This is a genomic window from Nocardioides sp., from assembly GCA_037045645.1.
Lineage (GTDB): Bacteria > Actinomycetota > Actinomycetes > Propionibacteriales > Nocardioidaceae > Nocardioides.
On sequence record JBAOIH010000001.1, the window covers coordinates 1 to 56,788 of the forward strand.

Genomic DNA, 56,788 nt, shown 5'->3' on the forward strand with positions numbered 1-56,788 from the left:
CGACCGTGTGCGGCGCTGCCGGCGAAAGCCCCGCCCCCGCGGGCACGTGCATGAGCACGGACCACAGTCCCGCGGTGCTCACGGGCAACGAGAACGTCACCCGGTCCGTTGCGAGCGACGACGGCAACGACACGCGAGCTGCGCCACCACTCGCAGCCGCCATCGTGCTCGGCAGGAAACCCGCCGTCACCGTCGGTACTCGGATCGTTCTCCTCACGCACGACCGGCAGCGGCCGGAAACCAGCGGGCTGGAACGGCACCGCTACCGCAGTCTGGAAGTAACTCGCGTGCAGCGCAGGCAGATCGTCGTAGAGCCCTTCTGCATACCAGAACACGTCCGCGAACCGCCACAGATCGCCATCACGACGTCGTTCAGGGTGCCGCCGGAGCGCTCGCCGAGTGCCTTGATCCGCGCCATGTCGTACTGCTGGGTCGCCAACCGGCGGTTGCGACCCGTGCGCCCGTTGAGGATCGTGTTGGGCGCGCTGACGCTGTTGATGATCTCGCTGTCGCGCAGCTTCTCGGTCTCGAGTTTGAGCACCGCCTTGGTGACATCGGTGCCCATGCTCGCCACGGCTCCGACTCCTTGCGCGACGCCGGTCACCGGCGCCGTGATCTTGCTGAGCAGCGACTTCGTGGGGGCGCGGAGTCTTGGCGCGCTTGGTCGGCTTGAGGCTGAAGAAGTACGGCTGATCGCGCGCCTCGGGGTCGCGGCTGAGGCTGCGACCGAGGATCTTGACGGCCGTGAAACCGTCGACCAATGCGTGGTGCACCTTCGTATAGATCGCGAAGCGGCCGCCGGTCAGACCCTCGATGAAGTGCACCTCCCAGGGGGGCCTGGTGAAGTCGATCTGGGTGCTGTGCAATCGGCTGACCAGGACGCCGAGTTCGCGTTCGTCGCCCGGGCTGGCCAGCGCGGAGCGGCGTACGTGGTATTCGATGTCGAAGTCGTCGTCCTCGACCCAGGCCTGGAGTGGGTGCATCAGCAGGTGCGGGTGCGTAAGCTGAGATTCCACGGTGACTCGACGGGCGCGTCGCGCAGTTTGTAGACCATGTCGCGCAGATCAGCTCGGACCGGCGTCTCGTGGTGGCGTGAACGGCATCACCGAGGCCACGTGCATCTTGGTCTCGGGTGTCTCACCCCAGAGGAACATCGCGTCCTGGGCTGGGACTCGCCGCTTCTTCGCCATGCGACCGAACGCTACCCGTGCGTACGGCCCGCGTCAGCCTTGTGGACCGAGGCTCATGCGGACCGGATTCTGTGTCGGCCGCCCGGCTCCGGTAATCTTCCCCGCGGTGGCGTGTCCGAGCGGCCTAAGGAGAACGCCTCGAAAGCGTTTGTGGGTGCAAGCCCACCGAGGGTTCAAATCCCTCCGCCACCGCCGAGGGCTGTCCACGAAACTATTTGTGAGTAGCCACGAAACTCCCCGCAACCGTCTGGTTGTGGGGAGTTTTGGCGTTCCGGGGCGGGTGGGACCGTGCGCGTGGCGGGTTTTCGGCGTCGTGGTTGCCGTCGAGGTGGCGAAATGAACCGCCCCGGCATGTCCGGGAGAGCTGATTCGTTGGAAGGATCACTCTCATGGCACGTCCCTCGAGGTACCCGACCGAGCTGCGTGAGCGCGCAGTGCGGATGGTGATGGAGTCCAGGCGGGACTATCCGCACGAGTCCGCCGTGATCAGGTCGGTCGCGGCGAAGCTGGGCATCACCTCTACTGAATCGCTGCGTAAGTGGCTGCGGCAGGCCGAGATCGACGGCGGTGTCCGCGTCGGCAAGTCCAGCGAGGAGATCGCTGAGATCAAGGCGTTGAAGAAAGAGGTCGCCGAACTGCGGCGGGCGAACGAGATCTTGAAGAGCGCTTCGGCTTTCTTCGCGGCGGAGCTCGACCGCCCCAACAGGTTCTGATCGACTACATCGAGGACCACAAGGTGGAGTTCGGGGTCGAGCCGATCTGCCGCGTGCTCAGTGAGCACGGGATCAAGATCGCTCCGTCCACCTACTACGAGGCTCGCTCACGCCGGCCTTCCAAGCAGCAGATCCGCGACGCGGAGCTGGTCGAGATCATGGTCGCCGAGCGCAACCGGCAGAAGCTGGTCGCGCGGTTTGGTGCACGCAAGATGTGGCTGCACCTGCGCGGACGGGGCCATGACGTCGCTCGATGCACCGTCGAGCGGCTCTACCGTGAACAACGCTGGGTCGGGGCGCTACGTCTGAAGAAGTTCCGGACCACCATCGGCGACCCGGCCGCCGAGCGACCACTGGACCTGGTCGATCGGCAGTTCTGGGCGAGCAGGCCCAACCAGCTATGGGTCGCCGACTTCACATATGTCGCGACCTGGTCAGGCACTGTCTACGTCGCCTTCATCTTCGACGTCTTCAGCCGTCGGATCGTGGGCTGGCGGGCCGCCACGCGGATGACGACCGACCTGGTGCTCGACACCCTTGAGCATGCGATCTGGACCCGCCAGCAGGCCGGTGTCACCGACCTTTCCGGCCTCATCCATCACACCGATGCAGGGTCTCAATACGTCAGCTTTGCCTTCACCCAGCGCCTCGTCGACGAGGGGGTCGACCCCTCAGTCGGGTCTGTTGGCGATGCCTATGACAACGCCCTCGCCGAGTCCCAGATCGGGCTCTACAAAGCCGAACTCATACGTCCTGAAGGTCCCTGGCGCGGCGTCGAACACGTCGAACTAGAGACCCTGAACTGGGTCGACTTCTTCAACAACGAGCGCCCTCACGAGGCGCTCTCCGACCTCACGCCCATGGCGGCCGAGGAACTGCACTACGCTGCAAGAAACGAGCTCACGCCAACCGGCTGAGCCACCAAACCCAGCCTCCGGACTCGCCGGGGCGGTTCACCCCGTCCGTGTCGGACATGAGGTGCCTTGTGCGGGTCGGTGCTTTGGTGCCTTGGTCGTCGGTTTCGGTGTCTTCGGTGCGCACTTTGGGGCGTTCGATATCGACGTCGACGGGGTCGGTGGACATCCCGAAAATCTGGTTGTAGGCGTCACGTCGTTCATCAGTCAGGGCTTTGATTGCGACCCGATGCTGGGTGGACCAGTCGTCGGCAATCTGGCCTGCCTTGGTGTCGAGTTCGTCGGCTACACCGGGCACGAGCGCGAGGGCTGCGACCGTGATTTCGGCGTCGAACAGGCCGTCGTCGTCACCAGTGGCGACCGCAATATGGTCTGCGTATTTGCGGGCGAGGTCGGGGGTGAACACCCGTTGTGCTTGCCGGAAGTCGGCGGCCACGGAACGGTCATCCGCGAGTGTCGTGAACGTGTCCCCGGTGGCAACGTCACCACCTACGGTGGCGACCACCGTTTCCCCCTCCACCTCCATGAGTGAATCGATTTGTGCCGCGAGTTCGGTTTTCTTTTCGACGGCGAGACCGTCCAGTTTGGCGAACAGCGCTGCGTAGGCGGTCTTCCGGGCATCCGGCAGCAACCCGTCATCGGAGAGTGCTTGTGCGAGCGCTGCGAGTCGTCTGGTGGGTTTCGCGGCCTTCTTCGGCAGTGTTTGGCAGGGGAGCGCGTCGAACGCCGCCCACACGAAATCGGGGACGTGCGGGTTGGGGGTCATGTCGACGGGGTTGAACAGGACACGCCGCCCGTTGCCGCCACCCGTGCCACCCGTGTCGTCGTCGCCGTCCTTCTTCTTCCCCAGCAGCACTTCCCCGACCTGCACGGCAGTGGCACGGTCAAAATGGGGAAGCACACACTCCACACTGTTGAGCGTGTCTTGTCCTGCGATACGACGAGCCAACGGGGTCCGCACCATCCGACCCAACAACTGGGTGATATGTGTGCGGTCCTTCGCAGGCCGGAACGACATCAACACTTCCGCACGCGGACAATCCCACCCCGTCGAAATCGCGTCCTTCGCCAACAGCACCCGGATACGTGTCGTGTCCTGCACCCGCTCCGGGGACACATACTCGACAATGTGAGCACCGATATCGAGGTCGGCATGTTCACCGAACACGTGCGCGATACCCCGCGCATCAAGGTCAGGCCACACATCCCGCACCGTCGACACCACATCCAGCAGCAACGCGTCGGTGGGTTTGTTCGGCACCTGCACCACCAACAGCGGCACCACAAGGTCCGCGTCCGCCCCCTCCGGCGACGCCTTGTAGTCAGCCCACTTCGTCGTGGACTCCCGCACCTTCTCCACGGCACGCTTCAGCAGGACGGTAGAAAAGTCCCCGGTTTCGGCAGGGAAGTCGAGACGAATGTCGTCCTTGATGAGACCAGACTCCTGAATCAGAGCCGCGTCCACTTCATATGCGGGGTAGTTGAACCGGCTTTGGGTGCCCGCCATCGCTTCGGTGAAACGCTCGATAGTGGCGGAGATACCCCACACCACCGGCACCGGGGGGACACCGTTCCCGCCGTCCACGAGCCGTTTCACAATCGTCTGACGCTCCTGCTTGTGCCCGCTCGTTTGTTTCATCCCCTTGTGGGCTTCATCGAGCACCACATACAAGGTCAACGCCGGGTCTTCGACCGTGTTCTTGATGGTGTCCCACAGGGTGTGCTGCCGCAGGTCCGGTGACGCCGCACGCGACACCAACACCCCATCCTCGCCATCGTCGTCGGCGGATGCGCCCCGGACGAGGAGACTGTTCTTGGACAGTTTTTGGGCGTTCAGGAAGTAGACGTTGCCGGGGTCGAACTTTTCTTGGTTGAACGTGTTTTCGATGACCTGCAACTGCCCGAACCTGATGCGGTCACCCGACGCCTGCATAATCCGGGTCCGGGTCTGCTCATTCAACGCAGGGTCGTCGGTGAACCACAGCACGACAGCGCCGGGGTCCGCCGTGAAGTCATGGTCGGGGTCACCAAAAAACAGACCCTCAATCACCGCAGACGCCATCACCGTTTTCCCGGCACCCGTCGTCGCGGACAGGGAGAACGCGACGTTGCGGCCCTTCCGGTGAAAGTCGTCACGAGCGTCCGCGAAGTTGTCGAGCATGCGCCCGACCGCGTCCTGCTGATAGTCGGTCAACTGAAACTTCATGGCCGGTCACTCCTGTCCCGTAGCGAACGAGAAGTTCGTCAAATACGACTCATACAGCCGCACGGGTTCCACACCGTCCGGGAGACGAGAACATGTGGTCTGGAACGCCCGGTCATCGTCAGTCACAAGAAACACCATCCCCACAGCGGGGTGCTGCTTCAGCTCCGTGAGGAACCCGGCAGCCGTATCCATGTCGAACAACACGGCATAGGTATCGGCAAACCCATAGTCGCCTGTAGCCGACTCGACACGAGACCCGCTGGCCCCCGCTTTCAGCCACAACAGGGGCGCTATCGCCGCGAATGAGCGGTTGTGTGCCACCGAACGGGGTGCCTCATAGGTGAGGGTGAAGAACTCGACGTTCTCCGCGAACCCTTCGCACATGGGGAACTCGTCGGTGAACTTGTAGTCCCCCGCCACGGGGTCACCATCGGGTGTTTTGCCTTCGATGGCGGCACGAATCCGGGGCTTCGTGATGTAGTCACAAATCCCCCACTCCTCCCACCCGTCGTCGCCCGGACGCAAACCCTTCGCCCGCAGCGCACCCTGTTCGTCAGCAGACACCTCATTGTTCGTCACAGACACCGTTGTGCGCCTGCCGCCGTCCTGCCGGTTCAACCTCATCACTGCGTGCGCCGTCGTCCCCGACCCAGCGAAGAAATCCACCACCACCGCATCCGGCTTGTCCCCGACAGCGAACCGCAAAGCATCCTCGACCGCGTACAGGGACTTCGGGAACGGAAACTTATGAACCGCCCCGGCATGTCCGGAGAGCTGATTCGTTGGAAGGATCACTCTCATGGCACGTCCCTCGAGGTACCCGACCGAGCTGCGTGAGCGCGCAGTGCGGATGGTGATGGAGTCCAGGCGGGACTATCCGCACGAGTCCGCCGTGATCAGGTCGGTCGCGGCGAAGCTGGGCATCACCTCTACTGAATCGCTGCGTAAGTGGCTGCGGCAGGCCGAGATCGACGGCGGTGTCCGCGTCGGCAAGTCCAGCGAGGAGATCGCTGAGATCAAGGCGTTGAAGAAAGAGGTCGCCGAACTGCGGCGGGCGAACGAGATCTTGAAGAGCGCTTCGGCTTTCTTCGCGGCGGAGCTCGACCGCCCCAACAGGTTCTGATCGACTACATCGAGGACCACAAGGTGGAGTTCGGGGTCGAGCCGATCTGCCGCGTGCTCAGTGAGCACGGGATCAAGATCGCTCCGTCCACCTACTACGAGGCTCGCTCACGCCGGCCTTCCAAGCAGCAGATCCGCGACGCGGAGCTGGTCGAGATCATGGTCGCCGAGCGCAACCGGCAGAAGCTGGTCGCGCGGTTTGGTGCACGCAAGATGTGGCTGCACCTGCGCGGACGGGGCCATGACGTCGCTCGATGCACCGTCGAGCGGCTCTACCGTGAACAACGCTGGGTCGGGGCGCTACGTCTGAAGAAGTTCCGGACCACCATCGGCGACCCGGCCGCCGAGCGACCACTGGACCTGGTCGATCGGCAGTTCTGGGCGAGCAGGCCCAACCAGCTATGGGTCGCCGACTTCACATATGTCGCGACCTGGTCAGGCACTGTCTACGTCGCCTTCATCTTCGACGTCTTCAGCCGTCGGATCGTGGGCTGGCGGGCCGCCACGCGGATGACGACCGACCTGGTGCTCGACACCCTTGAGCATGCGATCTGGACCCGCCAGCAGGCCGGTGTCACCGACCTTTCCGGCCTCATCCATCACACCGATGCAGGGTCTCAATACGTCAGCTTTGCCTTCACCCAGCGCCTCGTCGACGAGGGGGTCGACCCCTCAGTCGGGTCTGTTGGCGATGCCTATGACAACGCCCTCGCCGAGTCCCAGATCGGGCTCTACAAAGCCGAACTCATACGTCCTGAAGGTCCCTGGCGCGGCGTCGAACACGTCGAACTAGAGACCCTGAACTGGGTCGACTTCTTCAACAACGAGCGCCCTCACGAGGCGCTCTCCGACCTCACGCCCATGGCGGCCGAGGAACTGCACTACGCTGCAAGAAACGAGCTCACGCCAACCGGCTGAGCCACCAAACCCAGCCTCCGGACTCGCCGGGGCGGTTCATTACGACCGGGTAGCAACGCGTTGACGACGCCGGAGCCGTAGTACCCGGCGTTGTGCGATGGACGGTTCCACACCGTCATCGCTGCTCGCAGGGGGCGGGTCACTGACACCAACTCCAGAACCCCATTTGTGTCTCTACCCGTGACTTTGATTTCGCCGCGTTCGATGCGCTCCAACTGTCCACGGTTCAGGTAGAGGATGCTCCATCGGTCGTTCTTCGCGTCGTACGCGCCGACCTTCGCGGTACCGTTTGCCACATGTGTTCGCAGGGTCGCAGGCGACACTTGCCACCGCTTCTCGTCACCTTCACGAGACAGCGGCCACACCGCCACACAGCCTTCGGGAACCCGAACGGTATCTCGGCCCTCCGACAGTTCGATTGCGTCCCCGACGCCTTCGATTGACCGCTTCTTCGGGTCCACGAACACCGGGTAGAACAGGCGTGGCCGGTCAACCCTTCGGGCGTTGTTGCTGCCCTTAATGAGTCGTTCCCACCGCACTGGCTCCGAGGCGTCAGACTTCGATTCAGCAGACAGGAGGTCGTCCACACTGAGGGTCGGCCCCGCCTCGCCAAGGAACACAAAGAACGCGTACTCCTCGACGCGAGTGAACTCGCGGTTACGCGCCACGCCACGATGATTGATGGCGATAGTCACCATCTGCCGCTTCGCCCCAACGAACAGTTGGTCCAACAACAAACCCAGCCGGTGAACCTCCCGCTCGTCAATGGTGACGATGAGCACCGAGTTGGTCGGGTTGAGTAGCCGTCGAGCGAGTTTGAGGCGTCGTTCCATGAACGCCAACCACTTGGAGTGACGGTAAATGTCTTCCCCGTCCACGTAGTCGTTGTTGTATTTCCAGTCCTTCGCGCCCGTGTTGTAGGGCGGGTCAATGTAGATGGCGTCCACCCGGCCTGCGTGCGTGTAAAGCAGGGCTTGGAGGGCGTGATAGTTCTCGGCGTTCAACACGGTGTGGAACGGCTTATCGCCGCCGTGTTCCACGGTCCCGGTGGACTTGAGGCCGGGGTAGATGGTGTCGCGGAATTCGGCAACCACCACCACATCCGCCACGAGGTGTGTGGTCGTGTCACGGTCACCGGCCTTGTCCGCCACGGCAGCGGTCAGGTGGGCGACACGTTCCCCACCGTCGCTGGTGGTGAGCCGGGTAACCACCCAGAGCCGGGTGTCGGTCTTGTCGTTGCCGTCACGTGCAGGCAGCACCCGCACCTTGTCGCCCTTACGGACGGGACGACCTGGCAACTCGACTGCTTCGGGGGTGTGGCGTTCAAAGTTCAGACCAAACTCGCGGCGTTGCGCCAACGCTCGCACTTCACGCGACAGGGCACCCGCGAGCATTGGGTCGGTCTTCTCCAGTTGGGCCAGCAGTTCCCGCAGCGTCGACACGTCGGCCCGACTCCCTCAATCAGCGAGGGACCACCCGTAGCAGGCCCCTACCTTCAGGAAGCCACCCTAGAGACGACCACCGACCCTGCGTAGCAGGACAGCGTTATCCGCCGTGCTGGACCCGGAAGTTCGACAGATACGACTCATAGAGGCGCACAGGTTCCACGTGCTGGGGGAGGCGGGCGCACACGGTCTGGAAGCCCGCGTCGTCGTCAGTCACCACAAACACCATCCTCACCGTGCCAGCCGCTTCGACGGTTTGGACGAACCCGGTGGTGTGGTCGAGGTCAAACAACACCCCATACGTGTCAGCCACCGCGAACGTGTCCGTCACGTGCTCCACACAGGAGCCGGTGGCCCCCGCCTTCAGCCACAGCAGCCACGCGACACGAGTGAACGCACGGTTGTACGCCACCAACTGCCCGTTCTCGTAGGTGAGCCGCGTGAACACCACATTCCCCGGCACCGTATCCGCGTATTCGCTGCCGTCCGGGCGCACCCCAGTGAGCAGGGTTTCGACACGAGGCCGGGTCACATAGTCGTGAACCCCCAGCGCCTCCCACGCTGGGTCACCCGCACGGTGCCCCTCCTTGGTGAGCCGCTTCTGGTCCGTTGCCGCGAGTTCGTTGTTCGTCACCAACACACACTGCCGCGTCCCGCCATCCTCGGCGTTCAGACGCAACACCGCCTCCAACGTGCTGCCCGACCCACCAAAGAAGTCGAGAATTACCGCGTCCTTCGGGGCCACCATCCGAAACCACCGCGCCAACACCGTGTGGTCCTTCGGAAACGGAAACCGCTTCTCACCAAGCAGCCGTGCGAGGTTTACGGATGCACGCCCGCGAGCCTGATTGAACGCAGAGGGGATTGGGGAAGCAGTAGTTTCGTCAAGAAAGGTCTTCTTGCTTATACCCTTCATGTGGTCCTCTCTGAACAGGACACGCCCATCTTGGATTGCCTGCCTCATGCTCTTGGGCGTGCCGAACCTCCAACCTCCCTTGGGAACTGGGACAGGCTTCTTGGTTATGGGATGTACGACCTCATAGCGTGGCCCTCCACCTCCGGGCCACCCGATGTCAGAAACAGAAAAGACTCTCCCTGTTTCGGCACAAATGTTCCCGTACCTGCGGAGGTGGCTGGCTGGGTGGTGCTTTGGCACTCGTTTCCACCAAAGTTTGAAAGCCGCCGTGGCCTTGTCGGCTTCCCCTTTGGATTCTTTCCACGCCTGCCGTCCGGCTGTCAGAACTTCGTCAACACCCGGCTTCTGCTCTCTCCACCTCACTTTCCGTTCCGACAGGCTCACCTCGCTTTTGGCGTAGATGAGCATGTAGTCCGCGCCGTTGGAGACGTACCGTGAGTCGTTCTTGAATTCTCCCGTCCACACCACATCGGAGATGAAGTTGTGTGCGCCGAAATGTTTGGTCGAGCAGCATTCGTAGCCGGTGGTGTTCGTCGTCTCCGATGGCGACGATGATGATTCCGGTGTCTTTCAACAGACGACGGGCCAGCAACAGGCGTCGTTCCATGAACGCGAGCCATTTGGAGTGCCGGTAGTCGTCGTCGGCGTTCACATACTTGTCGTTGTAAATCCAGTCACCCGACCCGGTGTTGTAGGGCGGGTCAATGTAGATGAGGTCCACTGCGGCTTCATGCGTGTACGTCAACGCTTGGAGGGCGTGGTGGTTCTCCCCGTTGATAACCATGTGGGCGGGACTACCGGGGTCGGTGGCGACGGTGCCGGTGTGGTGGAGGCCCGGAAACAGGGTGTCGGCGGGTTCCGCCACCACCACCACATCCGCCACGGGTACTTCCAGCCGTGCCCCGTCCACGGCCACGAGATGCGCGACCCCGTGGGCCACGCGTGTCACCCGAAACGTCGCCATGTCCCTCCGGCCCGTGGTGCCACGTGCCGGGAGTACCCGCACCTTGTCGCCACGCCGCACCGGCCTACCCGGCAACTCCACCGTCTCCGGCAGCGACCGTTCAAAGTTCAGGCCAAACCCACGCCGCGCCTCCAACGCCCGGATTTCGGCACGTAACCGGGCCAGAACCTGCGGGTCCGTGTCAGCAGGAAGTTGGGCGAGCAAAGAGTCGAGGGTGGGCAAGAACGGGGTCTCCTTCGTGTGAAGGAGGTATCGGCGCGTTCACGACCCGCCAGAGATGAAGCGTCCAAACGGCCCGTGGCTTGAATGCCTTCATCCCCAGCGCCTGTGGATTAGGCGCTGTCGCAACGTCGGCGTTGGTGATACCGATACACAGAGCCAATGGGGATGTCGGTGGCGGCGCGTAGCCTCCGACAGACCGATGACCGTGAGGAGCAACCCGTGCGCATCAAGACCATCTATCTGCGGTTCTACAAGTCGTTCAACTACGACCATCTCCGCAAGAGCGACTCAAACAGCGTCCCAGACCCGTGGGACAGCGTCGATGAGCGCTTCTTTCCTTACGTCCGTATCCCACTTGAGAAGGACATCACCACTGTCGTGGGGGCGAACGAATCAGGCAAGACGCAGGTTCTTGACGCCATCGAGTGCCTTCTGTCGGGCGAAAACATTCTTCACAAGGACTTTTGCCGCTATTCCGAGTTCTTCGTCGTTGGCAAGGAGATGCGTAAACCCGAGTTCGGGGGCGAGTTCCATGCGCTGGACGAGGACGAGAAGGCCAATCTGAGACGCGTCCTGAAACTGGACGCGAACCATCCGGCAGATTCGTTTCACCTCTTCCGCGCACACGAGGCGACCACCGTCTATGTGAAGGTGGACGGCGAGTGGAAGACGCACACCCCGACGACCAAGCAGGTCGAATCGCTAGGTTTGCCGCCGTTCTTTCGCGTCGAGGCGAACGTTGCGCTCCCCGACAGTGTTCCGCTCGACTACCTCATCTCGGCGGGCAAGACCACCGGAGTGTCACGGAAACGGCGACTGGGGTGGATAGAGAGGGTCATGTCCAAGGCTGCGGTCTTTCAAGACAAGTCCACCGTCACGGCTTCTGCCGAAGAAATCTCTGCTGACTTCCGATTGATTGACGACACGGGCGACGACGCGACAAAGGCACTCAAAAGCCTTGAACTCGCGGACACGTTGCTAGTCAAAGTCGCTGGCATCAACCGAAAATCATTTGAGGGTGTTCGTAAAGCAGTTCGTTCCGGCGATGAGGGGTACGCGAACGGTCTCGTGGACGGAATGAACGAACGACTTGCCGCTTCGCTTGACTTCCCCAAGTGGTGGACCCAAGACCAAGAGTTTGCCCTGCGCCTTACTTTGCGCGACAGCAACCTCGTGTTCACGGTGAAAGACCGAACAGGACGTGACTACTCGTTCAGCGAACGCAGCGGTGGCCTCCAGCACTTCCTCAGTTACTTCGTGCGCTACTTGGCTCACGACTTCCAGAACCGCAACGAAGTGTTGCTCATGGACGAACCCGATGCCTTCCTCTCAATGCTCGGCCAGCAAGACCTCCTACGCATCTTCGCAGCGTTCGCGCACCCACAAGACCCCGAGAAGCCCGGAGTGCAAGTGGTCTACGTGACCCACTCACCTTTCCTCATCGACAAGAACCACGCTGAACGCATCCGCGTCCTCGAAAAGGCCGAAGGTGAAGACGGCACCCGGACAGTCGCTAACGCAGGACACAACCACTACGAGCCGTTGAGGACCGCGTTCGGGTCGTTCGTCGCGGAAACCACGTTCATCGGAAACTGCAACCTGCTCGTTGAGGGACAGGCGGACCAAGTGCTGCTCGCGGGGATGAGCGCACTCAGTCGCAAACACACACCCACAGCCGAAAACCTTGACCTCAACACGCTCACGCTCGTTCCGGCAGGGGGCGCAAAGCACATCCCGTACCTTGCCTACCTTGCTCGCGGACGTAGCGTCGACACCCCTGCCGTGGTTGTCCTCGTAGACGGAGACGACGCAGGCAAGGAGGCGGTCGAAGAACTCCAAGACGGATACCGGGGCAGGCAACTCGTCACGAACGACCTCATCATTACGGTCGACCAGTCTTTGGGTTTCCCGTCAGAGACCGGCACCAGCCCGGTCGAACCGGAAGACCTCATTACGCAGGCGGTGGTTCGACGCGCCGTGATTCTCGCGGCGGCAGAGAAACTGAACCCGGAGGCCGCGCACGAGTTTGAGGAAGCCCTCGGTGACACTTCCCCTACAGGCGGGCAGAAAGTGTTCAAGGCGGCTGCGATGGCGGCATCGGCAGTAAAACAGCAGAACGGACGCGGGTTTGAACTAACGAAAGTTGGCTTCGCACGTGGCGTTCTCGCGGCCCTCCAAGAGAATGGGCTTGCAAATGAACGGGCCGAAACGCTCGACAACTTCGCGGTCTTGTTTGGGCGCATCAACACCGCACAGCGTGCCGCCATGCGTGCCCACGCCCACACCAAAACGTCAACCCTGCTGAAACAGCAACTCAAGAACTTCAAGCGCGACTATCCCCATTCCGCGACCAGACGGGCAGCGGTGGCGTTGCTCGACAACATTCGTGCTCAACTGCCAGCGAACGCCATCGAGACGCAGCACGTTCGTGACCACATCACCAGCATCCAAGACAAGTTCAACCTCAGTACGGAGCCGGGTGCCACCATCGTCAACTACGAGCAATTCCTATCCGATGTGGAAGACCTCCCGAACCGTTTTGTTCGCAAATTGGAACAGCCCACCACGGACGCAATGACTATCGAGGCCGCGTTGCCGTGACCAATCACAGGCCCGCGAGTGGTCCACTCGTGCATGGTCTCGGTATCGGCGGGTACAGGTCTTTCACGTCGATGCGGTACCTCGACCCGCTGTCGAAGGTGACCCTGTTGGCTGGACGGAACAACGTGGGGAAGTCGAACGTCATCCGGTTCCTCGACACCTATATGGCAGCGAAGGCCCCGCGCAGGGGAGTTGATGACGAACCACGTCCAGTCGGGGAGCCGCTGCGGTACGCGACCGGGCACATCGTGGACATGGATGCTGTCGAAGCGTGGCTTCGTGAGGGCGTGCCGCACCATGAACAACGGAACTATTTGGCTGGGTTCCATGCGTTCTTCGACCTCCCCATCCTGCGCCCCGATTCTTCTGGACTCTTGTGGGTGACGCGAAGCCAGAGCACCGAGAACCCGTCCTACAACACGCCGGAACTATTCGAGTGGCAAGTCGACCCGACGTGGATTGACGAAGTGGTGGCATCCGCGCAAGGGAAAGTGGACCTCCCGTCTTTGCGAGGTCACTCAAGCCTTTTCGGGGAAGGCGGCGGAACCCCGGCAAAAGCCGTCCGTTCCGTCGCCGCGAAATGGATGCCGTTTACGCCACCGCCCGTCGCGGTGGTGCAGGCGTTCCGGCAAGTTGGCACGGGCGACGACGGTGAAGGCGGCGACTACTCGGGTCGCGGTCTGATTGAACGGTTGGCTGACCACCAGAACCCCGGCCACATGGAACGCGAGAAACGGGACAAGTTCGACGCCATCAACAAGTTTGTGGCCGACGTGTTGGAAGACCCCACCGTCCACATCGAAGTGCCCAACCATCGAGAACATCTGCTAATCCACGAAGGGGCCACGGTCCTACCGCTCGACGCGTTGGGGACGGGTATCCATCAAGTGGTCATCATCGCCGCTGCAGCGACCCTGCTGGACGAAACACTGGTCTGTATCGAAGAACCGGAAGTGAACCTCCACCCGCTCCTGCAACGGAAACTGGTCCGCTACCTGTCGGAGAACACGACGAACCAGTACGTGATAGCCACCCATTCGGCTCACATGCTCGACTACGAGCAGGCCAGCATCATCCACCTCCGCAAAACCAGTGAAGGCACCGTCACAACCCCAGCAGTGTCGGCACAGGAAGTGTCTGATGTGTGCCACGACCTCGGGTACCGGCCCGCCGATATTCTGCAAGCCAACGCCGTCATTTGGGTGGAAGGCCCCTCTGACCGTATCTACGTCAACCATTGGCTGAACTTGTTGGAACCGGGCCACGGGCTGGTGGAGGGCATCCACTATTCGGTGATGTTTTACGGCGGCAGACTCCTCAACCACCTGACGGGCGACGACCCGGAAGTGGACGAGTTCATTTCGCTACGAAGGTTGAACCGACACTCCATGATTCTCATCGACTCCGACAAAACGCATGCACGCAAGAGAATCAACGCCACCAAGCAACGCGTCATGGACGAGTTCAACAGGACCGGGTTGCCGGGGTTTGCGTGGGTCACCGATTGTCGAACCATCGAAAACTATGCCCCACCCGACGTACTCACTGCAGCCGTCCACGAAACGCATCCAAAAGGGAAGCACGTGCCCGCCGCTAACAAGTGGGGTCACCCGCTCACCGTCACCGGCATCAAGCAGGTGGACAAGAACAGGGTCGCCACCGAAACCACCCTCCGGTGGACCGGCCCACTCACCGGCACCCTCAAACGAGACGTACAACTGATGCTCGACTTCATCCGCAACGCCAACACGTGACCCCGTGACACACGGCGTGGGCCACTGTCAGCATCCGGGGGTATGACAGAGCAAAACACGCAGTGCCCGTGTCAGTGTCCAGAACCGACGCCAAGCATGAGTCCGTGGTTCACCGTCCCGGTCGCCATCGCGGGGTTGGTGACAGGAATCGTCGTTGGAACGAAATCAGCCACCGACAAGGGAATATCCGTGGCGGCAGTCATCACCCTGTTCTTGGCGTATGAGTTCGTAATCAAACTCATTGACGCAGTGGACGGAGATTCCGGTTTCGCGCAAGACGCGAAAGCGGTCACGAAGCCTGTTGAACTGTTCGGTGTCTTAACCGGCCTCGGGTACTTAGGCGCAAGCAACGTGAACGCATACACGAACAACCACGCTTCTTTGTGGCCCACCATCAGCATCGGTGTCGTCATCTTCGCAATGTTCAGCCTCGTCGCGGTGTACCACTTCTTTCGCGGCCCAGAACAGTCCGCCACATCGGGTACGACAACGCAAGTGACACAGGCGGGGCAACCAACATCAGCGCCACCGCCCAGTTGAATGATGGCATGAACACGGCACCAACGAGCGCCGACAAAACAAACACAGAAAACCATGTGAACATCGACGCCAACAACGGAGACATATACATGCCCCACCTATCGGCATAACCAAGCAACCGAGCATGACCGGGACGTCCAGAACCCCGTCCCCACGGGCACGGTCTCATCACCGTCACCGTGGTGGGCCTGTTGGCCGGATATCTCGCAGCCATCAACACATCGAGTGCCTCCACCAAAGCACTCGCAATACTGGTTCTCCTGTACGGCCCCTACGAAGCGGTCAAAAGAATCATCAGCGCGGTCACCGACGACAGTGACTTCGCCAAAGGGGTCGAACGGTTCACAAGATTCATCGAATTCGTGACCGCAGTCTTGGCGGTCGGCTACGTCGTCGGGAAGGACACATCGGACCACTGGGACGGAAAAGGACTCCCCGCGTCGATAGTGTCACTATGCGTCGTGGTCATCGTGTTCCTTGCGGGTGGACACGCCACCGCCCGATGGTTCCCAGAACAGCCCGCCACATCGGGAACGACACCACGGTCAGCACAGGAGAACCAACAACAACAAGCACAGTTGTCCACCCAAGCGACGGCAACAACAAACAACCCAGCAGAGACATCAGAGGAACCGACAGAAACGCCGTAAGGCCAGTGAGAACCCACTCATCCATACCCCACCTATCGGCACAACCCAACAGTCGCGGGAGCGCACGCACCTGTCGATGTTCAGTCTCGTCGCGGTGTACCGCTGGTGGCGCGGCCCAAAGCCCGCCGCACCGGAAACGACAACGCAAGTGACACAGGCGGGGCAATCAGCATAAGCGCGTTCGCCCACGCCACAGACGGCATGAACATGGCACCACCAACCGCCGACGCGAGAAAAGTCACCAAGATGATGAACACCGAAAAAAGCGCATCAGACATACCCCGTGTATCGGCACAAACCCAGCAACCGAGCATCACCGGGACGTCCAGCACCCCGTCCTCGCAGCCCCGTAAACTGGTACCCGACAGGGCGTCCAACCCCAAAAACGGGGAAAACGGCGAACGTCGACGGGAAACGCGTTTTCGGCGTGTTTCAAGAATGCAGGTCACAGAGTTTCGTGGACGGCCCGCCGATCCGGAACTCCTCGCAGTCTGACTGCGGGGAGTTCCGGCGTTAGTAGGAAGATCACTGCCACCTGGTGACAGTGAATTACCAGTTAGAGGGAGCGTCGCTCGATCAACCGGGAACTCGCACTGGGAGAACACCGAGCGGCTGCGCAAGCTCTATCTCGCTCGTTGACGGATGTCGAGCAGGCTGGCCAGTGCGGTCAAAGCGTCTGGCTTGATCCAGTAGTAGACGTACGTCCCACGCCGCTCGCAGTCCACGAGCCCGGCCGAGCGCAGCACTTTGAGGTGATGCGAGATCGTCGCGCCCGATAGGTCGAAGGCCGGCGTGATGTCACAGACGCAGAGCTCGGGGCAGGCCGCGATCATCGAGGTCATCCGCAGCCGGACCGGGTCGCCGAGTGCCTTGAACATCGGTGCCAGTCGATCCGCCTCGGCTGCGCTGACTGCCGAGATGCCCATCGGGCAGCATTCCAGCTCACCGGGCTCGCACGAGGTCACCCGTCTATCTTGACAGACTTCGAATCAGGCTACGAGACTTGATTCGATATCCATCGAGACAACAGAGCAGGGCATGACCACCGACACCGACGTCCACCACGTCACTGCGCGCCTGTCCACTCTCGACCGTTTCCTCCCGCTCTGGATCGGGCTGGCGATGGCAGCGGGCCTGCTGCTGGGCCGCCTCGTCCCCGACCTGGACACCGCGCTGAGCAGGATCGAGATCGACGGCATCTCACTGCCGATCGCGATCGGCCTGCTGGTGATGATGTACCCCGTCCTCGCCAAAGTCCGCTACGACCGCATCGACGACGTCGCCCGGGACACCCGCCTGATGGCGGCGTCACTCGTGCTCAACTGGGTCGTCGGGCCGGCGTTGATGTTTGCCCTGGCGTGGCTGCTGTTGCCGGACCTGCCCGAATACCGCACCGGTTTGATCATCGTCGGGCTCGCCCGCTGCATCGCCATGGTGATCATCTGGAACGACCTCGCCTGCGGCGATCGCGAAGCCGCGGCCGTCCTGGTCGCGCTCAACTCCGTCTTCCAGGTGATCGCGTTCGCCGGTCTCGGCTGGTTCTATCTCGAGGTGTTGCCGGGTTGGCTCGGTCTGGCCCAAGCCGGGCTCGAGGTCGACACCTGGCAGATCGCCAAGTCCGTACTGATATTCCTCGGGATCCCCCTGCTCGTGGGCTATCTGTCGCGGCGGATCGGCGAACGACGCTGGACCCGCGAGGCGTACGAATCCCGGTTCTTGCCACGTATCGGTCCGTGGGCGCTCTATGGCCTGCTCTTCACCATCGTGATCCTCTTCGCCCTGCAGGGCGAGACGATCACCCGCGAGCCGGGCCACGTCGCGCGGATCGCGCTGCCCTTGCTGGCGTACTTCGCGCTGATGTGGGGCGGTGGCTATCTGCTGGGTCGGGCGCTGGGGTTGTCGTACGCACGCACGACCACGCTGGCGTTCACCGCCGCCGGCAACAACTTCGAACTCGCCATCGCCGTCGCGATCGCCACCTTCGGTGTCACCAGCGGCCAGGCGCTGGCCGGTGTCGTCGGCCCGCTCATCGAGGTGCCGGTGCTGGTCGCTTTGGTGTACGTCAGCCTCGCCTTGCGCGATCGATTCCAGGAGTCCCGATGACCAACCCCACCGTCCTGTTCGTCTGCGTCCACAACGCGGGGCGCTCCCAGATGGCTGCCGGCTGGCTAGAGCATCTGGCCGGAGATCGGATCGAAGTCTTGTCGGCAGGCTCCGCGCCGGCTGATCAGATCAACCCCAAGGCGATCGAGGCGATGGCCGAGGTCGGCGTCGACATCGCCGCCGGTCACCCCAAGGTGCTCACGGACGAGGCCGTCCAGGTCAGCGATGTGGTGATCACGATGGGGTGTGGCGATGCCTGCCCGTTCTATCCCGGCAAGCGTTATGAGGACTGGCAACTCGACGACCCGGCAGGCCAGGGCCTGGAGGCCGTACGCCCGATCCGCGACGAGATCAAGACTCGCGTGGAGCAGTTGATCGCCAGCCTGGAGCCGCGCCACTAATCTCCGTCCATGCCGAGCCGCCTGATCCCCGAATGGGTACGCGGCTATGAGCGAGGCTGGCTGCGCGGTGACGTCGTCGCGGGCGTCACCGTCGCGGCGTACGCGATCCCGCAAGTCATGGCGTACGCCGAGGTCGCGGGCCTCAACGCGGTCGTGGGGCTGTGGGCGCTCGCGGGGGGACTGCTGGCGTACACACTCGTGGGTTCCTCACGCACTCTCAGCGTCGGCCCCGAGTCGACGACCTCGCTGATGACCGCCGCCGCGATCGGTGCGGCCGTCACCACGCCGGATGAGTACGCCTCGCTGGCGGTCGCGTTGTGTTTCATCGTCGCGGGCATCTGTGCACTGGCCTGGGCTGGCGGTCTCGCGCGGATCAGTGACCTACTCAGCCGTCCGGTGATGATCGGCTATATGGCCGGCATCGCGATCGTGATGATCGTGAGTCAGTACGGCAAACTCACCCAACTCGACATCGAAGGTGACGGGTTCTGGCCAGAGACGCGCTCGCTGATCGAGCAGCGTGCGGACATCCATTGGCCGACGTTGATCCTGGGCGTCAGCTTGGCGCTGGCGATGATCGTGGCCAACCGGGTCTGGACCAAAGCGCCGGTGGCGCTGGTGGGCATGCTCGTCGCGACCGCGTTAGTGGCCTGGACGCCGTTGCGCGAGCAAGGGCTGGCGAGCATCGGCCACATTGCGCCTGGATTTCCGAGCCCGACCGTCCCGCATTTGAGTGTCGACTCGGTCGTATCGCTGCTCGTCCCCGCGCTCGCGGTGGCGCTGGTCGCGTTCTCCGACAACATTCTCACCGCGCGGGCGTTCGCCGGTGACCCCAACGAGATCGACAGTCGTCGCGAACTGCTGGCATTGAGCGCAGCCAACGTCGGCTCCGGATTGATGCAGGGCTTCCCGGTGTCCAGCAGTGGCAGTCGTACGGCCATCTCCTCGGCCGTGGGCGCCAAGAGCCAGGCGGCAGGGGTCTTCACCGTGTTGGCGATCGCGCTGGCGATCCTCACGGTGCGGCCAGTGCTCCAGGAGTTTCCCAACGCAGCGCTTGGCGCGGTCGTGGTCTATGCCGCGACCAAGTTGATCGAGGTTGGTGAGTTCCGGCGAATCTGGTCGTTCCGGCACAGTGAGTTCCTGATCGCCATCGCCACGACTCTCGGAGTCCTGGCTTTCGGCATCCTCGAAGGCATCCTGGTCGCCGTCGCGCTGTCGCTTGGAGACCTGCTGCGGCGGGTGGCACGCCCGCACGATTCGGTGCTCGGGTTTGTGCCCGGCGTGGCCGGGATGCACGACATCGACGACTACCCCGAGGCGACCACGATCCCTGGGCTGATGGTCTATCGCTATGACTCACCGCTGTTCTTCGCCAACGCGGAGGACTTCAGGGCACGCGCGTTGCGGGCGGTGCACAAGGCAGAGCAACCGGTCGAATGGTTCGTCTTGAACGCCGAGGCGATCATCGAGATCGACGTGACCGCCGCAGACGCACTCGAAAGTCTCCGTCAACACCTGACTGGAGAGGGCGTCGTGTTCGCGATCGCGCGCCTCAAACAGGATCTCCGTGACGAACTCAAGGCGAGTGGTCTTCTCGAACGCGTCACCGAGGAGCGGATCTTCCCGACCCTGCCGACGGCGGTTCAGGCGTACGAAGCATCGCGCGGGCTCGGCCCGCCGCCGTAACCCGATGTGCGCCTGGCTCAAGATGGGGGGCTTCGGCGGCCCCCAGACACGGTCACGAACATCGGGTTACAAGTCCCGCCTCGGCCCGCTAGCGTCCGAGCATGGCCAACATCGGCAACCTCTTCGGACCCGACTTCACCTTCCTCGGCGTCGACCGGGCCGACCTGGACGATCCGGCTACCTATCAAGACGCGGACGTGGTCATCGTGGGTGCGCCGTTCGACGGGGGTACGTCCTATCGCTCGGGTGCTCGCTTCGGCCCGCAGGCGATCCGCGGCACGGACTATCTTCCGCACGACGGCTCGCGCCCCAGCCTGGCTCTGAGAACCGATGCGCTTCAAGATCTGCGCATCGTCGACGTCGGGGACGTCGAGGTCTATGCAGGCGAGATCCAGCGTTCGCTTGGGCAGATCCGCGAGGCCGTCGCCAAGATCGCCGCGTCGGGGGCCATCCCGGTGGTGCTCGGCGGCGACCACTCGATCACGTACGCCGACTGCTCGGGCATCGCCGACGTCGTCGGCAACGGGCGGATCAGCCTGGTGCACTTCGACGCGCACGCCGACACGGGCTATTCGGACTTCGGCTCGCTGTGGGGTCACGGCCAGCCGATGCGGCGGCTGATCGAGTCAGGTGCGGTGCGCGGCGACAGGTTCCTTCAGATCGGCCTGCGCGGCTATTGGCCCGGTCCCGAGACGTTGGGCTGGATGGCCGACCAGCGGATGCGGTCTTATGAGATGACCGAGATCGGCGAGCGCGGGCTCAAGACCGTGCTGGCTGAGGCCGGTCGGACCGCGACCGACGACACCGATGGAGTGTTCCTCAGCGTCGATATCGACGTATGCGATCCCGGCCACGCGCCCGGGACGGGCACACCGGAGCCGGGTGGGTTGACGGCGCGCGAGTTGCTGGATTCCGTACGCCACCTGTGCCTGGAACTGCCGATCGTGGGGATCGACGTCGTCGAGGTCGCCCCGGCGTACGACCACGCGGACATCACTGCTGCGTTGGCCAACCGGGTGGTCCTCGAAGCGCTCTCGGCGATCGCACGGCGTCGCCAGGATCAGGCGAACGGCACCAAGTGGGATCCTGCGAAGCCGCTGCTGGACGATCGCGTCGCCCCGGTCCCCGAGGGGGAGGTCCACGGGCATCAGCACTGAACTGTGTGACCAAGTTTCGGGGTTCGTTACCTATGCCTTGGTCACACACCGTGAGAGTCCCCGGCCGGCCGGGGACTCCTCACTGCTCGCACTAAACTCGCGCAGTGACCGATTCAGGGACCGACTGGTTCTCCTCGCCCGACGACGCCGCGACTCGCCTGCACCACGTCGGCTATCTGCCCGACACGGCCACGGCTACGACCGCGTTCCTCGCCGGTGCGCTGGGCAAGCCGCTGCTCATCGAAGGCCCCGCGGGCGTCGGCAAGACCGAGCTGGCCAAGGCGGTCACCCGCGCGACGGGTGCGGATCTCGTACGCCTGCAGTGCTATGAGGGCCTCGACGAGGCGCGGGCTCTGTATGAGTGGAACTACAAGAAGCAACTCCTGCGCATCCAGGCCAGCGGTGACGACACCGCGTGGGCCGACACTCACGGCGAGATCTTCGCCGAGGAGTTCCTGCTCACCCGACCGCTGCTTACCGCAATTCGCCGCGAGCAGCCCACCGTGCTGCTCATCGACGAGGTCGACAAGACCGATGTCGAGGTCGAGGGACTGCTGCTCGAAGTCCTCAGCGACTTCCAGGTCACCATCCCCGAGCTCGGCACGATCACCGCCACGCGCAGGCCGTACGTCGTGCTCACCTCCAATGCGACTCGCGAACTCTCCGAAGCACTCAAGCGCCGCTGCCTCTATCTGCACCTCTACTACCCCGACGCCGAGCGTGAACGCGAGATCGTCGTCGGCCAGGTGCCTGGCCTCGACGACGCGCTGGCCGCTCAGTTGGTGACCACGGTCAGCAGACTGCGCGACCTCGAACTCAAGAAGGCGCCGAGCATCGCCGAGTCCGTCGATTGGGCGCGTACGCTCCTCGCCCTCCAGATCGGCAACCTCGACGAAGCCGCCGTGGCACAGACGCTCGGGGTCGTCCTCAAGCACGCGTCCGATCAGGAGCGGGCCATCCGCGAACTCAAACTGCGCTCATGAGTCTGCTCGACCGCCACATCGCGTTCACCGAGGCGCTGCGCGGCGCCGGGGTGAGTGCGAGCCTGGCCGAGGGGCTGGACGCGGTCAAAGGGCTCGGTCGGATCGGCTGGGGTGAGCGAGACGTCGTACGCGAGGTGTACGCCGCCACGCTGATCAAGCGTCATGCGCAGCGCCCGACCTTCGACGCGCTGTTCGACCTCTACTTCCCCGCTCTGATCGGCAGCGGGGTGCAGGCGGATCGGGAAGCCGACCAGGCTGACCGCGCGGAGTCCAGATCATCACGCGACAACGCCGCCGCCCTCCAGGACTTCCGTGCGCGACTGGAGCAGGCGCTTGCTGACGGTGATCAACAAGCGCTCAACGCGCTGGCTGTCGAGGCGGTCGCGCGCTTCGGCGCGATGCCCGGACGTGGTCCCGGCTTGTCGAGTTGGTCGGCGTACACCGCTCTGCAGCGAGTGAGCCCCACCGAACTCGCCGACCGACTCGTCCAAGCTTCTCCTGACCGGCCAGCTGACCGACGAGGAGGCCGAGCGAGCAGCCCACCAACGCATCGGCGACTTCAGCAGACGCGTCGAGAACGACGCGCGTCGCCGGATCGCGGAGGAGAAGGGCGCCGAGCACGTCGCCAACGTCGCGCTGCGTCCCACGATCGATCGTCTCGATTTCACCAGTGCCCGCAAGGCCGACCTGGAGGAGATGCGACGCGAGATCTATCCGCTTGCCCGGCGGCTGGCGACTCGGCTCACCCAGGAACAGCACGCCAAACGCAAGGGCCCGCTCGACTTTCGCCGGACCGTACGCGCCTCGATGTCGACCGGCGGCGTCCCTCTCAACACCTTCCACAAACCCAAGCGCCCGCACCGCACCGAGCTCGTCGTGTTGTGCGATGTCTCGGGCAGCGTGGCCAACTTCGCGCAGTTCACCCTGCTGCTGGTGTTTGCGTTGCGCGACCAGTTCCAGAAGGTGCGCGCGTTCACCTTCGTCGACCACATCCACGAGGTCACCCACCACTTCAAGCCGGGTGCCGACGTCGCCGACGTGATGACCGATCTCGCGGCGAGCACCGCGCAGGCGGCGTTGTGGGGGCGTACGAACTACGGCCGCGCCTTCACCAAGTTCGAGGAGTCGTACGCCGATGCGCTCGGCCCCAAGTCCTCGCTGCTGGTCCTAGGTGACGCCCGCAGCAACTACGCCGACCTCCAACTCGACACCCTCAAGCGGCTCGTCGCCAACACCCGACACCAGTGGTGGCTCAACCCTGAGCACCGTCGGCACTGGGGCACGGGTGACTCTGCTGCGCCGGAGTACGCCGCCCTCATGGCGATGATCGAGTGCCGCAACCTCACCCAGTTGGGGCAGTTCGTACACGACCTGGTGTGACCCCGTCAGCGCGCAGTGAGAAACCCCGCGTCGACGAGCCGCGCCACCTCGGCTCGCAACTCCGGCGCTGTGGCCTCGTCGACCGCGCGACCACCCGCGACGTACGACTGCGGGCCACCGCCGTCGCCGTCGAAGAGCACCGTCACTCGGTTGGGCAGGCCGTGGCTGATCAGTGAGCCGAGCAGCGCCACCGGGTCCGAACGGTCCTCCAGTGACAAGACGCGGATCGTCTCGGGCAGGCGATGCACATGCGAGGCGGGGGCGCCCGCGGTGACGATCTGCTCGATGACGAACGGCATTTCCAAACACGCCACATCCACGGCTGCCTGGCCGCCGCGGGCCGAGCCGACGAGCAGCACGTGCGGGTCATCTGACGCCGCCGTCGCTTCGGCGAGCGCACGTACGACCGCCGCAACGTAGTCCGACTGGTCGCCGCCCACCACGTGTGCGGCCACCGCGGGACCGGTCAGGAAGGCGATGAAGCGATCGGGGCCCGTCGCGATGACCTGCACCGGATCCTCGACCTTGCTCAACGCGTCGAGGAGTCTCTCTACGCTGGCCGGCGCATCAGAGCGCGGAGCGGCATCGGATGCCTTCTCCGGAGGTGCCATCCACATGAAGTCACCGGCGATGTCGCGCAAGGCGCTGGCCGCGTCGACTCGCATCGGCTCGACGCCGACCGCGCGCAGGCCACCGCGTGAGGCGGCCGGACCACCACTCCCGGCCAGGAAGCCGACCGTGAGCAGCGAGCGCATCTGCAGGCTCTCCAAGATGCCGCCACCGCCGTTGGCGACGTGGTCGAGCAGATCGGGGTGGTTCTCGGCGAGTTCGTTGAGGTACGCCGCGACTCCGTCCCGGTCGAGCGCGTCGGTCTCGATCAGCCCGGCTGACACCACCGCGCCGCCGAGTTCGACCTCGGGCGCCAAGAACCCGATCGCGCGACCACCGATGGCCCCAAGAGTCTTGTACGCCGCCTCCTGCAGGTCGTCGATCCAGCGATAGGTCAACACGGTGGCCCGCAGCACCAACGCATCCGCGTCGAGTTCGACCGAGCGCGACAGCAGGCTGTGCTTCCCGGTCGTGGCCAGGCGGATCGCCTCTTCGACCGACTCATAGGTCAGGGGAGAAAGTGCGGCGGACTCGGTGACATCGGACTCGCGCAGAATGCTGTCGCCCAGCTGGCTCTGCTCGCGCATCCGCTGCCCGGTCGCATCGAAGGAATCGGCCAGCATCATCAACTGGTCATAACGATCTGCACGCCGACGCGCGTCCTGGACCTCGTCGCTCATCGGCTCACCTTCGACAACACCGGCGCGACGCTGGAGGCCAGGTCGCCCGGCTCCACCGTGCGGATCTCGACCCTGCTCTCGTCTCCCTCGTGGTGCGGGCGCAATGCCCGCCAGCCGTCCGCGAGCAGCACCCAGGAGACCACACCGACCGGGACCGACTCCTCGTGGGCGACCCGGCTCATCAGCACGCGCAGTCGGCCGTTGACCTCGTTGTGCAACGCGAGGAGCAGGCCCACCACCTCGGCATCGGCGACCGGTCGGCCGTCGCCGTCGATCACCGCACCACTGTGCTGGGACACCAGGGAGGACACCAACTCAGGCCGGCTCCCCGCCGCTTCCGCGGCTGCGTTGGTCAAGTCGAACGGCAGATCGACCAGAGTGGGAACGCCCGACGCCGACGGTTCGTGTTCCTCGGGCAGGACCGCCACCCGCGCGAGTTCCAGCGGCCAATGGGTGGCGTCGAACCAGGCGAGATCGAAGACGATGCCGTCCACCGTGGACAACGTCGCGACGGCGCCGGCGACTGCGCGCTGCCAGGACTTGGCTTGGACGTTGCCCACCCGCAGGTCCAGGTCGACGGCGACGGCCGGTGCAGCAAGGATGCCGAGCGCTCCGGCCACACCGGCGTCGAGGTTGTCATCGACGAGCAGACCGCGGCGGGCCAGCGTGTCCTGTGGATCGTGCAGTGAGGCGAGCGCGCTGTCGAAGGCGTCGTCGTCGGAGTCCGAGCTCGTCACTCCCAGTCGTCCGGTGAGTGCGTCCGGCTTGGCAAGTCGTACTTCAAAGGGCAGCGGGGCCTCGCCCAGCAGCGACGCGGCGTACGACAACTCGCGCAGCGTCAGCGTGACCCGGCGTGGCAAGGCGTCGAGCAGCGTGGTCACGGGTCGGGGTGAGGTGAGGTCGAAGGTGGTCACTGGCTCACTCCCGGCAGGTCGACCTCGAGCCACGCCTTGTGGCCGGCGGGCGGAGCCTCGAATGCCAGCAGGGTCGCGTCGTCGTCTGTGGGATCCACGCGTACGCCCTCCTCCGCATTGTGCAGTCTGGCCACCCGGGTGCGGGCTTCGGCGAGCGCGACCTCGTGGTCCTTCTCGACTTCCGCGATCTGCTCCTTCAACAGGTCGACCTCGGCGGCGTGCTTGACCATGGACTCGGCCGCGGCGTCGTGGCGCGCGGCGACGTCGCGCAGTTCGCTGCGCCGCTGTTGCAGCCGCGTACGCATGGAGGTGGCTGCCCGACCGCTCCAGCCGATGGCGTCGAGTTGGGTGATGAGTTGGTCGCTGATCACCCGCAACTCGGCCGCCTGGTCGCGCAACTCGGCGGCACGCCGACGCATCACCGCGCTATCGCCGTACATCCGCTTCCTCCCGCTCAACCTCCGCTCCCTTTCCCGGACGCGGGAGCGGCAAACCCTCCAGAGCCCGAAGCCTAGGAGATCATCTCGCTGCGCCGTCCTGTCGCTCGATGCGCAATACCTGAACCTCCCCGGCGTCGCTGCCCCCCAAGAAGTCCGACAGGGCGCGGACGGCGTCGCGCAGGGAGAGGTCGTCGGCAGAGTCGACGATCCCGGCACCGTATTCGTACGTCTCGAAATCGTGGTTGTCGACGATCGAGCCGTCGGCATCGCGGAAACGCAACGTGGTCCGTCTCGGATCCTCACCGTTGGACTCGCCGTCGAGGTGGGGCACCAGGTCGCCGGTGTTCTCCAAGGCCAATACCCGCACGTTGCTCACCGGGTGTTCGCCGAGTGGAGACCCGGCCGTCACCACGTCGGTGATCTGGAACTCGCCCGGGTGGTTGGCCAGCGTGTGGGCCACCATTCCGCCCTGCGAGTGACCCACGAGCAGCACTTGCTCGCCCGGCCGGATGCCTGCCTTGGCCATTGCGTCGCGTACGCCGATCGAATGGGTGGATTCTTCGCCTCGGATGCCGTGCAGGTTGGACAGGGAGTCGCGTACGTCGTGGTCCTGGGTGTGCGGCAGGGTGGCCAGATCGTCGGTGCCCGGCAGATAGACGATGTGACGGCGCTCGGTGTCGCCCGCGAGGGTCTGGACGGCGATCGTGCCGTTGTGTGCGGAGTCGGCGCTGGCAGACAGGGCGGCGACCTGGCTCAGATTGGCGATCAGGTCTCGCACTCCGCGCGGCGCGACCGGGTCCACTCGGGTCGGATCGCGGCGCGCATCATTGTCGCCGGTGCGACCGTGCCGGGTGACGCGGGCGGTTCCGTCTGAGGGGAAGAGTGCGGCGAGCATCCCGGCGGCAGCGGCGGTCGAGGGATGCCAGGACCGACCGTCGGGTGAGGGTGCGCCGGCGAACGCTCCGCGCCAGAAGCCGTCCACGAGGCCCCCGCCGGAGTTGAAGGCCCGCTCCACGATCTCGGGATGGTCCTGGGCGAATCGTTGAAGTTCCGCGCCCGCGTCGGCTCCCCGGGCTTTGAGCCGCGTCCGCACACCACCGGGCAGATGCGGCCAGATCGCGGCTGCTCCCGCGCCACCCAGCAATAGGAGCGGAAGGGCGTTTCCCAGGGGGTAACCGGCGGTGAGACCGATCCGGTAGTCCAGGGCGTCGAGGCCCGCCGCGACCATTTCGTCGCTGCGCGCGAAGGCCGCCACGGCGGCGACCACGGCGACCCCGTCCAACTCCCACTCGAGCGAGGTGGGCAGCAGGCCCTGGGGTCCGCTGGTCGCGGCGAGGATCGCCGCTTCGACTTCGGCGAACGTGGCCGGTGACAGCACCGCCGACTCGACCAGGTCGCCGTCGAAGCCGACTGCGCAGGTCTCGGTGGTGAGGTCCTGGAGCATCTGTGCGCTCTGGAGGAAGAGGGTGCCGAGTTGTGCGGCCTGCTCGCGCTGCACCACCACGCCATGGCTGCCGCCGAGCACGACGTAATCCGGCCCGCTCATGGCGCCACCTCGTGGATCCGAGCGACAACCTGTGAGGTGCTCGCCGACTCTCGTCGGGTCCCGTCTCGACCCACTTCCCACCACTGCGTGTCGTCGAGCACCCACGCCGCCCCCGCCGAGCCCGCCGCGCCCGACTGGGCCACCAGCATCCCCTCGCGGAAATTGGGCGGTGTCACCAGTCGCGTCAATTCGCCCGCCCACAGGCGACGCGGATAGCAGGCAATCTCGGCCGAGTTGGTGGACGCGGCCGTCAGACTCAGCACCTCGTCGCCGTGCACGCGCTGCCACGAGCACAGTGTCGAGATCCCTGCCGGGTGCGCCACGACCAGGGTCAGGTCGACCTGCCGCCCGCCGGCGACGAAGGCCCGCGCCCATGGCGCGAGCCCGTCGAGATTCGCCTCCGGCAGCACGCCGTCCAGCCGCGGACACGACGTGGCGGGCGGCCACGGAAGGCGTACGCCCGCCCGCGCCACCGCGTCACACAGCGTCGCCGCGTCGGCCTGGAATCGCACGGGCGTACTCATGCCGCGATCCCCGGCAGGTCGACGCTCAGCCAGGCAATGTGCCCCGACGGTGGCGGCACGAAGGTGGCCAACGCCAGATCGCCGGGCAGCAGGTCGAGCAGGCCCGTGACCCGCGATCGCGCCGCCGCGGCCAGTCCCTCCACGCGATTCTCGATGCGCGCGATCAACGCGACCGTCTCGTCGACCGCGTCGGCGTGCGTACGCAAGGCCGCCGCCGCGTCCTCGTGGCGTCGGGCACAGGCCGCGAGGCGCGTGGCCCCGCTGTGAACTCGCGCGCGCATCGCGTCGGCCGCCGCACCTTCCCAGATGCACGCGTGCGTCGCGGCGAGGAGATCGGCCGCCAACTCATCGAGCGTCCGGGCTCGTGATTCCAAGCCGCCGGCCAGGCGGCGGATCTGATCGGTGTCGCCATACATGTCGTGGCTCCTTGTCTCGTGGACCACGACCTCCCCGCCGGGCTGACCGGCAAACGATGGCGTCAGAACGCTGTGGACAGCCGCGTGAGTCCTTCGCGAATAGCGGCCTGCGACCCCGCGAACGCCAGACGTACGAATCGGCCACCGTCGACGGTGTCGAAGTCGATTCCCGGTGCCATCGCCACGCCCGTACGGTCCAAGACGTCGAGGCAGAAGCCCAACGAGTCCTGCGTCAGGTGGCCCACGTCGGCATAGACATAGAACGCGCCGTCGGCAGGTGCCAGCCGCTCCACCCCCAACGCGGGCAGCCCTTCGAGCAGGAGGCGCCGGTTGTCGGCGTAGCGCGTCACGTGCGCCTCGCACTCGGCGTACGACTCCTCGGAGAAGGCCGCGATCGCTGCGTGCTGGGCCAGCGCCGGAGGGCAGATCGTGAAGTTGCCGGTGAGGATGTCCACCGCCCGCCGCAGCCTCGGCGGTACCAACATCCAGCCGATCCGCCAACCGGTCATCGAGAAGAACTTCGAGAAGGACGAGAACACGATCGCCTCGCGGCTGGTCTCCCACGCTGAGCGTGACATCGACGTGCCACCGTCGAGCGGGGCGTACTCGATGCCGTGATAGATCTCATCCGAGATCAACTGCACCCCGTTCTCCTCGCACCAGCGCGCGATCGCGGCCAGCTCCTCGGGCAACAGCATCGTCCCGGTCGGGTTGGCCGGTGAGGCGACGACGACCCCCTTCAAGCGCGGGATCGCGGCGAGTCGTTCGACCGTGGGTTGGAAGCGGTTCTCCGGGCCGGTCTCGATCTCCACGACCTCGCATCCCAGTGCGGACAGGACGTTGCGATAACACGGGTAGCCCGGACGCGCCATCGCCACCCGATCACCGGCTTCGAAGGCCGCCAGGAAGGCCAACAGGAAGCCGCCCGAAGAACCGGTAGTCACCACGACGTCCTGGGGGTCCACGTCGATGTCGTGCAGCCGTCGGTGATGCGCGGCGATCGCCTCGCGCAACGGTGAGATGCCGTCGGCGACGGTGTAACCGAGCGCGTCGTCACTTTGAAGCAGGCGTACGGCCTCGGCTCGCACCGCAGCGGGTGCGCCGGTGCTGGGCTGGCCCGCGACCAGGTTCACCAAGTCGCCGTGGGAGGCCTGGCGCCGTTCGGCCGCAGCGAGCAGATCCATCACATGGAAAGGCGCGATGTTGGCGCGGCTGGCGATCTCCCAACGTGACGTCATGCCCCCGATGCTGCCAGGTCCGCCGCCGCCCGTCCGGCGCGCCGTCCGAAGAAACTGCCCTCGCCGAGCTGGGTGCCCGACGCATAGCCCGCGGCGTCTTGGGCGATGTTGGACGCGCACGCGCCCGCCGCGAACAACCCGGGGATCGTCTCGCCGTCTTCGCGCTCCACGCGACCGTCCAGGTCGCAGGCCAGCCCACCCATCGTGAAGCCGGCATAGAGCGCGTTGCCCAACGTGAGGTCGTACGCCCCCCATGGCCCCTGGTCCTGCGGAGCCAACCAGTCGGGGTGCTTGTGGAACTCGGGGTCCTCACCCTTGGCCGCGTTCTCGTTGTACGTGGCCAGTGTGGCGGCCAACGAACCCGGCGGCAGGTTGAGCGCGGTCTCCATCTCCTCGATCGTCTCCCAGCCGTCGATGAACGGACACAGCGGGATCTCGGGGTGCTCGATGTGCTCGGAGTCGACGATCAGGTACGCCCGCTGCTCGGGCTGGCGCATCACGAAGTAGGAGGTCCGGGAGTGGTAGGAGTCCTCGGCCACGAAACGCTTGCCGTCCTTGTTCACCACGATTCCCTTCACCAGTCCCGACGGCGGATAGAAGGGCGCGGTGATGAAGGCCTCGTTCATGTGCTCCCAGGCCCCGCCGACCGAGCGGCCGAGCCGCAGTCCCAGCCCGTCGTCGTGCGTCGCGCCCAGGGGGATCAGCTTCGAGCCCAACGTCGGGGTGAACTCCGCGACCATCTCGGGGTTCATCACGAACCCGCCCGCCGCCAGGATCACCGCCTTCGCGCGGACGTAGCCGGTCTCGTCGAAACGTCGCCAGCCCACCCCGACGACCGCTCCGGACTCATCCACGACCAGGTTCGTCACGCCGGTCTCGAAACGCACCTCGGCGTCGCTCTCGGCGAGTCGGTCGCGCAGCAGGTCGAGCACCATCGAGGCGCCGCCGGTGTCGCCGGGCTTGGGCACCTTGTGGCCGCGCGGGGCGGGTGGGATCTGGTCCCGAAACGGCCAGACCTTCTCGTTGCCGGTGAACATCAAGCCTTGGGTCTGCGGTTGGATCACCGCCTTGCCGGCGAAGAAGGATCGCTCGAACTCGAAGCCCAACTCCTCCAGCCAGTCGAGATGATCGGCCGACCCCTCGGCGTACGCCCGGATCTTCTCTGCGTCCGGGTCGGGCGTGACAGCCATCAGGTAGTCGAACATCGCGTTCGGGCGTGTCCGGATGGCCGGTGGCCTTCTGTACGGCCGTCCCGCCGCCGAGGTAGAAGTGACCGCCGGCCATCGACGAGGTGCCGCCGTGCACGGCCGCGCGTTCCAGCACGAGCACGCGCGCTCCGGTGCGTACGGCCTCCAATGCCGCGCAGCCGCCGGCCATGCCGAACCCGACCACGACGACGTCGAACTCCTCGGCGTCCGCAAGGACTGCCTGGTCGAGGACCTCCGGGAGCGCGACTCCCTTGGTGAACGCTGGCACGTGCCCGTCAGTCATGGCCGAATCGTACGGTGAAACTAGAACGTGTTCTAGTCAGGGTCGGCACTAGGATCAGCCTGCGTCCCGCCCAAGGCGCTCGGAGCGAGGTGAACAGGTGACGTTCGATGTCCACGAGTTGGATCATTTCCTCCTCGTGGCAGCGGCCGTCACGTTCTTGGCCGTCCTGGCCGTGCGCGCGAGTTCTCGCTTCGGCATGCCCTCGCTGCTGGTCTATCTGCTGATCGGCTTCATCCTCGGCGACGGGATCGGCTTCCACCTCGACGATGCCCAACTGGCCCACGCGCTCGGATTCGCCGCTCTCGCGGTGATTCTGGCCGAGGGTGGCCTGACCACCAACTGGGAGGACGTGCGACCCTCCATGCGACTCGGTGGTCTGCTCGCCACCGTGGGCGTCGTGGTCTCGATCGCGGTCGTCGCGGTGGGCGCCAAGTTTCTGCTGGGCTTCAACTGGGAGATGGCCCTGCTGCTCGGTGCCATTACCGCCCCCACCGACGCGGCTGCCGTCTTCTCGGTGCTGCGGGCACTGCCGCTGCCCAGGCGTCTCGTCGCCACCCTCGAAGCCGAATCCGGTTTCAACGACGCCCCCACGGTCGTGCTGGTCACCCTGATCGCCAGCGGTGCTATCTCCGAGAACCACCCCGGCCTGATCGCACTGATCGTGATCGCCGAACTGTTCGCGGGTGTGGTGATCGGTGCGGCCGTCGGCTTCGGAGGAGCGTGGATCCTGCGGCGCGCCGCGCTGCCCGCATCCGGCCTCTACCCGATCGCCACCTTCTGCGTGGCGTTCCTGGCGTACGGCAGCGCGGCGAGCGTCCACGCCTCCGGCTTCGCCGCGGTCTATGTCGCGGGACTCGTCCTGGGCAACAGCGAGCTGCCCCACGGCGCCGCCACGCGGTCCTTTGCAGAAGGCGTCGGCTGGATCGCCCAGATCGGCCTCTTCGTGATGCTCGGCCTGGTCATGCAGATCGCAGACATCACCTGGGAGGTCGTGGGTGCCGCGCTGGTGGCCGGGACCGTGCTGACGATCGCCGCCCGACCGATCTCGGTCTGGGTCAGTTGCCTAGGCAGTGGCCTGCGGCTCAACGAGATGGGCTTCCTCTCGTGGGCGGGGCTGCGTGGCGCGGTGCCGATCGTACTTGCGACGATCCCGTTGGCCGAAGGTGTGCACGGGGCGCGTGAACTCTTCGCGATCGTCTTCGTCCTGGTCTTCCTCGACACGCTGGTGACCGCGCCGACGCTGCCCGCCTTCGCCCGGTTGCTGCGGGTCGTGCGCCGGTCGGAGCCGCGCTACCTCGATATCGAAGCCGCCCCCTTGGAGCGCATCGCCGCCGACCTCCTGCAGGTGTCGATCAGCGACAAGTCGCATATGCACGGGGTGGAGGTGGGCGAACTGCGGTTGCCCCTGGGCGCGTCCATCTCGCTGGTGATCCGAGACGGCGAAACGCTGGTGCCGGAGCGACGAACCGTACTCAAACACGGGGACGACGTGCTCGTCGTGACCCCGCGCAAACTGCGCAAACGCACCGAGGAGCGACTGCGCAAGGTCTCGCGCAAGGGCCGACTGGCCGCGTGGCTCGACGAGGACTGAGAGCGCTCAGTCCATCGTGCCCGGAGGCGCGCAGATCATCGCGTCGCGTTCGCTCTCGGCCGACTTCTCGCCCTGGACGAGCTTGTTGAAGCGCGGACCCACGACCACCACGATCCCCTCGCCCAGCCGCTCGCCCTTGAGCACAGGGGTCTTCGGACCGAGGAAACTCTTGACCAACTTCACTGCCGGGTTGTCCGGCTCAGCGGACCAGATCTGGGCATAGACGACCTTGGTGTCGCGTGGCGCGTTGCCGTCGTCGCCGGCCACGAATCCCTGCTCGGCGAAGAGGGCCCGCGAGCGTGAGGCCAGCCCGCTTCGGGTGCTGGCGTTGAAGACACTCACCACGACCTGGTCGGGATAGACCTTCGTACCTGCGGGCACGTGGGTGTCCTCGCATAGTGGGGCTTCCTCCGCCTTGGGCAGCGGAGCAGTCAGAGCCGACCAACCCCACAGCGTCGCCCCGAGGACGAGGGCGCACAAGAAGATGAGCGTCAGGCTCGTACGGGCGGCGCGGATCACCGCGCGAGTCTAGCCAGGGCAGGTGCGGGCTAGGCTCCGGCCATGAGTGAGACGCCTCCGGACGCGACGCCCGCAGCTGCCGGATCCGAAGCCCCCACCCCGGAAGAGTCCGCCCCGGCAGATCCCGTCCCGCAAGACCCGATCTCGGCCGCCATCGCCCCGGGCTATGCGTTCGAGGGGCCCGCGCTCGAACTCGGCGGCCTGATGCTCAATGCCGACGATCTCTCCGACGTCCACATCCGGATCCCGCTCGGAATGCTCAACCGGCACGGCCTGGTGGCGGGCGCCACCGGCACCGGCAAGACCAAGACCCTGCAGCTGCTCGCCGAGCAGCTCAGTGCCAACGGCGTCCCGGTCTTCGCGGCCGACATCAAGGGCGACCTGTCGGGCCTCTCCGTGCCTGGCGAGGCGAACGAGAAGTTGCTGGCTCGGACCAAGTCGGTCGGCCAAGACTGGACCGCGACCGGATTCCCGACCGAGTTCTACGCCATCGGCGGCGAGGGCATCGGCGTCCCGGTCCGCGTCACCATGAGCGCGTTCGGGCCTACGCTGCTGGCCAAGGTGCTCGGCCTCAACGAGACGCAGGAGTCCTCGCTGGGCCTGGTCTTCTACTACTGCGACCAGAACGGTCTGCCCCTTCTCGACCTGGCCGACCTGCGCGCCGTCTTGCAGTACCTGACCGGCGACGAGGCAGGCAAGGCCGAACTCAAGGGCATCGGCGGCCTGTCCAGCCAGACCGCGGGCGTGATCTTGCGCGAACTCGTGGCTTTCGAAGCCCAGGGCGCCGACGTCTTCTTCGGCGAGCCCGAGTTCGACACCCGCGAGTTCCTGCGTACGACTCCCGAAGGCCAGGGCGTGATCAGCCTGTTGGAGTTGCCCAACCTGCAGAACCGGCCCGCGCTCTTCTCCACATTCTTGATGTGGATGCTGGCCGACCTCTTCCACGACCTGCCGGAGGAGGGTGACCTCGACAAGCCCAAGCTGGTCTTCTTCTTCGACGAGGCGCACCTGCTGTTCAACGACGCCTCGGACGCGTTCCTCGATCAGATCGCCCAGACCGTACGCCTGATCCGCTCCAAGGGCGTCGGTGTCTTCTTCGTGACCCAGTCGCCGACCGACGTGCCCGATGAGGTGCTCGGCCAACTCGGCTCGCGGATCCAGCACCAACTGCGTGCCCACACGCCCAACGACGCCAAGGCGCTCAAGGCGACCGTGAACACCTACCCCAACTCGGCCTACGACGACCTCGGTTCGGTGATCACCAGCCTGGGCATCGGCGAGGCGGTCGTGACGGTGATGAACGAACGTGGCGCTCCCACGCCTGTCGCCTGGACCCGCCTGCGCGCGCCCGAGTCGTTGATGGATGCCGCCCCCGCGGACGCGATGCAGGCGAGCGTCAAGGCGTCGCCACTCCATGCGAAGTACGCCGAGGAGATCGACCGCGAGTCCGCGCGCGAACTCCTGGCCAAGAAGCTCGAAGAGGGCGCCCGCAAGGCGGCCGAGGACGCCAAGGTCAAGGAGATGGCCCGCGAGCAACGCAACGAACGCGTCGAGACCAAGGCCAAGAAGTCGGCACAGAAGGCCGAGGAAGGACTTGTCACCCAAGTGGTGAAGTCCGGGGCCTTCAGGGACTTCATGCGTACGGCGGCCCGCGAGATCGCGCGTGGCATGTTCAAGTCAGGGAGGCGCTGAGATGGCATCGACAAACGGTGAGGCGTCCGCCTTCGCAGCGATCCGGCAGTTGAAGTACCGCTATTTCCGCCTGCTCGACACCAAGGACTGGTCGGGGCTGGAGCAATGCTTCGCCCTGGAGGCGACCGCGAGTTATCCCCAGCGTGAGTGCGCGGATCGCGACGAGATCATGCGGTTCCTGACCGAATCCATGACCCCCGACCTGATCACCATGCACCACGGTCACCACCCGGAGATCACGGTGGACGGCACCACCGCGACGGGGATCTGGTATCTGCACGACAAGGTCTTTGCCCCAGCCTTCGACTTCGCGTTAGAGGGCGCAGCCCTCTATCGCGACACGTACGAATGCGTCGACGGCGAGTGGTTGATCACCCACACCGGCTATCAGCGCATCTTCGAGTCGACCTGGTCCACCAAAGACGCGCCCGGCTGGCAGATCAAGCAGGGCGAGATCTCTCGTGGACCCTCAGCTGACGAGCCGCACAGCGGTTGAAGTCATAGCGACGGCTCGCAATAGGCGGTCTGCACCATCTCAATCCCGCGCGAGCGGGTCAGCAGTCGGCCACGTCCCGGCGGCAGCGGGATCGGCTTCATCGTGCCGACGATCGGACCCTCGTCCGGGCTGCCCGACAGCAACAGGCCCGGCTGGGCCAGGTCGCGCATCGACTGGAGGACGGCTTCGTACGACGCCCGTGCCGCACCACCCGTACGCCGTGCGATCACCAGGTGCAGGCCGACGTCGCGCGCCTGCGCCATCAACGGCTGCAAGGCCGCGATCGGCGAGCTCTGTTGGGTGGCCACGAGGTCGTAGTCGTCGACGAGGACGAAGCACTCGGCGCCGGTCCACCACGAGCGGTTGCGCAACTGCTCGGGCGTGACGTCCGGTCCGGGGATGCGGCTCTCCAAGTAGGTCGCGAGGTCCTTGATCGCCGGGGTCGCCTGGTTGGCCGAGGTGAGGTAGTGCAGCAGATAGTCCTCCGGCACCTCGCCCAGCAGTGAGCGCCGGTAATCGACGACGACGATCTGGGCTTCCTTGGGAGTGCGCGTACGCATGATCTCGCGGATCAGTGCCGCGCAGGATCGTGCTCTTGCCCGACTGGCTGTCGCCGTAGATGAGCGCGTGCGGGTCGGCAGTCCATATCGAAGCCGACCGGAGCCAACTCCTTCTCGTTGATGCCGAGCAACAACTGCCGACCACGCCCACCGGTGTGTTCGGCCTGCACGCGCAGGTCGTCGAGGGTGATGATCTCGGGCAGCAACCGCAGCTTCGGCCCCCGCGGGCCCTTCCAGGCTGCGATCGAGCGGGCGACCAGATCGTCCACGCCGTCACCCGTGGTGGACGCATCGGGGTCGCCGTCGACACGAGGCAGCGCGCCCAGGAAGTGCAACTTCGAGGTCACGATGCCTCGGCCAGGTCGGGCGGGCACCAGCGCGGCGAGCTTGCGATCGATCTCGGAGTCGACCGGGTCACCGAGGCTTGAGTTCGAGGCGGGTGCCGAACGTGTCTCGCATCGCCGAGCGCAGGTCGGCCCAGCGGCTTGCCGCCACCAGGATGTGCAAGCCGTACGTCAAACCGCGCGCAGCCAACTGCTGGATCTCGATCTCGATGTCGTCGAAGTCGCTGCGCAGCGTGCCCCAACCGTCGATGACGAAATAGACGTCCCCGTACCCGTCGTCGGCTCGTCCCTGCTTGCGGCGGCTGCGGTAGGTCTCGATCGAGTCGATGCCCTGCTCACGGAAGTAGACCTCGCGACGATCGACGATGCCGCTGATCTCGGCCATGATCCGGCGTACGACATCCGGCTCGCCACGCGTACCCACGCCAGAGACGTGCGGGAGTTTGGCCAGCGGCGCGAAGGTGCCACCGCCGAAGTCGTAGACGAAGAACTGCGACTCGGCAGGGGTCGACACCAGCGACAACGAGGTCACAAGGGTGCGCAGCAGCGTCGACTTGCCGCTGCGCGGACCGCCGACGATCACCGCGTGGCCGCCGGCGCCACCGAGGTTGAGCGTCAAGGTGTCGCGTCGCTGCTCGCGCGGCCGGTCCACGGTGCCGATCGGGATGATCAGCCCGCCCAGGCGACGCCACTCCTGGGAGACGAGCCCGAGCTCGGGGTCCTCGGCCAGGTCGGGCATCAACTCGTCGAGAGTGTCGGGGACGTCCAGTGGCGGCAGCCAGACCTGGTGTGCCTCGGGTCCCTTGCCCTCCATGCGTTCGACCGCGATGTCGAGCAGCGACTTGAGTTCGCCCTCCTTGGGCGTCGGGGCGGCGACCTCCTCCACCACGGGTTCGAGCGGCTCCAGGGTCTGCACCTCGGAGATGGTGAACGGCAAGATGCCCTGCACGGTGACCACCCTCGTCGCGCATCACGCGCGGGCGCGAGGTCGACGGCGGACCGGAGACGTACGCCGCCTTGAAGCGTTGCATCGTGGTCGGGTCCGGCTTGAGATAACCCAAACCCGGCACGGCCGGGAGTTCGTACGCATCGGGGACGCCGAGCACCGAGCGCGACTCGGCCGCGGAGAACGTACGCAGTCCGACCCGGTAGGACAGGTGTGACTCCAATCCGCGCAGGCGGCCCTCCTCCAGGCGCTGCGAGGCCAGCAGCAGGTGCAGGCCCAGCGAACGCCCGAGTCGACCGATCGCGACGAAGAGATCGATGAACTCCGGCTTGGCCGTCAGCATCTCCGAGAACTCGTCGACCACCAGGAACAGCGACGGCATCGGGGCCAGATCCTCGCCTGCCGCGCGGGCCTTCTCATAGTCGCGGATCGAGGCGTAGTTGCCCGCCTCGCGCAGCAACTCCTGGCGCCGGACCATCTCGCCGCTCAGGGCGTCCTGCATGCGGTCGACCAGCGTGAGCTCGTTGGCGAGGTTGGTGATGACGGCCGAGACGTGTGGCATGTCCGCCATGCCGGCGAAGGTCGCACCGCCCTTGAAGTCGACCAGCACCATGTTGAGCTGTTCCGACGAGTGGGTCATCGCCAGCCCGAGCACCAGCGTGCGCAGGAACTCCGACTTTCCCGAACCGGTCGCGCCGATGACCAGACCGTGTGGCCCCATGCCCTGCTGGGCGGATTCCTTGATGTCGAGATGGACGAGAGAACCACCGTCGCCGAGCCCGATCGGCACTCGGAGGCGATCACGAGCCGGGCGCGGACGCCAGGCGGTCGCGGGGTCGAAGGTGTGGACGTCTCCCATGCCCATCAGGTCCATGAAGTCCGTCGGACCGGCGATGTCGGCCGTGGCGCCGGCGTCCTCGGCCTCACCCTTGGTGACCGTGTGCAACGGGGTGAGCCGCCGGGCGAAGGCTTCGGCGGTCGCCAGATCGCACTGATCCACCTTCGCGCGTACGACTGCCTCGCGCACGCGCAGAGCTTCCGCCTCGATCCACCCGTCCTCCTCGGGCTCGCCGGTCAGCAGCAGGCGCAGCCGTGTCGCGGATTCGAGTTCGTCCCAGCGGGCGGGCAGGTCGAGCACGGTCACGCCGTGCAGGCCGTCGGGGGGGACGACGTGGTTTCCCGGCGGCAGGGTGGTGCCGTCCACGACGAGCAGGATGTGCGGGGAAGCGGGCCGTTCGTCCGCGCCGAAGCGCGGGCGATCGGAGAGATCGGGCGGCAGCAGTGCAGCGAGATCGTTGAGGGTGGTCGCGACCATGCGCGCCGGACCGACCGCGTCGGACTGCTGGGCCGAGTGCGCGTGCGGCAGCCACTTGATCCAGTCCCAGTGCGCAAGGGTGCGCTCGGAAGCCAGTACGGCGACCACCAACTGAGTCGGCGAATGCATCGCGGTGGCCGAGCAGATGATGGCGCGCGCCCCCGCGCGGGCCTCCTCCTCGTCGCCGCAGATCTCCACCCCGTCGAAGGCGCGCAGGTCCAGGCTCGCGGGCAGGTCCGGTTGCTGACGGTGTACGACGAGCAGCCGGTGCAGGGCGGATGCCCGCGGCGGGGTCGACCTTGTCGATGGGTGCGCCCTCGGGCGGTTCGAGTTCGACTGAGAGCAGTTGGGTGCAGGTGCCGTACCTGACGTTGAGGAACCCGGGGTCGGAAGGCCCCCGGCCCCACACCCGAGAGCGTTCCTCGGCCAGCGAGGGCAGCGCCGCCGGTGCCGGGTGCTGCCACAGCAACGCGGCCCGCTGGTCACGGGCATAGCCGCGGGCGACCTTGCGGATCGAGGCCAGATAGCGCAGATACTCCGTACGAGAGCCCGTCACCTGCTGGGTGCGCTGTTTTCGTTGCCGGTCGATCTGCACGATGATGAAACCGATCGTGGCGAACAAGAACATGCCCGCAGCCAGATAACTGCGGCCACCGCCCGCGCCGCCCATGCTCGCCACCAACACGATCGAGCCGAGGCTGCCGAGCATCGGGATGGCGTTCATCAGCACGCCGCCGGCGCCTTCGTTCTGCTCGATCTCCGGCGGGGGCTGCAAGGCGATCTTCCCGGTCGGCAACTCAGGCTGGTCGTGCCGAGTGCCGCGCAGCGTCGTACTCAAGAGGTGCCCCGTTCAAAGATCTGTCCCGGTCCCGGTGCCCGGTGGCTAGGGTCGCCTGAGGCTACCCGGGTCGGGCGCGGACCACCGTGTGGTGCGGTAGGAATGGCTCGCAAGGTTGATTTCCGCGCACGCATACCCACCGCGAGGCCTGGGCATACCTGCGGGAAGTGAGCCTGACGCGCCGGTCTCCGTCGGGCGAGGACGGCGCTGGATCGAGAGGAACACGCGGGTGGCAGGTCCACGGTCAGCGACTGACAGCATCGCGATCAGCGTGCACGGACCACAGGGCGTACTCGACCTGTTGGTGCCCGCCGGTGCCACCGCCTGGGACGTCGCCCGGGAGTACGCGACCCGCGCCGGCTCGCAGTCGATCCCGCTGATCTATACGCGTGGCGGCGCCACGCTGGGCCCCGACGAGGTGTTGGCCGACCTGGGGTTGGAGTCGGGAGACCTCCTGGTCGCGAGCCCGTCCGCGATTCGTGAGGACATGTCGTCCGTACGGCGTACGGGTCGGACCCCCCGCAAGGCCGCCGAGGAACCGAGTTCGGCAGGCGCGCTGATCGCCGCCGCGGCGGCGCTGGCAGCGATCCTCGCCGGAATGCTGGGTGCGTACGAAGGAGCGACCTGGTCCTCGACCGTCATCCGAGCCCTGCTGGTGGCTGTGGTGGTCGGGGTCGCACCTGTGGGGCGTTTCCAGTCGCCGCGAGCCTTGGCGGCACCGGCGTTCGCGGGTGCCGCAGTGTTCGCCGTGCTGTGGGACCCGGCCCCCGAACGACTGCCCGCGCTCGTCGGGGCCACCGCGCTGACCGCGGCTGCCGTCGCGGCGGTGGCGCGAGCGCTCGCGCCACGCGCAGACGAAGGGCTGCGGGTGTGGATCATTGCCGGTTGCGCCGTCTTCGCGTTGGGCGCGGGCGTCACGCTGCTCGGGTGGTCCCCGCCGCTGGCGTGGTCGCTGCTGACCATCCTGGCCATGCTGGCGGCTCGCTTCGTACCCGTGCTGGTCGTCGACGTGCCCGACCAATACCTGTTGGACTTCGACCGCCTGGCCGTGACCGCGTGGACCGCGCGGTCGAGACCCAAGGCTCGCCGCGGTCAGTTGGTCGTCCCCGAACGCTTCATCACCCGCGTGGCCACTCGCGCTGCCCGGCTGACCGAGGCCGCCGCGTTGGCGATCATGGTCTGCGTACCTCTCGGAGCCCTGTTGCTCCTGCGCGTGGTGCCTCACAACATGGATCGCATCGGCGCCCGGGTGCTTGCAGTCATGGCCGGACTCTCATTGTTGCTCGTGGCGCGCAGCTATCGCCACGTACGAGCGCGGCTGTTCCTCAGGCTCGGGGGACTGATCACCCTCGCGGCACTGGTCCTCGACCTGGCCCCCGAGTTGTCCGTGGGCAACCTGACGTTGTTGTTCGGCATGTGCGTGGTGGGTGCGCTGATCATGGTCGTGGCCGCCGTGGCGACGGGCCGTGGCTGGCGCTCGGTGTCGTGGTCGCGGCGCGCAGAACTTGCCGAATCGCTCTCTGGCGCCGCAGCCGTGGCGGCCGTATTCGTCTCCTCCGGCGCCTTCCGGGCCGTGTTGGAGTGGACCTCCAGCAACGCGCCGTCGTGACCTTGGGGATAACTCGCGAGTCCATGTTTGGGCATTTTCGGTCGGGTACACGACTGGTTGTCCGGAGGGCGCAGCAGGCCTCCGGAAGCAAACAATCAGAAGCACCACACACCCTCTCGGGCCGGAGCGGTTCGGGTAACTTCAAGGAGACACCAACATGTTGGAAGCTGGTGAAAAGGTCGTCTCGGGCATTGCCCAGGAGATCGCCAACGCTCGTGCTGACCTCAGCAAGATCACGAACCAGCTGGAGAGCCAGCTCGCCCCGATGAAGACGCAGTTCGTCGGCAACGCGGGTGCCGCCTTCCAGAACCTGATGGCCGCGTGGGCCGAGAAGCAGCGCAAGATCACGTCCGCCCTCGACGAGTTCGAGTCGTCGCTCTATGCGACCGACCAGGCCAACAAGGCCCAAGACGACGACCAGCAGTCGACCATGGCTTCGCTCCAGAGCAAGCTCGGCTGACCCTCACACTTCTCACGGATAGGACTTAGAACATGCTTCGCGTAGACCCCGCCGCCATGAACGCGGCCACCTCCGACATGGCAGCCTCGGCCCAGCAGGCCGGCAACCGCCTCGACCAGCTCGAGCAGTACGTCCAGAACCTGATCGACCAGGGCTGGCAGGGTGAGGCCCGCAACGCCTACGGCATCGCCAAGACCAAGTGGGACTCGGCCATCAGCGAGATGCTGCAGTTGCTCTCGCAGAACTCCATCGCCGTCTCGGACGCCAACGAGGCGTTCCAGTCGACGGACCAGAAGAACGCCGGCCTCTTCGGCGGCTGAGCCTGACGTCGAGTGGGCCGGCGGTTTCCAACCGTCGGCCCATCGGCCTCTCCGGACACTTTCTCCTCACGATCCACCGCCCACATAAACGCGAGAAGGGAAGACGCGCATGTTGTTCTCGGGTGTCGGGGGCTTCTTCATGGCTCCCACGGTGACCAACCTCCAAGAGGGGGTGACCGAGGTCCTCGAGGTCTTCTTCGGGCCGCTTGCCCAGGCGCAGCGGGTGCTGCACGACGCCCTCGGCGCTCTCGACGGCTTCTACGGCGCCGAGACGGTCCGGCCCGCGGCGTTCGGTGGTGCCCAGCAGGCCCCCAACCTCGCGTTCCATCACGGACGTGCCATGGCCGTGTACCGCGAGACCGTGCTCGCCGCCGGCCAGGATCTGAGCAACTTCCTCGAAGCGTTCGAAAGCCTCAAGGCCGCGATCGAGGACGACGACGACAACACCACGGCTCACTTCGCGAAACTGGAGAGTGCGTTGGTCGCGATTAACAACGCCGTTCCGGTTGACACGCAGGGCGTGCGCTCAGGAGGTGCGGTCTGATGGTGGGTGCAGAGCAGAACCGGCTCGGGCAGTACGTCGACCCGGCCCAGGGTGGGCAGATCACCGGCGCGGCGCAGCAGTGGCGCGACGGCGCCAAGGCGTTGCGTGCGGTGCACGAAAAGCTGTCTCTCGCGATCCCCGAGGTCAAGGAGGGCGTCAAGACCGAGACCGGCATGGCCGCACTGACCGCCATGCAGGCCACGGCCCAGCGCGCGCTCGACCGGGCCGTGGAAATGGAGAGTGCGGCCCAGGCGCTCGATCGCGTGGTCACCAAGATCGACCATGCGGAGAGCAAGTTGGCGAGCATGCGAGGCGCCCCCTTGACCGCGCCGCCGTCCCCCTCGTATCCACCGGACCAGACTCCACAGGAGGCGGCCGACACCGAGCGGCAGTACAACAACGACAAGTCGGCGTACGACACGGCTGTCGGCAACCGTGAGCTGGAGGCCAAGCAGGCTGCCGACGACGTCGACAAGGAGATGGCCGCCGCTGCCGTCGTGATGTCGAAGATCCACGGCGAGGGTGACAGCGAGGACATCACGTTCTCCAAGACCGGCGCGTCGAGTCAGTCGGGCTGGTTCCGGGACCCGACGCTGACGCCGATCGACACGGGCAACAACCCGCCTCCGCCCCCGCGGTGGCCCACGCCCCAGCCTGCGCCGGTGGATCCGAACCCGTGGGACCCGCCGACGTGGCCGACGGACCCCCACCCGCCCTACCTGGGCGATCCCGACCCCCATGGTCCGGTCGACCCGTGGCACCCCCCCGGCTACGACCCGACCAACCCGGGGGACGTTCCGGGCTCCACGCTCGCGCCATCGCCGGTGGCGTACGACCCGGGCCAGTTCGACCCCACGACCGACTGCCAGCCGGAGACGACTGCCGGTTATGGCACCGCCGACACGAGTTCGGGCTCGGGCCAGATAGGACCGGGCGGACTCGCTGCTGCCGGCGGCCTGTCGGGCGCGCTCGGCGCTGGCGCGCTGCGCGGCCTGGCTGGTCGTTTGTCCACATCGGCAGTCGCTCCCAGCGCCATCCCCGGCACCACGGCTGGCCGGCGCGCGTACGGGTGGAGTCGGCTCTGCTGCTCGTGGGGCCGGCGCCGCAGGCCGGGGCGCCATGGCCGGCGGCATGGCGGCCGGCAGTCGTGGCGGTACGCGTGGGGGCGGTGCCGGAGCGGGCGCACGCCGACGGGGCAAGGGCAAGAAGCGCGGTGCCTCGGCTGGCTACGACGAGGACGCAGAGCAGTGGATCGACGACGAGGACGCGGGCCCCGGGGTCCTGAGCTGAGCAACGATCTGGCTTCAATCTGCCGCCCGGACCGAAATCGGTCCGGGCGGCAGGACTGCCTGGGCACGATTGGGCCGGGCACGATAGGGGCAGTCCAACAGCACGACACGACGCGGGGAGTTTCATGAGTCAGACATCGGTGAGCGCATCCAGCATGGTGCGTGTGACGGTCACCTCCGCGACCCGTCGCGTCGACCTCGTGCTTCCCGGTGCGGTGCCCGTGGCCGAGTTGATCCCCGAGTTGGCGCGGGCCGTGGGACTGCTCGACGGTGCGACCGTCTACGGCGGCTACCACTTGGTGACCGCCGAGGGACGCCGCCTCAGCGGGGACGGTGGCCTGATGATCCAGGGCGTGGAAGACGGCGGCACGTTGACCGTCACCGCTGGCGTCGACGAGCCCACCCCGATCGTTTATGACGACGTGGTGGAAGCCATGACCGATGTGGTCGAGCGCGACCTCAAGCCCTGGGAACCGGCCTCGGGCCGGCGTACGGCGCTGTGGTCGGCCGCCCTGCTGCTGACGCTCGGTGCGGTCGCATTGTTGATCCAAGGCACGTCCATGGCCGCCACCGCTGCCGCGCTGGTGGCGTTCGCGTTGGTGATCGGGGCCGTGGTGTTGAGCCGGGCGCAGAGCGAGCCCGAGGCAGCAGTCGCCGTCGCGTGGATGGGGTGCGCGTACGCCGGCATCGCGGGGGTGATGTTCGCGCCGAGTGGACCGCTTCTGGGGATGCCGATGGCGTACGCCGGTGGAGCGGTTGCCCTGGCAGGTGTCGTGGCGCTGCTGGCACTGGGCGACGGGCGCAGTCTGCTGATTCCGCCCGTCGTGGTCGGCACCCTGTTCGCGTTGACGGGTGTGCTGATCAAGACCGCCGGGCTGTCCGGACCGATCGTCTTGACGGTCGCGCTGGTCGTGCTGGTCATCGCGGGCAGTGTCTTCCCGTGGCTGGCGCTCGGGGTCACCGGCACCAAGGTCGACCAGCTCTTCTCCGATGCCGACATCACCGCCGAGCCGCGCGAGGTCGATGCCCACGAGGTGGCCAGCGACGCGCGTACGGCACACGAGATCCTCGTGTCGGTGTCGGCCACCGTGGGCTTGCTGCTCGTGCTGATCGCGCCCTTCGCCACTCGGCTCGGGCTGTCGGGCACCTTGCTGGCCATCATGTGCTGCGCCGTCGTGATGTTGCGGACGCGGCAATACCGCACCGGTCCGGAAGTCGGAGTCGGGCTGGTCTCCGGAATGCTCGGCCTTGCCGTGGTCGCGATCTCAGTGCTGATGTGGCATCCGGCGTGGCGGCCCACCGCAGCCGTCGTCTTGGCAGTGGCCGGTGGAGTGCTGCTGGCGCTCACGCTCATCCCCTCCAACCCGTCCATCCGTCGGGGCCGTCTGGGTGATGTCGCCGAGTCGGTAGCGTTGCTGAGTCTGTTGCCGCTCACCGTCATCGCTACCGGCGTGTTCCAAGCGATCAGGGGCTGAGGCGTGGCGAGCAAGAAGGACCTCGTCGAGGCCCACGCGTTCAGCCGCCGGCGGCTGGTCACCGCCTTCGTGTCCGGGGCGCCGGGCGGTCGTGAGGTCGAACCCGCGCGTCCTGGGCGAATCATCATTGGCGGACTCGCACTGACGGTGCTGCTGATCGCAGGTGCCGCGGTGGCGGGCGTCTTCACCAAGAAGACCCCGGACGACTGGGCCAAGGTCGGGCTCTATGTCTCCAAGGAGGGTGGGCGCTACATCATCACCGAGGACTCCGACCCGGCCGTCGTACGCCCCATCGCCAACATCACCTCGGCCAAGCTGATCCTCGGGGCCGACGCGAAGGCCACGGTGGTCTCGGAGGAGGCCATCGACAAGGAGACGCCGGGTGAGGAGATCGGGATCCTCGGTGCCCCCGAGACCCCGCCGAGCATCGAACAATTGATCCCGGCGGGCTGGACCGCCTGCACGACCAATGCGTCGGGCGTACGAGTGCTCGTGCACGAGAAGCCGGACGTGACCGCGACACCCACGGGCGGGGCCACGGTGGTCCGCGTCGGCCAGGGCAAGACTGCCGGGTACTACCTGCTGGCCCAGTCTGCGGCGACGAGCAGCGACATCCCGAGCGTCTACTCCTACAAACTTCCCGAGAACGGTTCGGCGCGCGACAACATGCTGCGCAACTTGCAGCTTCCCCACGGCGACGGCAACCGAAGTGCCCGAGAGTTTCCTGACGCTCTTCCCAACGGGCGGGTCGCTGGAGATGAAGAGCATGGGGATCAGCGGCATGGGGGAGCCGGTCACCTATAGCCGACCTGAGTCAGGCATCCCGTCCGGTGCCCGGGTCGGAGACATGCTGCGGCTACCTGGTGGTCAGTCGCTGATCTTGACCAAGGAAGGGCCCGCCGATCTCGACGAGTTTGCCGCGGCGGTCTACCCCGTGATGCAGGGACGGGCGCAGGTCACGCAAATGCGTGGCGACCTGGGGCAAGCGACCGTTCCCGCCCCTTATCTGGGCGCCCACTGGCCCGCGTCGATGTTGCGGCCCGTTCTCGGTGAGGTGTGCGCGCAACTGAATCCGGCGGCTGGCAGCCGACCTCGCGTCGACCTGGTCCAAGCGCCGGGAGCCTTGGCCAGCGCGACTGAGGTGCCTGCGCAGGCCAAGTCCGTGCTTGTCCAGCCCGGGCGGGGCGCGATGGTGCTGGGCGGCGACTGGGCCGACAGTGACCGGGGTTCGCCCTACCTCATCGACGCGACCGGGCGGACGTACCCGCTGGTCGGCGGCAGCGCCAAGACGCAGTTGGGCTACGGCTCGTACGACGCGCCGGTGGTCCCGGACAGTTGGCTCGAACTCTTCGAGCGCGGTGTAAGCCTGTCGCAGTCAGCCGCGTTGTGCCCGCCGGTGGTCTCCAAGGACGAGACGTGCGAGTGACTTTCGCGCGCACTCTGGTGGCGCTGGTCCTCGGCGCCGGGTCCGCGCTCTGGGGCGGGACGTCGGCGTCGGCCGCCGAAGAGGTAGCCGACTATGACTGCGCCTCGATCCGTCCCGACAGTCCAGAGGTGGCCACCGCGGAGTCGCCCAGCCAACCCTTCGGGTTGCTACGCATGGCAGACGCGTGGGAGTCGCTGGCCCGAGAGGGAATGACGATCCCCGGGGCAGATATCGGGGTAGCGGTGATCGACAATGGGATCCGTACGTCCGCATCCCTGCGGGCCGTGCCTGCCGTGACGTTCGCGGGGACCGAGATCGCGGACCCCCACGGCACGTCGGTGGCGGGCCTGATCGCGGGCAGGGTCCGCCGCAGCATCGATGGCGCGGAACCGATGCCGGTGGGGTTCGCCCCGGGTGCGCGACTTCTCGATGTCAGGTTCTATGACTCGCCCGCGCCCGACGACAGTCAAGTGGGTCCGGGGGCCGAACGCCTGGCCCGTGCGCTCAACTGGGTCGCGGACAACGCGCGCCAGCGCAATATTCGGGTCGCCAACGTGTCTGTGGCAGTTGCGGAATCAGACGGTCAGATCACCCGTGCGGTCAAGCGCGTGCTCGCGGCCGATGTCGTGCTCGTCGCCGCCTCGGGCAACCGGCCACAGGAGGAGGGTGCGCCTTTCTCGACCCGCTTTTCTGCCGAACCCAAGCCAGGGGAGGACGCGGCCAGCCTGGTCTTCCCGGCAGCTGCCGACCCGGACGTCCTCGTCGTCAACGCCACCCCCGAGGGCTCCGGCAGCGCGGACGCGTCGGCGTCGGTCCTTTTCAACTCTGCGACCGATGTGGCCGCGCCCACCGCGGGGGCGGTATCGGCCTCGGTGACGGGCGGAACCTGCATCCTGCCCGAGGTGTCCAGCGAGTGGGCCGCAGCGGAAGTCACCGGCCTGGTGGCCCTGATGCGGCAGCGCTATCCACGTGACAACGCCCGCCAGATCATGGCGCGCGTGCGACGGTCCGCGAGTGGCGTGCCCGCGATCGACGCGCGGACCGCCGACCCGTTGACCGGCGCCGGCGTGATCCAGCCCGTAGCGGCGCTTGAGCGCGGTCTGCGTCCAGGCCGCGACGGGCTCACCAGCGAACTCTCGAGCGGCACCGGGGGAGACTCACGAGCCAAGGCTCCGCCCGTACGCCCCGACGTCCTCGCGCCCACGCGTGACCAGGTGATCTGGGTCGGGCTGCTGGGTGGGGCCGCCGTGGTGGTGGCTGCGCTGTTGCGACCGCTCGTGGAGCGGCTGCGGCGGCGCCGGGCCTGAAATGTCGTCGGCCCCGACCAGGGTCGGGGCCGACACACGGCGGAGGTAGGGGGATTCGAACCCCCGAGGGCTATTAACCCAACCCGCTTTCCAAGCGAGCGCCATAGGCCACTAGGCGATACCTCCGCGGAGGAGATTACCGGCCCGTCGGGCAGCGCAGAAATCGCCCGGGTCCCCGACGCTTTGGGTCGGGCGTACGGGCTCGCCTAGACTCATCCCAACCCCCCGTGCGGCGGTACCTCACTGAACTCCCCCAGGGCCGGAAGGCAGCAAGGGCAGGTGGGCTCTATCGGGTGCACGGGGGGCCTTTGCGTGTCCAGGCATGGGTCGCTCGTGGTGGCCGCGACGGGCTGGTGCGCGATGTCGGTGGCCGTGGTTAGGGTTCCTGTGTGGAATCACCCTTGGCGCTCTATCGCCGCTACCGCCCCGAGACCTTCGCCGAGGTCATCGGGCAGGAGCACGTGACCGAGCCGCTGCGGGCGGCACTGGCCAACAACCGCGTCAACCACGCGTACCTCTTCTCTGGCCCGCGAGGCTGCGGCAAGACGACCTCGGCGCGCATCCTGGCGCGGGCACTCAACTGTGAGCGGGCACCGATCGCGGATCCGTGCGGCGAATGCGACTCGTGCCGCGACCTCGGCCGCGGGGGCCCGGGGTCCATCGACGTGATCGAGATCGATGCCGCGTCCCATGGCGGTGTCGACGACGCGCGTGACCTGCGGGAGAAGGCGTTCTTCGCGCCCGTGCGCGACCGCTACAAGGTCTACATCATCGACGAGGCCCACATGGTGACCACGAAAGGCTTCAACGCCTTGCTGAAACTGGTCGAGGAGCCACCCCCGCACCTGCGCTTCATCTTCGCCACCACGGAGCCGGAAAAGGTGATCCCCACCATCCGCTCGCGCACGCACCACTACCCGTTCCGGTTGATCCCGCCGCGGCTGCTCTCGGGCTACCTGGCCGAGCTGTGCGAGAAGGAGCAGGTGCCGATCGAGCCGGCCGCGCTGCCGTTGGTCGTACGCGCCGGCGCCGGGTCGGCGCGGGACACTCTCTCCGTGCTCGACCAGTTGATGGGCGGGGCAGGAGCCGAGGGCGTCACCTTGGCCTTGGCCACCGGACTGCTCGGCTTCACCCCCGACACGTTGCTCGACGAGGTGATCGACGCCTTTGCGGCACGCGACGGCGCAGCGGTCTTCGGCGTCGTCGACAAGGTGATCGAGACGGGCCAGAACCCACACCGCTTCGCCGAAGACCTCCTGCGTCGGTTGCGTGACCTCGTCATCGTCGCCGCCGTGCCGGACGCCCCGGCCACCGGACTGATCGACGTGGCCCAGGACCAAGGCGAGCGCCTGACCGCCCAGGCGGCCAGGTTCGGTCGTGGCGAACTGAGCCGAGCCGCGGACCTGGTCGCGGCCGGACTGACCGACATGCGTGGCGCCACCGCACCGCGGCTCCTGCTCGAACTGATCTGTGCTCGGGTGTTGCTCCCCGGCGCCGGCGATGAAGAGGCGGGTACGGCGGCGCGGCTTGATCGCCTGGAGCGCCGCGCCGAGATCACGGGTGGTGTGCCGGGTGGCGTGGCCGCTGCGCGGGAGGCGATGGCGCGACCCGCGCAGCCGGTTTCTCCGGTCGAGGAACCGGCGCGTCCGCCGGCAGCGCCCGAGGCGGCCCCTCCGGTCGAGGAACAGGCGCGTCCGTCCGCAGCGCCCGCCCCGGCCCCTCCGAGTGCCCCTGCGAGCACCGAGCCCCCGCGCGCTGCGTCCGCCGCAGCGGCTGCGCCTGCGACTGCCAAGCCTTCGCGCGAAACACCCGCCCCCCAGATGACCAGCGAGTCAAAGCAGGGGTCGGGGCTGAGCCTGGTCGAGGTCCGTCGGGTCTGGCCCGACATCGTCGAGCGCATGAAAGGCATGCGACGGGTGGCCTGGATGGTCACGCGCGACAACGCCCAGGTCGTGGGCCTGTCCGGCAACGTCTTGACTGTCGGCTTCACCAACCCCGGCGCGCGCGAATCGTTCGCCAACAATCGCTGCGACGAGATCCTGCGCCAGGCAGCCATCGATGTGGTCGGCGTCGACTGGAAGATCGAAGCGATCGTCGACCCGGGCGCCCGACCCGGCGACGGACCGGCGCCGGCGCCGGTCGGGCAGTCGGACTCGCCGCGGGAGCGGATCGCGGCTGCGCCGACAGCGGACGCCCCTCCGCCTCGCGAAGAGGTCGAAGCGCCTCCTGCGTGGGCGGCCGGTCCGCCTGCCGAGGAGGCGAAGCCGACCAACGAGGTCAAGGCCGCCGCTCGCGACGCGATCCAACAGACCCGCACTCCTGGCGCCGGCGAACCGGTCGAGGTCGAAGAGATCGGCGATGACGACGATCCTGACGTCGACACCGACGGCCTCGACACCACCGAGTTGCTCAAGCGCGAACTCGGGGCAGAAGTGATCGACGAGATCCCCAACTCCTGACCATCGCCCCGGCAGACTGGGGCTATCCACCGTGAGAAGGACCCACCATGACTGACAGCCAGAACCCGTTCGACGCCCTGGGTGGCGGCGGCTTCGACATGAACGCCCTGCTCCAGCAGGCCCAACAACTCCAGGAGCAGCTCGCCAGCGCTCAGGACCAGTTGGCCCAAGCCACTGTCGAGGGCAGCGTTGCTGGTGGCGCCGTGACCGTCACGTTGTCTGGCATCGGAGAGCTTCGGGCGGTGTCCATCCAGCCGGGCACCGTCGACGGAGACGACTCAGAGTCACTCTCCGACCTCGGAGACCTGATTGTGGCTGCTTTCAGGGACGCGAAAGCCCGTGCCGACGAGTTGGCCCAAGGCGCCATGGGCGGCTTCGGTGAAGCGTTGGGCGGCGGCGGAGATTCCGGTGGTCCGCTCGGCTTTGGTCTGCCTGGCCAGGGCTGAGCAGTTCCACGATGTACGAAGGCATCGTCCAAGACCTGATCGACGAGCTCGGTCACTTGCCGGGCGTCGGGCCCAAGGGCGCGCAACGCATCGCGTTCCACCTGCTGCAGGCCGACCCTATGGACGTACGCCGCCTCGCCGAGGTGCTGGTGCAGGTCAAGGAACGCGTACGGTTCTGCGTCACCTGCTTCAACGTCTCCGAGGACGAGCAGTGCCGGATCTGCCGAGACCCGCGCCGCGATCCGACCGTGCTGTGTGTGGTGGAGGAATACAAGGACGTCGTCGCGATCGAGAAGACTCGTGAGTTCAAGGGGCGCTATCACGTGCTCGGTGGGGCGATCAGTCCGCTGGAAGGCATCGGCCCGGACCAACTGCACATCAAGGAACTTCTCCAGCGCCTCGGCGATGGGCAGGTCACCGAGGTCATCTTGGCTACTGATCCCAACCTTGAGGGTGAAGCCACGGCTACTTATCTCAGCCGTATGCTCAAGGCGCTGGAGATCCGGGTCACTCGGCTCGCCAGCGGCCTCCCGGTCGGAGGCGACCTGGAGTACGCCGACGAGGTCACCCTCGGGCGCGCGTTCGCCGGACGTAGGAGTGTGTCCTGATGGGGAGTCGAGGATGAGCCCGAAGATGACGCTGGATCCGGAGTTCGACGAGTTCGGCGCACAGATCGCCGATCAGATGGAGAGTTTCCTGCTCTCGTTGCGTGCGATCGCGGCCGAGGCAGACGGTGGCAGCGCCGTGTCCCTGCTGCTTCTTGAGATCAGCCAGGTGCTGCTGGCAGGGGCGCGCCTGGGAGCCGTACAAGACTTCCAACCGCAGACCGAATACCAGCCAGACGTCGGCCCGGACGCCGACCTCGACGAGTTGCGGCTGCGGTTGGCCGAACTGCTGGGGTCGGTGGACACGTACGGGTTCGTCTTCGACCCCTATGAGCCCGAGATGGTGGAGAGCCAACTCTCCGACGACCTCACCTCGATCGCGGCAGACATCGAGAACGGTCTGCGGCACTACCGACGCGGCGATGTCAACGAGGCCTTGTGGTGGTGGCAGTTCTCGTACGTCAGCAACTGGGGGAACCTTGCAGGTGCCGCCTTGAACGCGCTGCTCAGCGTGGTCTCGCATGACCGCCTCGATGTGGACCTCGACCTCGACGCCGATCAAGTTGCGGTCGCCGAGGAGATCTTGGAGTCCGAACCCGCTCGACCCTGAGTCGCGTTCGCGTGGCCGCTGAGATGGAAGCGGGAGTCACGAGCCTACGTCGGTAGACTCGCTCCGGTCCGCTGCGCAGCGTCGCGCAGCTTATGAAAGTCGAACCGGTTGTGAGGTCCAAGCAGTGGGCATTGTCGTGCAGAAGTACGGCGGCTCGTCCCTAGCCGACGCTGAGAGCATCAGGCGGGTCGCGCGCCGCATCACCGACGCCAAGCGGGCGGGCAACGACGTGATCGTCGCCGTCTCCGCGATGGGGGATACGACCGACGAGTTGCTGGATCTGGCCAACTCGGTCAGCCCGCTGCCGCCGCCGCGCGAACTCGACATGTTGATGACCGCGGGCGAGCGGATCTCGATGGCGCTGGTAGCGATGGCGATCTCCGACCTGGGCTACAGCGCACGTTCGTTCACCGGCTCCCAGGCAGGTGTGATCACCGACGCGTCGCACGGCAAGGCCAAGATCATCGACGTCACGCCCGGCCGGATCACCGAGGCCATCGGTGAGGGCCACATCGTGATCGTCGCCGGTTTCCAGGGCGTGAGCCGACAGACCAAGGAGATCACCACGTTGGGTCGTGGTGGCACCGACACGACCGCGGTCGCGCTCGCTGCTGCCGTGGGTGCCGACGTGTGCGAGATCTACACCGACGTCGACGGAGTCTTCAGCGCCGACCCGCGCGTCGTACCCCTGGCTCGAAAACTTGCCCACGTCTCCCACGAGGAGATGCTCGAACTCGCGGCGGCCGGCTCCAAGGTGCTGCACCTGCGCAGCGTCGAGTACGCCCGGCGCTACAACGTCCCACTCCACGTGCGCTCGTCGTTCTCGACCCAAGAGGGCACCTGGATCGTTCCTGACAGTGAGGTAGATGAGATGGAACAAGCCATCATCGCGGGCGTGGCCCACGACCGCAGCGAAGCCAAGATCACCGTCGTCGGGGTGCCCGACAAGGTGGGCGAAGCGGCCCGGATCTTCCAGGCGCTCGCCGATGCGGAGATCAATATCGACATGGTCGTGCAGAACGTGTCGGCGTCGGCCACCGCTCTCACCGACATCTCCTTCACGCTGCCGCGTACGGACGGGCAGACCGCCATGGGCGCCTTGGCCAAGCTCCAGGGTGAGGTCGGCTACGAGAAGCTGCTCTATGACGACCGGGTCGGCAAGGTGTCCCTGATCGGCGCGGGCATGCGTTCGCACCCGGGCATCACCGCGAAGTTCTTCTCCACCCTCGCCGCCTCGGGCGTCAACATCGAGATGATCTCGACCTCGGAGATCAGGATCTCGGTGATCGTGGACGAAGCGGACGTGGACGCGGCCGTACGCGCCACCCACACCGCATTCGATCTCGACTCCGACGAGGTCGAGGCCGTCGTGTATGGAGGCACCGGGCGATGAGCAAGCTCAACATCGGCGTCGTCGGCGCGACCGGTCAGGTCGGCGTCGCCATGCGCCAGATCCTGCTGGAGCGCGGGTTCCCGGTCGGAGACGTGCGCTTCTTCGCCTCTGCCCGTTCGGCCGGCAAGACGCTGCCCTTCGGGGATCGCGAGATCGTGGTCGAGGATGCGGAGACCGCGGATCCGTCCGGTCTCGATGTGGCGCTCTTCAGCGCGGGCGCCACCACGTCGCGGGCGCTGGCGCCCAAGTTCGCCGAGGCTGGCGTGATCGTGGTCGACAACTCGTCGGCCTTCCGCAAGGACCCCGCGATCCCGCTCGTGGTGTCCGAGGTCAACCCCGACGCCATGGCCGAGGTGATGTCTGCTGGTCGCGGCATCATCGCCAACCCCAACTGCACCACCATGGCCGCGATGCCGGTGCTCAAGCCGCTGCACGAGGCCGCCGGTCTCAAACGGCTGATCGTCTCGACCTATCAGGCAGTGTCGGGATCGGGTATCGCTGGTGTCGACGAGCTCGCGAATGGCGTTGCCGCCGCAGGCGAGAAGGCCCGCGAGTTGGCGTACGACGGCTCGGCCGTCACCTTCCCCGACCCGGTGAAGTACGTCGCCCCGATCGCCTTCAACGTGCTGCCGATGGCGGGCGCGATCGTCGAGGACGGTCTCAACGAGACTGACGAGGAGCAGAAACTGCGCCACGAGTCGCGCAAGATCCTCGGTATCCCCGAGTTGTTGGTCTCGGGGCTGTGCGTACGCGTACCGGTCTTCACCGGGCACTCCCTGGCGATCAACGCCGAGTTCGAGCGGGCGCTGACGCCGGGGCAGGCGCGCGAGATTCTCACCTCTGCGCCGGGTGTGTCGTTGGAGGAGGTGCCCACTCCGCTACGCGCGGCGGGCGCCGACCCGTCGTACGTCGGTCGCCTGCGCCAAGACGAAGGGGTGCCGGACAACCGCGGACTGGCGATGTTCGTCAGCGGCGACAACCTGCGCAAGGGCGCGGCTCTCAACACCGTGCAGATCGCGGAGATCATCGCGGCCAGCCGCTGAGACCCTGAGAACTTCGAAACCCGAGTCCCTGTCGGACTCGGGTTTCGGTGTCTTCTGAGAAGAATTTTTGTCGGGCTGACAGGATTTGAACCTGCGGCCTCTTCGTCCCGAACGAAGCGCGCTACCAAACTGCGCCACAGCCCGATGCTCCCTCGACGGGGCGGGAGAGCAACGCGGGAAACCTTACCCGAGGGTCCGCCTTGGCCCCCAATCGGTTCGGCTATCGCGAGACGAGGTGCAGCAGAGTCGCCTCGGGACGACAGGCCACCCGGATCCGGGCGTACGGAGAGGTGCCCATCCCAGCCGACACGTGCAGCCACGACGAGTCAGGATCCCCAGGTGTGGAGTCGGCCGGGTGCCGGTGCAGCCCCTTCGCCCGCGCCGGCTCCAGGTCGCAGTTGGTGGTCAGCGCTCGACCGCGCCCATCGAGGGTAGGCAGGCACACCTGACCGCCATGGGTATGCCCGGCGATGATCGCGTCGTAGCCGTCGCGCGCGAACTGGTCGAGGACGCGAAGGTACGGCGCGTGGGCGACCGCCAGGCGTACGTCTGCCCTCGCGTCGGCAGGCCCGGCTACGGCGGCAAGGTCGTCGTAGCCCAGGTGCGGGTCGTCCACCCCAGCCAAGGCGAACGTGGTGTCCCCGACGCTGAGCGTGTCGAGGCGGTTGGTCAGGTCGCGCCAGCCCGCCTCCACAAAGCCGCGCAGCAGGTCAGGCCAGGGCAGATGCGGTGACCGAGTGGCCCGGCGGCCGTCGTCGGGAAGCAGATAGCGGATCGGGTTGCGCATCGTGGGCACGAAGTAGTCGTTGGAGCCGAAGACGAACACCCCAGGCCTGTCCAGGAGTGAGCCGAGGCAGTCGAGGACCACTGGCACGGAATCTCGGTGGGACAGGTTGTCGCCGGTATTGATCACCAGATCGGGCTTGAGGTCGGCCAGCGAAGCCAGCCACTCGCGCTTGGCGCCCTGGCTGGGCGTCAGGTGGATATCGCTTAGATGCAGTGCCCGCAGTGGCTCGTGTCCGGCAGGCAGGAGTGGGATCGTCACCTCGCGCAGGACGAACTGCCGCGTCTCCCACATGGCGTACGCCGTCAAGGACGCGCCAGCGAGCGCGCCCGCGCCGACGACCTTCGCCAGCCCAGCGGCGACACGGTGCACGTCCGGGGAGAAACCCATGTGAGTCAGGGTTTCATATCCAGGCACAATGGCTCCCATGAGTGCTCTCAAGGACCGTCTTCGCGCTGACCTCACTGCTGCCATCAAGGCGCGCGACGAGGTGCGTTCCTCCACGCTGCGGATGGTGCTGACGGCGATCACCAACGCCGAGGTCGCGGGCAAGGAGGCTCGCGAACTCACCGACGAGGACGTCTTGACCGTGCTCACCAGCGAGGGCAAGAAGCGCCGCGAGGCGGCGACCGCGTTTGCCGACGGCGGGCGCGCCGAGATGGCGGCCAAGGAAGAGGCCGAGGCTGCGGTGATCGCGGACTACCTGCCCGAACAGTTGAGCGCCGACGAGATCGCGGCGCTGGTGGCCGAGACTGTCGCCGCGACCGGGGCCGCCGGTGAGGGGATGGGTGCCATGGGCAAGGTGATGGGCGCGCTTGCGCCCAAGGTCAAGGGTCGCGCCGACGGTGGTGCGGTTGCTGCGGAGGTACGCAGGCAGTTGGGCGCCTGACGGCGCGTGGTTTCGAGACGCCGACTACGTCGGCTCCTCAACCAGCGGGGGCGGTGGTTTCGAGACGCCGACTACGTCGGCTCCTCAACCAGCGGGGGCGGTGGT

At 66.3% G+C, this 56,788-nt stretch carries 53 protein-coding genes, 3 tRNA genes, 1 other RNA gene, 3 pseudogenes and 2 other annotated features; of the genes and pseudogenes, 33 read left to right on the forward strand and 27 right to left on the reverse strand.

Going from position 1 to position 56,788, the window contains the following annotated elements; translation table 11 throughout:
• Positions 1 to 1,016: wax ester/triacylglycerol synthase domain-containing protein (locus V9G04_00005; GenBank protein ID MEI2711709.1), on the reverse strand; the 1,016-nt coding region annotated here is incomplete at its 3' end.
• A 48-nt stretch (positions 1,017 to 1,064) separates the two neighbouring features.
• Positions 1,065 to 1,190, reverse strand: coding sequence for a hypothetical protein (locus V9G04_00010; GenBank protein MEI2711710.1), 126 nt, complete (start codon positions 1,188 to 1,190; stop codon positions 1,065 to 1,067).
• Between the two features lie 105 nt (positions 1,191 to 1,295).
• Between V9G04_00010 and V9G04_00015 the strand changes: the two genes are divergently transcribed.
• Together V9G04_00015 and V9G04_00020 are read left to right on the forward strand one after the other, a co-directional pair.
• Positions 1,296 to 1,382 (forward strand) — tRNA-Ser (locus V9G04_00015).
• A gap of 197 nt (positions 1,383 to 1,579) precedes the next feature.
• A protein-coding gene (locus V9G04_00020) for an IS3 family transposase (protein MEI2711711.1) occupies positions 1,580 to 2,820 on the forward strand; the annotation gives its coding sequence in 2 pieces (ribosomal slippage) (positions 1,580 to 1,862 and positions 1,862 to 2,820; 1,242 coding nt in all).
• Positions 1,861 to 1,989 (forward strand) — a sequence feature (AL1L pseudoknot). (Overlaps the previous gene by 129 nt.)
• On the opposite strand, the gene V9G04_00025 is transcribed toward V9G04_00020, so the two are convergent.
• Together V9G04_00025 and V9G04_00030 are read right to left on the reverse strand one after the other, a co-directional pair.
• Positions 2,804 to 5,023: a DEAD/DEAH box helicase family protein gene (locus tag V9G04_00025; protein MEI2711712.1), complete on the reverse strand. Its 2,220-nt coding sequence runs from the start codon at positions 5,021 to 5,023 to the stop codon at positions 2,804 to 2,806. The two genes, V9G04_00020 and V9G04_00025, sit on opposite strands and share 17 nt — an antisense overlap.
• 6 nt (positions 5,024 to 5,029) lie before the next feature.
• Positions 5,030 to 5,824, reverse strand: coding sequence for a DNA methyltransferase (locus V9G04_00030; GenBank protein ID MEI2711713.1), 795 nt, complete (start codon positions 5,822 to 5,824; stop codon positions 5,030 to 5,032).
• Here V9G04_00030 and V9G04_00035 point away from each other — a divergent pair.
• Positions 5,823 to 7,063 (forward strand): IS3 family transposase gene (locus V9G04_00035; GenBank protein ID MEI2711714.1). Its coding sequence is split into 2 segments (ribosomal slippage): positions 5,823 to 6,105 and positions 6,105 to 7,063, totalling 1,242 coding nucleotides; the frame shifts between segments, so codons are not numbered across the junction. The genes V9G04_00030 and V9G04_00035 overlap by 2 nt on opposite strands.
• Positions 6,104 to 6,232, forward strand: a sequence feature (AL1L pseudoknot). It overlaps the preceding gene by 129 nt.
• Here the strand turns inward: V9G04_00035 and V9G04_00040 are convergent.
• From V9G04_00040 to V9G04_00050, 3 genes and pseudogenes are all read right to left on the reverse strand, one after another.
• Positions 7,027 to 8,505 (reverse strand): DNA methyltransferase, encoded by a 1,479-nt coding sequence (locus V9G04_00040; GenBank protein ID MEI2711715.1) that lies wholly within the window; start codon positions 8,503 to 8,505, stop codon positions 7,027 to 7,029. The genes V9G04_00035 and V9G04_00040 overlap by 37 nt on opposite strands.
• Positions 8,506 to 8,608: 103 nt before the next feature.
• Complete coding sequence (locus V9G04_00045) at positions 8,609 to 9,892, reverse strand: DNA methyltransferase (protein ID MEI2711716.1); 1,284 nt, start codon at positions 9,890 to 9,892, stop codon at positions 8,609 to 8,611.
• Between the two features lie 34 nt (positions 9,893 to 9,926).
• Positions 9,927 to 10,388: pseudogene (locus tag V9G04_00050) on the reverse strand (DNA methyltransferase).
• Between the two features lie 441 nt (positions 10,389 to 10,829).
• Here V9G04_00050 and V9G04_00055 point away from each other — a divergent pair.
• The 4 genes from V9G04_00055 (at position 10,830) to V9G04_00070 (ending at position 16,155) form a co-directional block, all read left to right on the forward strand.
• Entirely contained in the window at positions 10,830 to 13,211 is a 2,382-nt protein-coding gene (locus tag V9G04_00055) for an AAA family ATPase (GenBank protein ID MEI2711717.1), read from the forward strand.
• Positions 13,212 to 13,282: 71 nt separating this feature from the next.
• Complete coding sequence (locus V9G04_00060; GenBank protein ID MEI2711718.1) at positions 13,283 to 14,965, forward strand: AAA family ATPase; 1,683 nt, start codon at positions 13,283 to 13,285, stop codon at positions 14,963 to 14,965.
• Between the two features lie 96 nt (positions 14,966 to 15,061).
• Positions 15,062 to 15,505, forward strand: a complete 444-nt coding sequence (locus V9G04_00065; protein ID MEI2711719.1) for a hypothetical protein — start codon at positions 15,062 to 15,064, stop codon at positions 15,503 to 15,505.
• Positions 15,506 to 15,687: 182 nt separating this feature from the next.
• Complete coding sequence (locus tag V9G04_00070; GenBank protein MEI2711720.1) at positions 15,688 to 16,155, forward strand: hypothetical protein; 468 nt, start codon at positions 15,688 to 15,690, stop codon at positions 16,153 to 16,155.
• A 623-nt stretch (positions 16,156 to 16,778) separates the two neighbouring features.
• On the opposite strand, the gene V9G04_00075 is transcribed toward V9G04_00070, so the two are convergent.
• On the reverse strand, positions 16,779 to 17,120 hold the full coding sequence (locus V9G04_00075) for a metalloregulator ArsR/SmtB family transcription factor (protein ID MEI2711721.1): 342 nt from the start codon (positions 17,118 to 17,120) through the stop codon (positions 16,779 to 16,781).
• A 73-nt stretch (positions 17,121 to 17,193) separates the two neighbouring features.
• Here V9G04_00075 and arsB point away from each other — a divergent pair, with 73 nt between their 5' ends.
• The 5 genes from arsB (at position 17,194) to V9G04_00100 (ending at position 22,485) form a co-directional block, all read left to right on the forward strand.
• Positions 17,194 to 18,258, forward strand: coding sequence for an ACR3 family arsenite efflux transporter (arsB, locus tag V9G04_00080; GenBank protein ID MEI2711722.1), 1,065 nt, complete (start codon positions 17,194 to 17,196; stop codon positions 18,256 to 18,258).
• Positions 18,255 to 18,659, forward strand: coding sequence for an arsenate reductase ArsC (locus V9G04_00085; protein MEI2711723.1), 405 nt, complete (start codon positions 18,255 to 18,257; stop codon positions 18,657 to 18,659). The genes arsB and V9G04_00085 overlap by 4 nt, the downstream gene beginning before the upstream one ends.
• A 9-nt stretch (positions 18,660 to 18,668) precedes the next feature.
• Positions 18,669 to 20,345, forward strand: a complete 1,677-nt coding sequence (gene sulP / locus V9G04_00090) for a sulfate permease (GenBank protein ID MEI2711724.1) — start codon at positions 18,669 to 18,671, stop codon at positions 20,343 to 20,345.
• Between the two features lie 101 nt (positions 20,346 to 20,446).
• Positions 20,447 to 21,502, forward strand: a complete 1,056-nt coding sequence (speB, locus tag V9G04_00095; GenBank protein ID MEI2711725.1) for an agmatinase — start codon at positions 20,447 to 20,449, stop codon at positions 21,500 to 21,502.
• Positions 21,503 to 21,606: 104 nt separating this feature from the next.
• Positions 21,607 to 22,485, forward strand: a complete 879-nt coding sequence (locus V9G04_00100) for a MoxR family ATPase (GenBank protein ID MEI2711726.1) — start codon at positions 21,607 to 21,609, stop codon at positions 22,483 to 22,485.
• Here V9G04_00100 and V9G04_00105 read toward each other — a convergent pair.
• Positions 22,446 to 22,649: a hypothetical protein gene (locus V9G04_00105; GenBank protein ID MEI2711727.1), complete on the reverse strand. Its 204-nt coding sequence runs from the start codon at positions 22,647 to 22,649 to the stop codon at positions 22,446 to 22,448. The two genes, V9G04_00100 and V9G04_00105, sit on opposite strands and share 40 nt — an antisense overlap.
• 114 nt (positions 22,650 to 22,763) lie before the next feature.
• On the reverse strand, positions 22,764 to 23,132 hold the full coding sequence (locus V9G04_00110; GenBank protein ID MEI2711728.1) for a hypothetical protein: 369 nt from the start codon (positions 23,130 to 23,132) through the stop codon (positions 22,764 to 22,766).
• Positions 23,133 to 23,181: 49 nt separating this feature from the next.
• Here V9G04_00110 and V9G04_00115 point away from each other — a divergent pair, with 49 nt between their 5' ends.
• Complete coding sequence (locus tag V9G04_00115) at positions 23,182 to 23,865, forward strand: VWA domain-containing protein (protein MEI2711729.1); 684 nt, start codon at positions 23,182 to 23,184, stop codon at positions 23,863 to 23,865.
• Positions 23,866 to 23,870: 5 nt separating this feature from the next.
• Here V9G04_00115 and V9G04_00120 read toward each other — a convergent pair whose 3' ends face one another.
• The 9 genes and pseudogenes from V9G04_00120 to V9G04_00160 all read right to left on the reverse strand — a co-directional run bounded on the left by V9G04_00120 (position 23,871) and on the right by V9G04_00160 (position 31,723).
• Positions 23,871 to 25,154 carry a hypothetical protein gene (locus V9G04_00120; protein MEI2711730.1) on the reverse strand — a complete coding sequence of 428 codons (1,284 nt, stop codon included), beginning with the start codon at positions 25,152 to 25,154 and terminating at the stop codon, positions 23,871 to 23,873.
• On the reverse strand, positions 25,151 to 26,068 hold the full coding sequence (locus V9G04_00125) for a hypothetical protein (GenBank protein ID MEI2711731.1): 918 nt from the start codon (positions 26,066 to 26,068) through the stop codon (positions 25,151 to 25,153). The genes V9G04_00120 and V9G04_00125 overlap by 4 nt, the downstream gene beginning before the upstream one ends.
• Entirely contained in the window at positions 26,065 to 26,508 is a 444-nt protein-coding gene (locus V9G04_00130; GenBank protein ID MEI2711732.1) for a hypothetical protein, read from the reverse strand. Before V9G04_00130 ends, V9G04_00125 begins: the two co-directional genes overlap by 4 nt.
• 79 nt (positions 26,509 to 26,587) lie before the next feature.
• Entirely contained in the window at positions 26,588 to 28,054 is a 1,467-nt protein-coding gene (locus V9G04_00135; GenBank protein ID MEI2711733.1) for a hypothetical protein, read from the reverse strand.
• Positions 28,051 to 28,578, reverse strand: coding sequence for a hypothetical protein (locus tag V9G04_00140; GenBank protein ID MEI2711734.1), 528 nt, complete (start codon positions 28,576 to 28,578; stop codon positions 28,051 to 28,053). The genes V9G04_00135 and V9G04_00140 overlap by 4 nt, the downstream gene beginning before the upstream one ends.
• Positions 28,575 to 28,994 carry a hypothetical protein gene (locus V9G04_00145; protein ID MEI2711735.1) on the reverse strand — a complete coding sequence of 140 codons (420 nt, stop codon included), beginning with the start codon at positions 28,992 to 28,994 and terminating at the stop codon, positions 28,575 to 28,577. Before V9G04_00145 ends, V9G04_00140 begins: the two co-directional genes overlap by 4 nt.
• Before the next feature lie 62 nt (positions 28,995 to 29,056).
• Positions 29,057 to 30,232 carry an aminotransferase class I/II-fold pyridoxal phosphate-dependent enzyme gene (locus V9G04_00150; protein ID MEI2711736.1) on the reverse strand — a complete coding sequence of 392 codons (1,176 nt, stop codon included), beginning with the start codon at positions 30,230 to 30,232 and terminating at the stop codon, positions 29,057 to 29,059.
• Complete coding sequence (locus V9G04_00155; protein MEI2711737.1) at positions 30,229 to 31,437, reverse strand: FAD-binding protein; 1,209 nt, start codon at positions 31,435 to 31,437, stop codon at positions 30,229 to 30,231. Before V9G04_00155 ends, V9G04_00150 begins: the two co-directional genes overlap by 4 nt.
• A 109-nt stretch (positions 31,438 to 31,546) precedes the next feature.
• A pseudogene (locus tag V9G04_00160) lies at positions 31,547 to 31,723 on the reverse strand (hypothetical protein).
• A 97-nt stretch (positions 31,724 to 31,820) separates the two neighbouring features.
• Here V9G04_00160 and V9G04_00165 point away from each other — a divergent pair.
• Positions 31,821 to 33,314, forward strand: coding sequence for a potassium/proton antiporter (locus V9G04_00165; protein MEI2711738.1), 1,494 nt, complete (start codon positions 31,821 to 31,823; stop codon positions 33,312 to 33,314).
• Positions 33,315 to 33,320: 6 nt separating this feature from the next.
• Here the strand turns inward: V9G04_00165 and V9G04_00170 are convergent, their stop codons facing one another.
• Entirely contained in the window at positions 33,321 to 33,833 is a 513-nt protein-coding gene (locus V9G04_00170) for a LytR C-terminal domain-containing protein (protein ID MEI2711739.1), read from the reverse strand.
• Between the two features lie 42 nt (positions 33,834 to 33,875).
• Between V9G04_00170 and V9G04_00175 the strand changes: the two genes are divergently transcribed.
• Together V9G04_00175 and V9G04_00180 are read left to right on the forward strand one after the other, a co-directional pair.
• Complete coding sequence (locus V9G04_00175; protein ID MEI2711740.1) at positions 33,876 to 35,525, forward strand: helicase HerA-like domain-containing protein; 1,650 nt, start codon at positions 33,876 to 33,878, stop codon at positions 35,523 to 35,525.
• A 1-nt stretch (position 35,526) separates the two neighbouring features.
• Positions 35,527 to 36,021 (forward strand): nuclear transport factor 2 family protein, encoded by a 495-nt coding sequence (locus V9G04_00180; protein MEI2711741.1) that lies wholly within the window; start codon positions 35,527 to 35,529, stop codon positions 36,019 to 36,021.
• 2 nt (positions 36,022 to 36,023) lie between these two features.
• Here V9G04_00180 and V9G04_00185 read toward each other — a convergent pair whose 3' ends face one another.
• The 4 genes and pseudogenes from V9G04_00185 to eccCa all read right to left on the reverse strand — a co-directional run bounded on the left by V9G04_00185 (position 36,024) and on the right by eccCa (position 39,678).
• Positions 36,024 to 36,581 carry a hypothetical protein gene (locus tag V9G04_00185; GenBank protein ID MEI2711742.1) on the reverse strand — a complete coding sequence of 186 codons (558 nt, stop codon included), beginning with the start codon at positions 36,579 to 36,581 and terminating at the stop codon, positions 36,024 to 36,026.
• 11 nt (positions 36,582 to 36,592) lie between these two features.
• Positions 36,593 to 36,928, reverse strand: coding sequence for a hypothetical protein (locus tag V9G04_00190; protein ID MEI2711743.1), 336 nt, complete (start codon positions 36,926 to 36,928; stop codon positions 36,593 to 36,595).
• A 67-nt stretch (positions 36,929 to 36,995) separates the two neighbouring features.
• Positions 36,996 to 37,739 (reverse strand): FtsK/SpoIIIE domain-containing protein, encoded by a 744-nt coding sequence (locus V9G04_00195; protein MEI2711744.1) that lies wholly within the window; start codon positions 37,737 to 37,739, stop codon positions 36,996 to 36,998.
• 241 nt (positions 37,740 to 37,980) lie between these two features.
• Positions 37,981 to 39,678: pseudogene (gene eccCa / locus V9G04_00200) on the reverse strand (type VII secretion protein EccCa).
• Positions 39,679 to 40,295: 617 nt separating this feature from the next.
• Here eccCa and V9G04_00205 point away from each other — a divergent pair.
• The 9 genes from V9G04_00205 to V9G04_00245 all read left to right on the forward strand — a co-directional run bounded on the left by V9G04_00205 (position 40,296) and on the right by V9G04_00245 (position 48,454).
• Positions 40,296 to 41,633 (forward strand): hypothetical protein, encoded by a 1,338-nt coding sequence (locus tag V9G04_00205; GenBank protein ID MEI2711745.1) that lies wholly within the window; start codon positions 40,296 to 40,298, stop codon positions 41,631 to 41,633.
• A 157-nt stretch (positions 41,634 to 41,790) separates the two neighbouring features.
• Complete coding sequence (locus V9G04_00210) at positions 41,791 to 42,093, forward strand: WXG100 family type VII secretion target (protein ID MEI2711746.1); 303 nt, start codon at positions 41,791 to 41,793, stop codon at positions 42,091 to 42,093.
• A gap of 32 nt (positions 42,094 to 42,125) precedes the next feature.
• Positions 42,126 to 42,413, forward strand: coding sequence for a WXG100 family type VII secretion target (locus tag V9G04_00215; GenBank protein ID MEI2711747.1), 288 nt, complete (start codon positions 42,126 to 42,128; stop codon positions 42,411 to 42,413).
• Positions 42,414 to 42,522: 109 nt separating this feature from the next.
• Complete coding sequence (locus tag V9G04_00220; protein ID MEI2711748.1) at positions 42,523 to 42,957, forward strand: hypothetical protein; 435 nt, start codon at positions 42,523 to 42,525, stop codon at positions 42,955 to 42,957.
• Positions 42,957 to 44,375: a hypothetical protein gene (locus V9G04_00225; protein MEI2711749.1), complete on the forward strand. Its 1,419-nt coding sequence runs from the start codon at positions 42,957 to 42,959 to the stop codon at positions 44,373 to 44,375. The genes V9G04_00220 and V9G04_00225 overlap by 1 nt, the downstream gene beginning before the upstream one ends.
• Positions 44,376 to 44,401: 26 nt before the next feature.
• A complete protein-coding gene (gene eccD, locus V9G04_00230) occupies positions 44,402 to 45,721 on the forward strand; it encodes a type VII secretion integral membrane protein EccD (protein MEI2711750.1) in 1,320 nt (439 codons plus the stop codon).
• Between the two features lie 3 nt (positions 45,722 to 45,724).
• On the forward strand, positions 45,725 to 46,525 hold the full coding sequence (locus tag V9G04_00235) for a type VII secretion protein EccB (protein ID MEI2711751.1): 801 nt from the start codon (positions 45,725 to 45,727) through the stop codon (positions 46,523 to 46,525).
• A complete protein-coding gene (locus tag V9G04_00240; GenBank protein ID MEI2711752.1) occupies positions 46,431 to 47,147 on the forward strand; it encodes a type VII secretion protein EccB in 717 nt (238 codons plus the stop codon). Before V9G04_00235 ends, V9G04_00240 begins: the two co-directional genes overlap by 95 nt.
• The gene (locus V9G04_00245; GenBank protein MEI2711753.1) at positions 47,138 to 48,454 is read left to right on the forward strand and encodes a S8 family serine peptidase; all 1,317 of its coding nucleotides are present in this window, start codon (positions 47,138 to 47,140) and stop codon (positions 48,452 to 48,454) included. Before V9G04_00240 ends, V9G04_00245 begins: the two co-directional genes overlap by 10 nt.
• 40 nt (positions 48,455 to 48,494) lie before the next feature.
• On the opposite strand, the gene V9G04_00250 is transcribed toward V9G04_00245, so the two are convergent.
• A tRNA-Ser gene (locus V9G04_00250) sits at positions 48,495 to 48,580 on the reverse strand.
• Positions 48,581 to 48,673: 93 nt separating this feature from the next.
• On the opposite strand from V9G04_00250, the gene ffs reads away from it, so the two are divergent.
• The 7 genes from ffs to V9G04_00285 all read left to right on the forward strand — a co-directional run bounded on the left by ffs (position 48,674) and on the right by V9G04_00285 (position 55,010).
• Positions 48,674 to 48,764: signal recognition particle sRNA small type (gene ffs / locus V9G04_00255), an RNA gene on the forward strand.
• Positions 48,765 to 48,843: 79 nt separating this feature from the next.
• Positions 48,844 to 50,913 carry a DNA polymerase III subunit gamma and tau gene (locus tag V9G04_00260; protein MEI2711754.1) on the forward strand — a complete coding sequence of 690 codons (2,070 nt, stop codon included), beginning with the start codon at positions 48,844 to 48,846 and terminating at the stop codon, positions 50,911 to 50,913.
• A gap of 47 nt (positions 50,914 to 50,960) precedes the next feature.
• Positions 50,961 to 51,359: a YbaB/EbfC family nucleoid-associated protein gene (locus V9G04_00265; protein ID MEI2711755.1), complete on the forward strand. Its 399-nt coding sequence runs from the start codon at positions 50,961 to 50,963 to the stop codon at positions 51,357 to 51,359.
• Between the two features lie 11 nt (positions 51,360 to 51,370).
• Positions 51,371 to 51,967 (forward strand): recombination mediator RecR, encoded by a 597-nt coding sequence (recR, locus tag V9G04_00270; GenBank protein MEI2711756.1) that lies wholly within the window; start codon positions 51,371 to 51,373, stop codon positions 51,965 to 51,967.
• A gap of 13 nt (positions 51,968 to 51,980) precedes the next feature.
• Positions 51,981 to 52,574 (forward strand): DUF5063 domain-containing protein, encoded by a 594-nt coding sequence (locus V9G04_00275; GenBank protein MEI2711757.1) that lies wholly within the window; start codon positions 51,981 to 51,983, stop codon positions 52,572 to 52,574.
• 124 nt (positions 52,575 to 52,698) lie between these two features.
• Entirely contained in the window at positions 52,699 to 53,967 is a 1,269-nt protein-coding gene (locus V9G04_00280) for an aspartate kinase (protein MEI2711758.1), read from the forward strand.
• A complete protein-coding gene (locus tag V9G04_00285) occupies positions 53,964 to 55,010 on the forward strand; it encodes an aspartate-semialdehyde dehydrogenase (protein ID MEI2711759.1) in 1,047 nt (348 codons plus the stop codon). The genes V9G04_00280 and V9G04_00285 overlap by 4 nt, the downstream gene beginning before the upstream one ends.
• 70 nt (positions 55,011 to 55,080) lie before the next feature.
• On the opposite strand, the gene V9G04_00290 is transcribed toward V9G04_00285, so the two are convergent.
• Positions 55,081 to 55,154 (reverse strand) — tRNA-Pro (locus tag V9G04_00290).
• 76 nt (positions 55,155 to 55,230) lie between these two features.
• Positions 55,231 to 56,184: a metallophosphoesterase gene (locus V9G04_00295; protein ID MEI2711760.1), complete on the reverse strand. Its 954-nt coding sequence runs from the start codon at positions 56,182 to 56,184 to the stop codon at positions 55,231 to 55,233.
• A gap of 37 nt (positions 56,185 to 56,221) precedes the next feature.
• Here V9G04_00295 and V9G04_00300 point away from each other — a divergent pair, with 37 nt between their 5' ends.
• Positions 56,222 to 56,683, forward strand: a complete 462-nt coding sequence (locus V9G04_00300) for a GatB/YqeY domain-containing protein (GenBank protein ID MEI2711761.1) — start codon at positions 56,222 to 56,224, stop codon at positions 56,681 to 56,683.
• Positions 56,684 to 56,788 lie beyond the last annotated feature (105 nt).

Excerpts from the sequence above, each read along its gene's own strand:
- V9G04_00175 (MEI2711740.1), top strand. The coding sequence starts at position 33,876 with ATGAGTGAGACGCCTCCGGACGCGACGCCCGCAGCTGCCGGATCCGAA.
- V9G04_00145 (MEI2711735.1), bottom strand. The coding sequence starts at position 28,994 with ATGTATGGCGACACCGATCAGATCCGCCGCCTGGCCGGCGGCTTGGAA.
- V9G04_00210 (MEI2711746.1), top strand. The coding sequence starts at position 41,791 with ATGTTGGAAGCTGGTGAAAAGGTCGTCTCGGGCATTGCCCAGGAGATC.
- eccD (MEI2711750.1), top strand. The coding sequence starts at position 44,402 with ATGGTGCGTGTGACGGTCACCTCCGCGACCCGTCGCGTCGACCTCGTG.
- V9G04_00295 (MEI2711760.1), bottom strand. The coding sequence starts at position 56,184 with ATGGGTTTCTCCCCGGACGTGCACCGTGTCGCCGCTGGGCTGGCGAAG.
- V9G04_00135 (MEI2711733.1), bottom strand. The coding sequence starts at position 28,054 with ATGAGCGGGCCGGATTACGTCGTGCTCGGCGGCAGCCATGGCGTGGTG.
- V9G04_00120 (MEI2711730.1), bottom strand. The coding sequence starts at position 25,154 with ATGAGCGACGAGGTCCAGGACGCGCGTCGGCGTGCAGATCGTTATGAC.
- V9G04_00130 (MEI2711732.1), bottom strand. The coding sequence starts at position 26,508 with ATGTACGGCGATAGCGCGGTGATGCGTCGGCGTGCCGCCGAGTTGCGC.
- V9G04_00140 (MEI2711734.1), bottom strand. The coding sequence starts at position 28,578 with ATGAGTACGCCCGTGCGATTCCAGGCCGACGCGGCGACGCTGTGTGAC.
- V9G04_00225 (MEI2711749.1), top strand. The coding sequence starts at position 42,957 with ATGGTGGGTGCAGAGCAGAACCGGCTCGGGCAGTACGTCGACCCGGCC.
- sulP (MEI2711724.1), top strand. The coding sequence starts at position 18,669 with ATGCCGAGCCGCCTGATCCCCGAATGGGTACGCGGCTATGAGCGAGGC.
- V9G04_00215 (MEI2711747.1), top strand. The coding sequence starts at position 42,126 with ATGCTTCGCGTAGACCCCGCCGCCATGAACGCGGCCACCTCCGACATG.
- V9G04_00195 (MEI2711744.1), bottom strand. The coding sequence starts at position 37,739 with ATGGAGGGCAAGGGACCCGAGGCACACCAGGTCTGGCTGCCGCCACTG.
- V9G04_00185 (MEI2711742.1), bottom strand. The coding sequence starts at position 36,581 with ATGCGTACGCGCACTCCCAAGGAAGCCCAGATCGTCGTCGTCGATTAC.
- V9G04_00220 (MEI2711748.1), top strand. The coding sequence starts at position 42,523 with ATGTTGTTCTCGGGTGTCGGGGGCTTCTTCATGGCTCCCACGGTGACC.
- V9G04_00180 (MEI2711741.1), top strand. The coding sequence starts at position 35,527 with ATGGCATCGACAAACGGTGAGGCGTCCGCCTTCGCAGCGATCCGGCAG.
- V9G04_00025 (MEI2711712.1), bottom strand. The coding sequence starts at position 5,023 with ATGAAGTTTCAGTTGACCGACTATCAGCAGGACGCGGTCGGGCGCATG.
- V9G04_00115 (MEI2711729.1), top strand. The coding sequence starts at position 23,182 with ATGCGACGCGAGATCTATCCGCTTGCCCGGCGGCTGGCGACTCGGCTC.
- speB (MEI2711725.1), top strand. The coding sequence starts at position 20,447 with ATGGCCAACATCGGCAACCTCTTCGGACCCGACTTCACCTTCCTCGGC.
- recR (MEI2711756.1), top strand. The coding sequence starts at position 51,371 with ATGTACGAAGGCATCGTCCAAGACCTGATCGACGAGCTCGGTCACTTG.
- V9G04_00275 (MEI2711757.1), top strand. The coding sequence starts at position 51,981 with ATGAGCCCGAAGATGACGCTGGATCCGGAGTTCGACGAGTTCGGCGCA.
- V9G04_00265 (MEI2711755.1), top strand. The coding sequence starts at position 50,961 with ATGACTGACAGCCAGAACCCGTTCGACGCCCTGGGTGGCGGCGGCTTC.
- V9G04_00010 (MEI2711710.1), bottom strand. The coding sequence starts at position 1,190 with ATGGCGAAGAAGCGGCGAGTCCCAGCCCAGGACGCGATGTTCCTCTGG.
- V9G04_00060 (MEI2711718.1), top strand. The coding sequence starts at position 13,283 with ATGCGGTACCTCGACCCGCTGTCGAAGGTGACCCTGTTGGCTGGACGG.
- arsB (MEI2711722.1), top strand. The coding sequence starts at position 17,194 with ATGACCACCGACACCGACGTCCACCACGTCACTGCGCGCCTGTCCACT.
- V9G04_00300 (MEI2711761.1), top strand. The coding sequence starts at position 56,222 with ATGAGTGCTCTCAAGGACCGTCTTCGCGCTGACCTCACTGCTGCCATC.
- V9G04_00105 (MEI2711727.1), bottom strand. The coding sequence starts at position 22,649 with ATGACGCTTGATCAGCGTGGCGGCGTACACCTCGCGTACGACGTCTCG.
- V9G04_00150 (MEI2711736.1), bottom strand. The coding sequence starts at position 30,232 with ATGACGTCACGTTGGGAGATCGCCAGCCGCGCCAACATCGCGCCTTTC.
- V9G04_00085 (MEI2711723.1), top strand. The coding sequence starts at position 18,255 with ATGACCAACCCCACCGTCCTGTTCGTCTGCGTCCACAACGCGGGGCGC.
- V9G04_00285 (MEI2711759.1), top strand. The coding sequence starts at position 53,964 with ATGAGCAAGCTCAACATCGGCGTCGTCGGCGCGACCGGTCAGGTCGGC.
- V9G04_00155 (MEI2711737.1), bottom strand. The coding sequence starts at position 31,437 with ATGTTCGACTACCTGATGGCTGTCACGCCCGACCCGGACGCAGAGAAG.
- V9G04_00065 (MEI2711719.1), top strand. The coding sequence starts at position 15,062 with ATGAGTCCGTGGTTCACCGTCCCGGTCGCCATCGCGGGGTTGGTGACA.
- V9G04_00030 (MEI2711713.1), bottom strand. The coding sequence starts at position 5,824 with ATGAGAGTGATCCTTCCAACGAATCAGCTCTCCGGACATGCCGGGGCG.